The 55124-nt window shown below is 69.4% G+C and carries 56 protein-coding genes (2 of these 56 running past the window's edge); 28 read left to right on the forward strand and 28 right to left on the reverse strand.

Annotated elements, in window-relative coordinates:
- Positions 1 to 543, reverse strand: the 5' portion of a protein-coding gene (locus ACYQZ5_RS13145) for a methyltransferase domain-containing protein (protein WP_379732342.1). The gene continues 81 nt to the left of window position 1, outside the view; only the first 543 of its 624 coding nucleotides appear in the window; it begins with the start codon at positions 541 to 543; the stop codon falls past the left edge of the window.
- Between the two features lie 105 nt (positions 544 to 648).
- On the opposite strand from ACYQZ5_RS13145, the gene ACYQZ5_RS13150 reads away from it, so the two are divergent.
- Positions 649 to 1491 carry a polyprenyl synthetase family protein gene (locus ACYQZ5_RS13150; RefSeq protein ID WP_379732341.1) on the forward strand — a complete coding sequence of 281 codons (843 nt, stop codon included), beginning with the start codon at positions 649 to 651 and terminating at the stop codon, positions 1489 to 1491.
- Between the two features lie 10 nt (positions 1492 to 1501).
- On the opposite strand, the gene ACYQZ5_RS13155 is transcribed toward ACYQZ5_RS13150, so the two are convergent.
- Together ACYQZ5_RS13155 and ACYQZ5_RS13160 are read right to left on the reverse strand one after the other, a co-directional pair.
- Positions 1502 to 2593, reverse strand: a complete 1092-nt coding sequence (locus ACYQZ5_RS13155; protein ID WP_459846439.1) for a DUF373 family protein — start codon at positions 2591 to 2593, stop codon at positions 1502 to 1504.
- 41 nt (positions 2594 to 2634) lie between these two features.
- Positions 2635 to 3933: a hypothetical protein gene (locus ACYQZ5_RS13160; RefSeq protein ID WP_459846441.1), complete on the reverse strand. Its 1299-nt coding sequence runs from the start codon at positions 3931 to 3933 to the stop codon at positions 2635 to 2637.
- A 75-nt stretch (positions 3934 to 4008) separates the two neighbouring features.
- Between ACYQZ5_RS13160 and ACYQZ5_RS13165 the strand changes: the two genes are divergently transcribed.
- From ACYQZ5_RS13165 to rpiA, 5 genes are all read left to right on the forward strand, one after another.
- Positions 4009 to 4887 (forward strand): hypothetical protein, encoded by an 879-nt coding sequence (locus ACYQZ5_RS13165; protein ID WP_379732243.1) that lies wholly within the window; start codon positions 4009 to 4011, stop codon positions 4885 to 4887.
- 67 nt (positions 4888 to 4954) lie between these two features.
- Positions 4955 to 5794 (forward strand): VOC family protein, encoded by an 840-nt coding sequence (locus ACYQZ5_RS13170; RefSeq protein ID WP_379732242.1) that lies wholly within the window; start codon positions 4955 to 4957, stop codon positions 5792 to 5794.
- 90 nt (positions 5795 to 5884) lie between these two features.
- On the forward strand, positions 5885 to 6880 hold the full coding sequence (locus ACYQZ5_RS13175; protein ID WP_379732241.1) for a radical SAM protein: 996 nt from the start codon (positions 5885 to 5887) through the stop codon (positions 6878 to 6880).
- Between the two features lie 605 nt (positions 6881 to 7485).
- The gene (locus tag ACYQZ5_RS13180; RefSeq protein WP_379732715.1) at positions 7486 to 8619 is read left to right on the forward strand and encodes an ORC1-type DNA replication protein; all 1134 of its coding nucleotides are present in this window, start codon (positions 7486 to 7488) and stop codon (positions 8617 to 8619) included.
- Positions 8620 to 8686: 67 nt separating this feature from the next.
- Positions 8687 to 9373 (forward strand): ribose-5-phosphate isomerase RpiA, encoded by a 687-nt coding sequence (gene rpiA, locus ACYQZ5_RS13185; protein WP_459846444.1) that lies wholly within the window; start codon positions 8687 to 8689, stop codon positions 9371 to 9373.
- A 61-nt stretch (positions 9374 to 9434) separates the two neighbouring features.
- Here rpiA and ACYQZ5_RS13190 read toward each other — a convergent pair whose 3' ends face one another.
- Complete coding sequence (locus ACYQZ5_RS13190) at positions 9435 to 9602, reverse strand: DUF1931 family protein (protein ID WP_053946871.1); 168 nt, start codon at positions 9600 to 9602, stop codon at positions 9435 to 9437.
- A 297-nt stretch (positions 9603 to 9899) separates the two neighbouring features.
- On the opposite strand from ACYQZ5_RS13190, the gene ACYQZ5_RS13195 reads away from it, so the two are divergent.
- Positions 9900 to 10055, forward strand: coding sequence for a DUF7563 family protein (locus ACYQZ5_RS13195; protein WP_379732081.1), 156 nt, complete (start codon positions 9900 to 9902; stop codon positions 10053 to 10055).
- 125 nt (positions 10056 to 10180) lie between these two features.
- On the forward strand, positions 10181 to 10441 hold the full coding sequence (locus tag ACYQZ5_RS13200; RefSeq protein WP_379732082.1) for a GIY-YIG nuclease family protein: 261 nt from the start codon (positions 10181 to 10183) through the stop codon (positions 10439 to 10441).
- A 36-nt stretch (positions 10442 to 10477) separates the two neighbouring features.
- On the opposite strand, the gene ACYQZ5_RS13205 is transcribed toward ACYQZ5_RS13200, so the two are convergent.
- A complete protein-coding gene (locus ACYQZ5_RS13205; RefSeq protein WP_459846446.1) occupies positions 10478 to 11089 on the reverse strand; it encodes an NADPH-dependent FMN reductase in 612 nt (203 codons plus the stop codon).
- Between the two features lie 92 nt (positions 11090 to 11181).
- Between ACYQZ5_RS13205 and ACYQZ5_RS13210 the strand changes: the two genes are divergently transcribed.
- Positions 11182 to 12594 (forward strand): phosphoglucomutase/phosphomannomutase family protein, encoded by a 1413-nt coding sequence (locus ACYQZ5_RS13210; protein WP_379732084.1) that lies wholly within the window; start codon positions 11182 to 11184, stop codon positions 12592 to 12594.
- Positions 12595 to 12600: 6 nt separating this feature from the next.
- On the opposite strand, the gene ACYQZ5_RS13215 is transcribed toward ACYQZ5_RS13210, so the two are convergent.
- From ACYQZ5_RS13215 to ACYQZ5_RS13225, 3 genes are all read right to left on the reverse strand, one after another.
- Positions 12601 to 13740: a GNAT family N-acetyltransferase gene (locus ACYQZ5_RS13215; protein ID WP_459846448.1), complete on the reverse strand. Its 1140-nt coding sequence runs from the start codon at positions 13738 to 13740 to the stop codon at positions 12601 to 12603.
- A 63-nt stretch (positions 13741 to 13803) separates the two neighbouring features.
- Positions 13804 to 14004 carry a ubiquitin-like small modifier protein SAMP2 gene (samp2, locus tag ACYQZ5_RS13220; protein WP_379731958.1) on the reverse strand — a complete coding sequence of 67 codons (201 nt, stop codon included), beginning with the start codon at positions 14002 to 14004 and terminating at the stop codon, positions 13804 to 13806.
- Positions 14005 to 14073: 69 nt separating this feature from the next.
- The gene (locus tag ACYQZ5_RS13225; RefSeq protein ID WP_379731959.1) at positions 14074 to 15063 is read right to left on the reverse strand and encodes a hypothetical protein; all 990 of its coding nucleotides are present in this window, start codon (positions 15061 to 15063) and stop codon (positions 14074 to 14076) included.
- Positions 15064 to 15480: 417 nt separating this feature from the next.
- Here ACYQZ5_RS13225 and ACYQZ5_RS13230 point away from each other — a divergent pair, with 417 nt between their 5' ends.
- From ACYQZ5_RS13230 to ACYQZ5_RS13240, 3 genes are all read left to right on the forward strand, one after another.
- Positions 15481 to 16458 (forward strand): replication factor C small subunit, encoded by a 978-nt coding sequence (locus tag ACYQZ5_RS13230; protein WP_379731960.1) that lies wholly within the window; start codon positions 15481 to 15483, stop codon positions 16456 to 16458.
- 486 nt (positions 16459 to 16944) lie between these two features.
- Positions 16945 to 17220: a hypothetical protein gene (locus ACYQZ5_RS13235; protein ID WP_379731961.1), complete on the forward strand. Its 276-nt coding sequence runs from the start codon at positions 16945 to 16947 to the stop codon at positions 17218 to 17220.
- Positions 17221 to 17316: 96 nt separating this feature from the next.
- A complete protein-coding gene (locus ACYQZ5_RS13240; protein WP_379818825.1) occupies positions 17317 to 18456 on the forward strand; it encodes a DNA primase in 1140 nt (379 codons plus the stop codon).
- On the opposite strand, the gene ACYQZ5_RS13245 is transcribed toward ACYQZ5_RS13240, so the two are convergent.
- The 7 genes from ACYQZ5_RS13245 to ACYQZ5_RS13275 form a co-directional block, all read right to left on the reverse strand.
- Complete coding sequence (locus tag ACYQZ5_RS13245; protein ID WP_379732776.1) at positions 18447 to 18653, reverse strand: DUF7472 family protein; 207 nt, start codon at positions 18651 to 18653, stop codon at positions 18447 to 18449. The two genes, ACYQZ5_RS13240 and ACYQZ5_RS13245, sit on opposite strands and share 10 nt — an antisense overlap.
- A gap of 44 nt (positions 18654 to 18697) precedes the next feature.
- Positions 18698 to 19243: a Holliday junction resolvase Hjc gene (hjc, locus tag ACYQZ5_RS13250; RefSeq protein WP_379732774.1), complete on the reverse strand. Its 546-nt coding sequence runs from the start codon at positions 19241 to 19243 to the stop codon at positions 18698 to 18700.
- A 452-nt stretch (positions 19244 to 19695) separates the two neighbouring features.
- Positions 19696 to 20979, reverse strand: a complete 1284-nt coding sequence (locus ACYQZ5_RS13255) for an adenosylhomocysteinase (protein WP_379732618.1) — start codon at positions 20977 to 20979, stop codon at positions 19696 to 19698.
- A gap of 78 nt (positions 20980 to 21057) precedes the next feature.
- Positions 21058 to 22260, reverse strand: a complete 1203-nt coding sequence (locus ACYQZ5_RS13260) for an MFS transporter (RefSeq protein WP_459846453.1) — start codon at positions 22258 to 22260, stop codon at positions 21058 to 21060.
- Between the two features lie 8 nt (positions 22261 to 22268).
- Positions 22269 to 23570: an amidohydrolase gene (locus ACYQZ5_RS13265; RefSeq protein WP_379818932.1), complete on the reverse strand. Its 1302-nt coding sequence runs from the start codon at positions 23568 to 23570 to the stop codon at positions 22269 to 22271.
- Between the two features lie 64 nt (positions 23571 to 23634).
- Complete coding sequence (locus ACYQZ5_RS13270; RefSeq protein ID WP_379732392.1) at positions 23635 to 24021, reverse strand: DUF7473 family protein; 387 nt, start codon at positions 24019 to 24021, stop codon at positions 23635 to 23637.
- A 4-nt stretch (positions 24022 to 24025) separates the two neighbouring features.
- The gene (locus ACYQZ5_RS13275) at positions 24026 to 24586 is read right to left on the reverse strand and encodes a TATA-box-binding protein (RefSeq protein WP_379732391.1); all 561 of its coding nucleotides are present in this window, start codon (positions 24584 to 24586) and stop codon (positions 24026 to 24028) included.
- Positions 24587 to 24706: 120 nt separating this feature from the next.
- On the opposite strand from ACYQZ5_RS13275, the gene ACYQZ5_RS13280 reads away from it, so the two are divergent.
- The gene (locus tag ACYQZ5_RS13280; RefSeq protein ID WP_459846456.1) at positions 24707 to 25771 is read left to right on the forward strand and encodes a TIGR01177 family methyltransferase; all 1065 of its coding nucleotides are present in this window, start codon (positions 24707 to 24709) and stop codon (positions 25769 to 25771) included.
- Between the two features lie 483 nt (positions 25772 to 26254).
- Here the strand turns inward: ACYQZ5_RS13280 and ACYQZ5_RS13285 are convergent, their stop codons facing one another.
- From ACYQZ5_RS13285 to ACYQZ5_RS13295, 3 genes are all read right to left on the reverse strand, one after another.
- Positions 26255 to 26866, reverse strand: a complete 612-nt coding sequence (locus ACYQZ5_RS13285; protein WP_379731903.1) for a protein sorting system archaetidylserine decarboxylase — start codon at positions 26864 to 26866, stop codon at positions 26255 to 26257.
- A complete protein-coding gene (locus ACYQZ5_RS13290) occupies positions 26866 to 27888 on the reverse strand; it encodes an AAA family ATPase (protein WP_379818579.1) in 1023 nt (340 codons plus the stop codon). The genes ACYQZ5_RS13285 and ACYQZ5_RS13290 overlap by 1 nt, the downstream gene beginning before the upstream one ends.
- A gap of 111 nt (positions 27889 to 27999) precedes the next feature.
- Positions 28000 to 29550, reverse strand: coding sequence for a DUF4382 domain-containing protein (locus ACYQZ5_RS13295; protein WP_379731906.1), 1551 nt, complete (start codon positions 29548 to 29550; stop codon positions 28000 to 28002).
- Positions 29551 to 29712: 162 nt separating this feature from the next.
- Here ACYQZ5_RS13295 and rnz point away from each other — a divergent pair, with 162 nt between their 5' ends.
- From rnz to ACYQZ5_RS13310, 3 genes are all read left to right on the forward strand, one after another.
- On the forward strand, positions 29713 to 30645 hold the full coding sequence (gene rnz / locus ACYQZ5_RS13300) for a ribonuclease Z (protein ID WP_459846458.1): 933 nt from the start codon (positions 29713 to 29715) through the stop codon (positions 30643 to 30645).
- Between the two features lie 62 nt (positions 30646 to 30707).
- The gene (locus ACYQZ5_RS13305; RefSeq protein ID WP_459846460.1) at positions 30708 to 32711 is read left to right on the forward strand and encodes a DUF460 domain-containing protein; all 2004 of its coding nucleotides are present in this window, start codon (positions 30708 to 30710) and stop codon (positions 32709 to 32711) included.
- 66 nt (positions 32712 to 32777) lie between these two features.
- Positions 32778 to 33776, forward strand: coding sequence for a tyrosine--tRNA ligase (locus tag ACYQZ5_RS13310; protein ID WP_379731287.1), 999 nt, complete (start codon positions 32778 to 32780; stop codon positions 33774 to 33776).
- Between the two features lie 15 nt (positions 33777 to 33791).
- Here ACYQZ5_RS13310 and ACYQZ5_RS13315 read toward each other — a convergent pair whose 3' ends face one another.
- A complete protein-coding gene (locus ACYQZ5_RS13315) occupies positions 33792 to 33971 on the reverse strand; it encodes a DUF7470 family protein (protein WP_379731288.1) in 180 nt (59 codons plus the stop codon).
- A 161-nt stretch (positions 33972 to 34132) separates the two neighbouring features.
- Here ACYQZ5_RS13315 and eif1A point away from each other — a divergent pair, with 161 nt between their 5' ends.
- The 5 genes from eif1A (at position 34133) to ACYQZ5_RS13340 (ending at position 37287) form a co-directional block, all read left to right on the forward strand.
- Positions 34133 to 34429 carry a translation initiation factor eIF-1A gene (eif1A, locus tag ACYQZ5_RS13320; protein ID WP_379731289.1) on the forward strand — a complete coding sequence of 99 codons (297 nt, stop codon included), beginning with the start codon at positions 34133 to 34135 and terminating at the stop codon, positions 34427 to 34429.
- A gap of 128 nt (positions 34430 to 34557) precedes the next feature.
- Positions 34558 to 35436 carry a serine/threonine-protein kinase Rio1 gene (gene rio1 / locus ACYQZ5_RS13325; RefSeq protein WP_379731290.1) on the forward strand — a complete coding sequence of 293 codons (879 nt, stop codon included), beginning with the start codon at positions 34558 to 34560 and terminating at the stop codon, positions 35434 to 35436.
- A 47-nt stretch (positions 35437 to 35483) separates the two neighbouring features.
- Positions 35484 to 36026 carry a KH domain-containing protein gene (locus ACYQZ5_RS13330; RefSeq protein ID WP_379731291.1) on the forward strand — a complete coding sequence of 181 codons (543 nt, stop codon included), beginning with the start codon at positions 35484 to 35486 and terminating at the stop codon, positions 36024 to 36026.
- A 169-nt stretch (positions 36027 to 36195) separates the two neighbouring features.
- Positions 36196 to 36882: a V-type ATP synthase subunit D gene (locus ACYQZ5_RS13335; protein WP_379731292.1), complete on the forward strand. Its 687-nt coding sequence runs from the start codon at positions 36196 to 36198 to the stop codon at positions 36880 to 36882.
- 3 nt (positions 36883 to 36885) lie between these two features.
- The gene (locus ACYQZ5_RS13340; protein WP_379731293.1) at positions 36886 to 37287 is read left to right on the forward strand and encodes a DUF6276 family protein; all 402 of its coding nucleotides are present in this window, start codon (positions 36886 to 36888) and stop codon (positions 37285 to 37287) included.
- A gap of 62 nt (positions 37288 to 37349) precedes the next feature.
- Here the strand turns inward: ACYQZ5_RS13340 and ACYQZ5_RS13345 are convergent, their stop codons facing one another.
- Genes ACYQZ5_RS13345 through ACYQZ5_RS13355 form a run of 3 tightly spaced genes read right to left on the reverse strand, consistent with a single transcriptional unit; the run spans position 37350 to position 39710 of the window.
- Complete coding sequence (locus tag ACYQZ5_RS13345; RefSeq protein WP_379731294.1) at positions 37350 to 38285, reverse strand: branched-chain amino acid transaminase; 936 nt, start codon at positions 38283 to 38285, stop codon at positions 37350 to 37352.
- 49 nt (positions 38286 to 38334) lie between these two features.
- Positions 38335 to 39015 (reverse strand): 3,4-dihydroxy-2-butanone-4-phosphate synthase, encoded by a 681-nt coding sequence (ribB, locus tag ACYQZ5_RS13350; protein WP_459846465.1) that lies wholly within the window; start codon positions 39013 to 39015, stop codon positions 38335 to 38337.
- Positions 39012 to 39710 carry a DUF120 domain-containing protein gene (locus ACYQZ5_RS13355; RefSeq protein WP_459846467.1) on the reverse strand — a complete coding sequence of 233 codons (699 nt, stop codon included), beginning with the start codon at positions 39708 to 39710 and terminating at the stop codon, positions 39012 to 39014. Before ACYQZ5_RS13355 ends, ribB begins: the two co-directional genes overlap by 4 nt.
- 171 nt (positions 39711 to 39881) lie before the next feature.
- Between ACYQZ5_RS13355 and argS the strand changes: the two genes are divergently transcribed.
- The 3 genes from argS (at position 39882) to ACYQZ5_RS13370 (ending at position 43819) form a co-directional block, all read left to right on the forward strand.
- Positions 39882 to 41630 (forward strand): arginine--tRNA ligase, encoded by a 1749-nt coding sequence (gene argS / locus ACYQZ5_RS13360; RefSeq protein WP_459846470.1) that lies wholly within the window; start codon positions 39882 to 39884, stop codon positions 41628 to 41630.
- 128 nt (positions 41631 to 41758) lie between these two features.
- Positions 41759 to 43009 (forward strand): peptide chain release factor aRF-1, encoded by a 1251-nt coding sequence (gene prf1 / locus ACYQZ5_RS13365; RefSeq protein ID WP_379731747.1) that lies wholly within the window; start codon positions 41759 to 41761, stop codon positions 43007 to 43009.
- A 219-nt stretch (positions 43010 to 43228) separates the two neighbouring features.
- Positions 43229 to 43819: a 50S ribosomal protein L15e gene (locus ACYQZ5_RS13370; RefSeq protein ID WP_379731748.1), complete on the forward strand. Its 591-nt coding sequence runs from the start codon at positions 43229 to 43231 to the stop codon at positions 43817 to 43819.
- Positions 43820 to 44068: 249 nt separating this feature from the next.
- Here ACYQZ5_RS13370 and ACYQZ5_RS13375 read toward each other — a convergent pair whose 3' ends face one another.
- Both ACYQZ5_RS13375 and ACYQZ5_RS13380 read right to left on the reverse strand, forming a co-directional pair.
- Positions 44069 to 45073, reverse strand: coding sequence for an NADP-dependent oxidoreductase (locus ACYQZ5_RS13375; RefSeq protein WP_379818246.1), 1005 nt, complete (start codon positions 45071 to 45073; stop codon positions 44069 to 44071).
- Positions 45074 to 45120: 47 nt separating this feature from the next.
- Positions 45121 to 45345, reverse strand: coding sequence for a hypothetical protein (locus tag ACYQZ5_RS13380; RefSeq protein ID WP_379732015.1), 225 nt, complete (start codon positions 45343 to 45345; stop codon positions 45121 to 45123).
- On the opposite strand from ACYQZ5_RS13380, the gene ubaA reads away from it, so the two are divergent.
- The 3 genes from ubaA (at position 45344) to ACYQZ5_RS13395 (ending at position 47825) form a co-directional block, all read left to right on the forward strand.
- The gene (gene ubaA / locus ACYQZ5_RS13385) at positions 45344 to 46159 is read left to right on the forward strand and encodes an SAMP-activating enzyme E1 (protein WP_379732011.1); all 816 of its coding nucleotides are present in this window, start codon (positions 45344 to 45346) and stop codon (positions 46157 to 46159) included. The two genes, ACYQZ5_RS13380 and ubaA, sit on opposite strands and share 2 nt — an antisense overlap.
- Positions 46160 to 46399: 240 nt before the next feature.
- A complete protein-coding gene (locus tag ACYQZ5_RS13390) occupies positions 46400 to 47365 on the forward strand; it encodes a transcription initiation factor IIB (RefSeq protein ID WP_379732012.1) in 966 nt (321 codons plus the stop codon).
- A gap of 139 nt (positions 47366 to 47504) precedes the next feature.
- Positions 47505 to 47825: an antibiotic biosynthesis monooxygenase family protein gene (locus tag ACYQZ5_RS13395; RefSeq protein ID WP_379732013.1), complete on the forward strand. Its 321-nt coding sequence runs from the start codon at positions 47505 to 47507 to the stop codon at positions 47823 to 47825.
- Positions 47826 to 47869: 44 nt separating this feature from the next.
- Here the strand turns inward: ACYQZ5_RS13395 and ACYQZ5_RS13400 are convergent, their stop codons facing one another.
- Positions 47870 to 50464, reverse strand: a complete 2595-nt coding sequence (locus ACYQZ5_RS13400) for a heavy metal translocating P-type ATPase (RefSeq protein WP_459846476.1) — start codon at positions 50462 to 50464, stop codon at positions 47870 to 47872.
- Positions 50465 to 50678: 214 nt separating this feature from the next.
- On the opposite strand from ACYQZ5_RS13400, the gene ncsA reads away from it, so the two are divergent.
- Positions 50679 to 51644, forward strand: coding sequence for a tRNA 2-thiolation protein NcsA (gene ncsA / locus ACYQZ5_RS13405; protein ID WP_379732285.1), 966 nt, complete (start codon positions 50679 to 50681; stop codon positions 51642 to 51644).
- 440 nt (positions 51645 to 52084) lie between these two features.
- Here ncsA and ACYQZ5_RS13410 read toward each other — a convergent pair whose 3' ends face one another.
- The 3 genes in view from ACYQZ5_RS13410 to ACYQZ5_RS13420 are tightly spaced (at most 49 nt apart) and all read right to left on the reverse strand, a layout consistent with a single transcriptional unit that may run on beyond the window.
- Positions 52085 to 52873, reverse strand: a complete 789-nt coding sequence (locus ACYQZ5_RS13410; protein ID WP_459846479.1) for a class I SAM-dependent methyltransferase — start codon at positions 52871 to 52873, stop codon at positions 52085 to 52087.
- Between the two features lie 49 nt (positions 52874 to 52922).
- Complete coding sequence (locus ACYQZ5_RS13415; protein ID WP_379818332.1) at positions 52923 to 53774, reverse strand: NEW3 domain-containing protein; 852 nt, start codon at positions 53772 to 53774, stop codon at positions 52923 to 52925.
- A 44-nt stretch (positions 53775 to 53818) separates the two neighbouring features.
- Positions 53819 to 55124: the 3' portion of a hypothetical protein gene (locus ACYQZ5_RS13420; RefSeq protein ID WP_379818333.1), read on the reverse strand. The gene runs 671 nt beyond the window's last position; the window shows 1306 of its 1977 coding nt (coding positions 672–1977); the start codon falls outside the window, past its right edge; it ends in the stop codon at positions 53819 to 53821.

The raw sequence follows: 55124 nt of genomic DNA on the forward strand, positions 1-55124 counted from the left end.
GGGGAAGCCGGCCTCGCTGAACATGCGGTCGGCCTCGTCGGCGTCGTAGAACAGCATGATCGCGTCGGCGATCCTGTGGAACAGGCTGTTGCTCGGCTCGTCGGGACCGACGATGAGCACGGTGCCGCCGGGCTTGGTGACCCGGCGGGCCTCCTCGATGGCGTCGACGGGGTTGGGCCAGTACTCGATCGAGCCGGAGGACCAGTAGTGGTCGAAGCTGTCGTCCGCGAACGGGAGGCGTTCGGCGTCGCCGCGGTAGAACTTCACCTGATCGGTCTTGCCGAACTTCGCCCACGCCTTCTCCAGTTGGTGGACGCTCTGGTCGAGCCCGTGCACGTCGTCGGTATGCTGGAGCAGCCCCTCGGTGCCGAAGCCGGTGCCACAGCCCACGTCGAGCACGCGGTCGCCCTGCTCGATCCCGGTCCGGGAGAGCGCCTCGTCGCGCATCTCCTCGTTCCAGACGAGTGGGTTGACCGTGTCGTACACCTTCGAGAGGTACTTGTAGAAGGTGCGTGCCCGCGCTTTGTCCTCCAGAATTCCCATTGGCCTCGGTTTGGGGTGGGCGGGCCATAATGCTGCGGTTTTCGTGACCGGCGGGATCGGGCACTATCGTCACGTACTTGGGCGATCCTCCCCGAGTTAGCCGTAATGGAGACGCTCGACCGTCGGGTGGAGATCGTCGACGATCGCCTGTCGGCGCTCGTCGAGTCGGTGGAGCCCCCCGAGCTGGCCGAGCGGCTGTCTCACGTCACGCTGTCGGGCGGGAAGCGCGTCCGGCCGGCGGTGACGCTGCTGGCCTGCGAAGCCGCCGGCGGCGACCCCGAGGACGCCGTCGACTTCGCCGTGGGGATCGAACTCGTCCACAACGCCTCGCTGGTCGTCGACGACATCATCGACCGCTCCGAGCTCCGCCGTGGCAACCCCAGCGCGTGGGCGGAGTACGGCTACGGCCCGGCGATCGTCGCCAGCGACGGGCTGCTCGGCGAGGCGTTCGCGCTGTTCTCGGCCGACGAGCACGCGATGGGCGTCGTCGCCGAGGCGATGGTCGAACTCGGCGAGGGCGAGGCGACCGAGCTCGTCTCCGAGCCCGAAAACGAGAGCGAGTACATGGAGCTGGCCCGCCGGAAGACGGGCGCACTGTTCCGTGCGGCCGCCGAGGTGGGCGCCATTGCCGCCGGCGCCGACGGGTTCACCGTCGAGTCGATGGGCGAGTACGCCGAGCGCGTCGGCGTCGCGTTCCAGATGCGCGACGACGTGCTGGACGCCACCGGTGACGCCGCCGATCTGGGCAAACCCGCCGGGCAGGACGCCGAGATGGACCGGCCCTCGCTGATACAGGTCACCGAGCTCACGGCCGAGGAGGCCGACGACCGCGCCCGCGAGGAGGCGGACCACGCGCTCGACGCGCTGGAGACGGCGACCGTCGAGGACGGCGAGGCGCGGGAGTACCTCGAACAGCTGGCGGAGTACGTCGTCAGCCGGGAGCGGTAGGCCGGGGCGGTCAGGCCGCCTCCGCGCTCGCCGGGAAGCGGTTCTCCGCGATCGCGAACGTGAGCGTGCTCAACACGCCCAGCAGCGTCCCCGCCGTCAGCGCCAGCGCGAGGTCGGTGATCGCCATCGCGCCCTCGCCGGGGAGGAAGAAGCCCGAGACGGCGTGGAGCACGACGCTGATCGCGAGCACGTAGAACGGCGCGTTGAGGTAGCGCCACCGGAACGCGCCGTCGAGATACTCGTCGGTGACCTGCCCGAGGCTGGAGGTGACGCCGGCGGCCGCGAACCAGCCCACCGCGGCGTGGACGAACACCGCGACTTGGGTCGGTATCGGGACCGACGACGCCCCCTCGGTCACCGCCCCGTACCCCTGCCAGCCGCCGATCGCGACCAGCGCGACCGCGACGACGTAGGTGATCAGCGTCACCCGGCCGGCGTACAGCAGTTGGCGGAGTTCACCGACCGCGTCGTCGACCGCCTCCTCCAGCCCCAGCCCGCGGAACAGCGTGTAGAGCCCGAGGACCCCCGAGAGCACGCCGAGCACGGAGACGCCGGCGACGTCGAACGCGTTGGCGATCAGCACCATCGGGTAGACCAACAGGAGGACGCCGAGCGGGACGAGCAGCGTCCCGCGGGTCTCCTTGTCCCCGAGCACCTGCTTGATCGTGTAGTAGATCGACTCCAGATCCTGGGCCTGCCGGACGACGACCCGGCGCAGGCCGTCGATCGGCACGCGGGAACGGATCACCGGGAGCACGGACTCGTCCTGTGCGCCGTCGGTGATGACGACCGCGCGGACGTTCTCGCCGGTCGACAGCGCCGCGAGCACGGTGTCGACCTCCTCGCCGACCGCGCGGTTGGCCCGCACGTCGCCGCCGTCGACGCCCGTGACGGCGGCGACCGCGACCTCCTCGCCCTCGCCGGCGAGTTCGTCGCGGGTGTGGATCGCCTGGAACAGCACGTTCACGTCGGAGTCCTCGGGGTCGGCCGTCGCGAGCCGCGTGGCGGCGTCCTCGACGTCGTCCCGACCCAGTACAGGGGTCGAGAGCCCGGTCTTCCGACCGAGGTCGTCGTCGAGGTCGACGGCGAGGACCAACAGCATCAGCGTCACGTAGGGAACCCAGGCATATCTTCTTTCGGGGGTCAGTCGCGCGTACCCCGGAGCGCAGCCGCGATCGTCCCGACGGCCGCGACGCCGCCGGCCAGCAGTCCGAACCCCGGTCCGGTGGTGGTCGTCGGGGGCGACTCCGACCGGGTCGGCCGCGACGACGGCGCACTCGTCGCCGTCTCGGTGGGCGTGGCCGTGGGCGTGACGGTCGGCGCGGGCGTCGGCGTCTCCGCCTCGGAGAAGGCGAGCGCCCAGCCGTCGGACGAGCGGTTCGCGCCGCCGGCGAGCAGGTACTCCCCCGAGGACCGCTCAGTGAGCGCGTGGATCTCCGAAGGGGTGTCCGTCCCGATTCGGTAAGTGTGGTGCCACTGGAGTTCGCCCTCGGCGTCCGCCTTCGCGAGCGTGAAATCCCCGTCCCCGACGGGTGTCGTGTGGAACAGGAACCCGCCGTCGCTCGTGCTCGTGATCTCCCCGACCTGTTCGTCCCCGAGCGGGCCGTACTCGCGGGTCCAGTCGAGTTCGTACGACGCGTCGAGCCGGGCGGCCGCGTTCCCGCTGCAGAGGATCAGCCCGTCGCCGTCCCCGACGCCGGCGTTCAGCACCCCGTCGGGACGGTCCGCCGGCAGGTCGATCCGCCGGGACGAGCCGTCGGCGTCGAACGCGGCGAGCCACGGGAACGTCCCGCCCGCGAGGACGCCGCCGTCGCTGGCGGGCACGAGGAAGTCGAGCGCCTGCGAGCCGTTGTCGTTCACCTCCCGGTGCCAGCGGTACTGCCCCTCGGCGTCGAACGCGACGAGCCACGTCCAGAACGCGTTCGGGAGCCAGTCGGTGAACCCGGCGACGAAGCCGCCGTCGACGGCGACGAGCGTCGTGCCGCGGGCGGCACCGATATCCCCGGCGTGTTTCCCGGTCGCTCGCAGCGAGAGGTCCGGGCCGAGGCGCGCCAGCCACGGGCCGGCGGCGACCGCGTACCCGTCGTCGGTCCGAACCACGTCCGGGGCGGCGTGAGACCCCTCCGGGAGTTCGGGCGTGAACGACGCGCGCTGCCGAACCGCGCCGCCGGCGTCGGTGAGCGCGACCCGAACCGGATCGTCCGGGCCGGGGCGGGGCCACTCGCGACCGACGAGGACGCGGCCCTCGCCGTGGGCCTCGGCGGTTCCGGTGATCCGGAGGTTCTCGTACGTCCGTCGCTGGACGACGCCCGGCGGCTCCGGGTTGGACTGGGCGCTGGCGACGGGGACGCCCGCGAGAGCAGCGCCGGCGACCCCTGCCGCGAGGAACTGGCGACGAGTGAGTGCCGAGCCGACGCGTTCAGTGGAGGGCTGCGGGACCATACGGTCGGTGTGGGATCGACAGCCCATCAACCTTCCCCGGCGAACGTTCAAGACCGCCGCGGGCGGAGCGTCGGTGTGGTTCGCGACCAGTCCCCGACGACTGATCCCGGGCCGGCACCCACCGACGGCCGAGCCGTGGTCTCTTGGGCCGTCACTCCGGAGACACACCGCTGGCTCGGCCTGCTCGCATACGGGCTGTACGCCCCCCTGGGCGCTATCGCACTGGCACTCGCCGTCGGCGGTGTCGCGCTCTCGCTCGACGCGGTCCGGAACGGCTCGATCGGACTCCTCCTCCTGCTCGGCGTCGCGGTGGTTATGGCGCTCGTTCGGCCGCCGGTGCTGGCGGCGGTCCGGAGCGACGAGGTCGACACGTCGTCGGGATACGACGGCTGGCAGCCGAGTTGGCGGGGCGTGCTCGCGGCGTCGGTACTCTGCGGCGCCGCGATACTGGCCGCCTCGCTGCACTCGCGGCCGGCGATGGGCGCCGTCGTTATCGGGAGCTTCGCGGCGGGGCTGCTCGCGATGACGCTGTCGACCGAGGGGACGATCGACCGGGATCTCCGGCTGGAGACACAGTACACCGCGGTGGATCTGCGGACGCTCTCCGCCGTCCGGTCAGTCGACATCGGGGACGTGACGATCCTCCAACTATCGTACGCCCGCGGCGCCGACGGCTTCCGGAACCCTCGCGTGCTCGCAGTTCCACACGAACGGGCGGCCGAGGTTCGCGACCGCCTCGACGCCGGCGTCGTCGCCGACCCCGAAGCCGATCCGATCGGGAAGGCCGAACGAGCGGTCGTCACGCTGTTCGCGCTCGGGGTGCTGGCGACGGGACCGGGACTTGCCCTGCTCGTCGGCGACGCCGCCGAGGGCGGGATGCTCGTCGTGGCGTACGCCGGCGTGTTCTCGCTACTGTTCGCGGCGCCGATGCTGTGGTACGCGTGGAACGGCTGAGGAGCGTTCCGGGACCGCCTGTTCCCGCAGCGATATACGGCGGCGGCCCGAACTCCCGACGATACCGATGGGCAAGGACTCGCTGCCGCCGGGGACACGGATCGGTCGAACCGCGCTTCGCGTCGATGATCTCGGGGAGACGACCGCGTTCTACCGGGACGTGGTGGGACTCGAGACGCTCTCGGAATCGTCGTCGCGGGCGGTCCTCGGCGTCTCCGACACGCCACTGCTCGTCCTCGAAACGGACGGAGAGGTGTCGTCCCGTCCTCGGGAGAGCGCCGGCCTCTACCACAACGCCTTCCGCGTGCCGTCGCGCGCGGCGCTGGGCGACGCGCTGAACCGGATTCGGGATCGCTGGGAACTGGAGGGCGCATCGGACCACCGCGTCAGCGAGGCGCTGTACCTTTCGGACCCGGAGGGTAACGGCGTCGAAATCTACCGGGACTTCCCGCGGGCGGAGTGGCCCCGTGGCGATGACGGCCGCGTCCAGATGGGGACCGATCCGCTCGACCTCGACGCCGTCGCGAGTGCGGCCGCGGGGGAGTCGGGGGTCCCGGCCGGGACGGACGTGGGACACGTCCACCTCGAAGTGCGCTCGCTCGAGGCGTTCAGCTCCTTTTTCGTCGATACGGTGGGGTTCGAACAGCAGACCACCGTTCGGGGTGCGACGTTCGTCTCCGCCGGCGGCTACCACCACCACCTCGGCGCGAACACGTGGCAGCGTCGGTCGGCGCCGGCGACGGGAACAGGGCTGGCGTGGTTCGAAGTCGTCCTCCCGGACGGCGACGCGCTCGAGGCGCTCCGGGAGCGTCTGGCGGCGAGTGAGTACGAGCCGACAGCGATCGACGGCGCCCTCGCCGTCACGGGGCCGGACGGGATCGAGGTCCGGTTCCGGGCCGAGGAGTGAGCGCCGCGTGATCGGCGCGAGTCCGTGAGACGGCGGCACACGGCCGCACCGTGCCGTTTTTGGGGCTCGGCCGGGTAGCGAGGGTAACTGATGATCTCGAAGGGCTGTGAACAGTGCGCCAAGGGCGGCAAGATGGTGATGTTCGTCTACGGCTACTGTGACCAGCGGGACTGCTTCTACTGTCCCCTCGGCGAGAACCGCAAGAACGTCGAGCAGGTGTACGCCAACGAGCGGCCCGTCGAGAGCGACGAGGACGTGATCGCTGAGGCGAAGAAGATGGACGCGCTCGGCTCCTCCATCACCGGCGGCGAACCACAGGAGGTGCTCGAGCGGACCTGCCACTACATCGAACTGCTCAAAGACGAGTTCGGCGAGGACCACCACATCCACCTCTACACCGGCATCACCGGCGGCCGGGAGAACATGCGCCGGCTCGCGGAGGCGGGACTCGACGAGATCCGCTTCCACCCGCCGCTGGAACTGTGGGGCGACATGCACGGCACCGAGTGGGAGGAGATCCTCTACATCGCCCGCGAGGAGGGACTGACCCCCGCGTTCGAGATCCCGGGCATCCGGCCGGAGCCGGAGTTCCTGGAGTTCCTCGACGAGGGCGCCGCGGAGTTCTGCAACGTCAACGAGTTCGAGATGTCCGACGGGAACTACCGCCGGATGCAGGAGGAGGGGTTCGAGCGCAAGGAGGGCCACATGAGCGCCGTCGAGGACTCCCGCGGCGACATCCTCGACGTGATGGGCGACCACGAGAAGGTGTACTTCTGCACCTCGGTGTTCAAAGACGCCGCCCAGCACCGCCGCCGGCTGAAGCGGATGGCCCGGAACGTCCGCCGGGAGTTCGACGACGTGACCGACGACGGGACGCTCGTCTACGGCAAGAGCTACGCCGACCCCGAGCGGTTCGAGGAACTGGGCGTGCCCGACGAGTACTACACGGTGAAGTCCGAGCACGTCGAGGTGGCGTGGTGGCTGCTGGAGGAGATGGTCGAGGACGGCGACGTGGACGACGGCGAGATCGTCGAGCAGTACCCCAACTACGACGGGACCGTCGTCGAGCGGACGCCGCTTGCTTGAGAACTGGGTCAGTTTACTGCGGTTTCTTCGGGAGTGTTTCGGGCGTTTTCGACAGCGACCGCGACAGCAACAGCGTCTCGAAGCATGACCACTTGTGACCGCAGAGTGCCGGGCACGAGGCCCGGCACAGCCCCGAGTCCCCACCCCTCCCCCCGCGGCCGCCGACAGTCGGCGGCCGCGAGGCGTCCACCGCTCCGCCACCGCGTCGCGGTGGCGCGCGACGTGAGCAGGGCGAGACCGAAGGTCTCGCTGGCCGTGCGGGCGACGCGTGGGTCGCCCGCACGACGCCTCCGTGCGCGAACGAGCGCGCGAGGGGCGAGCGAGCGTATGCGAGCGAGTCGGCTGGGGAGGTCTGTGGGCTGTGCGGTCGGGCGGGGCTGAAAGGGGCTGGTCGCTCGGGAAAGCACGACGACGCAAGCACGCGAGCGAAGCGAGCGCGCGCAGCGAGTCGCGCGACCCGAGCGGGCAGGGGCTTTCACGATGTCGCTGAGGACCTTCTCGAAAACTCCATAGAACAATCACCCAACCCAGAACCGCCCACACAGTCCAAACACCCCACCCATCGCTCGTAAACCGTTAAGTGGTCACCGACGCCACATCGAGCCATGACCGGGGACCCCGACGGTATGCTCTCGTGGGACGAATCGGTGTTCCGCGACGAGTCCGTCTTCGAAGTCGACTACGTCCCCGAGACGTTCAAACACCGCGAGAGCCAGCTGGAGAGTCTGAAGTACGCGCTCCGGCCCGCCGTCCGCGGCTCCCGCCCGCTCAACACCGTGATCCGCGGGCCGCCGGGGACGGGCAAGACCACCGCGGTCCAGAAGCTGTTCGGCGAACTCGGCGTCGAGGCGCCGAACGTCCGGACCGTCCGCGTGAACTGTCAGGTCGACTCGACGCGGTACGCGGTGTTCTCGCGGCTGTTCCAGAGCGTGTTCGACTACGAGCCGCCCTCCTCCGGCGTCTCCTTCAAGAAGCTGTTCGAGCAGGTGACCGACCGGCTCGTCGAGGAGGACGAGGTCCTCATCGTCGCGCTCGACGACGTGAACTACCTGTTCTACGAGAACGAGGCCTCCGACACGCTGTACTCCCTCCTGCGCGCCCACGAGACCCACACCGGCGCGCGGATCGGCGTCGTCGTGGTCTCCTCGGACCTCTCGCTGTCGGTGATGGACGAACTCGACTCCCGGGTCCAGAGCGTGTTCCGCCCCGAGGACATCTTCTTCCCGTCGTACGACGCCCCCGAGATCGTGGACATCCTCCGGGAGCGCGTCGAGCGCGGCTTCCACGACGGCGTACTCTCGGCGCCCGAACTCGACCGCGTCGCCGAGCTCACCGCCGAGAGCGGCGACCTCCGGGTCGGGATCGACCTGCTGCGCCGCGCCGGGCTCAACGCCGAGATGCGTGGCTCGCGAACGATCGAGGAGGAGGACATCGAGGAGGCCTACGAGCGCTCGAAGTACGTCCACCTCGCGCGCAGCCTCCGCGAGCTCTCCGACTCCGAGCGCGCGCTGGTCCGGGTCGTCGCCGAACACGGCGGCGAGCAGGCCGGCGACGTGTACGACGTGTTCCACGAGGAGACCGACCTCGGCTACACGCGCTACTCCGAGATCGTCAAGAAGCTCGAACAGCTCGGCGTGCTGGAGACCGAGTACGCCGATGTGGAGGGTCGCGGGCGCTCGCGCTCGCTCTCGCTGGCCTACGAGCCCGAGGCAGTGTTGGACCGGCTGGAGTCCGAGTAACCATAACCGATCGCGACCCGCGACGAGCGCCGACGGCTCTTTTTCCCCCCGAGTCGAACGCCGGCCCATGAAGCAGACCGGCGGTGGCGAGGACGCGAAGCGACGGGCGGGCGAGTCGGCGGCCGAGATCCCCGACGACGGCGACGTGGTCGGCCTCGGGACGGGCAGCACCGCCGCCCACGCGATCCGCGCGCTGGGCGAGCGCGTCGACGCCGGCCTCGACGTTCGCGGGATCCCCACCTCCTTCCAGTCGCGGGAGCTCGCCCGCGAGGTCGGGATCCCCCTGACGGATCTCGACGAGTCACTCCCGGACGTGGCGATCGACGGCGCCGACGAGGTCGCGGCCGACGGGGCGCTCGTCAAGGGCGGCGGCGCGGCCCACGCCCGGGAGAAACTGGTCGACAGCGCCGCCGAGCGGTTCGTCGTCGTCGCCGACCCGACCAAGGAGGCCGAGCGGCTCTCACACCCCGTCCCGGTCGAACTGCTACCGGACGCACGGGCGCCGGTCGCCGAGGCCGTCCGGTCGGCCGGCGGCGAGCCCGAACTCCGGGCGGCCGAGCGGAAGGACGGTCCCGTCGTCACCGACAACGGGAACCTCGTCCTCGACTGCGCGTTCGGCGAGATCGACGACCCGGACGCGCTCGCGCGGACGCTATCGACCGTCCCCGGGGTGGTCGAACACGGACTGTTCGTCGGGTTGGTGGACGAGGTACACGTCGGGAGCGACGACGGCGTCGAGATCACGTCGTACTGACGGCGACGCCGCTACGCGGTTAGGGGACGAAAAACGGAAAACTGGACGACTGCTTCCGGATTTAAAGGTCGCGCGGCTGGACCGTCTTCCGGTCGTTCTCCTCGGCTCGGCGAGCGGCGTCGTCGAGCAGCTCCTCGACTTCCTCGTCCAGGGCGTCGTAGAAGTCCGAAGCGACGTTCTTCTCATCGAGGTACTCCTTGACGGCGGCCTTGACGATAAGGTTGGACATATGCGTTCCCGACTACTCGACCCCTCTTAATAAGATTTCCCAAATCGACCGAAGGGACCGCGCCAAGGCCCGAAATCAGGACATTTAGGTGTGGCGGTCCGCCGCTCGATCGGCGGCGTCGCCCCGGCTCGACCGCGGCCGCGAGTCGGTACATACGACCGACACGAGCTGAACGAAACCCCGGAGTGACGCCCGGAACCGTTCGTTTCACGCCGACGGAGCGGGAATACCCATAAACCTATTGACCCGTGGGTGGCGTACCCACAATCGCCGGTACCGGTGGATACCGGACAACCGATGTCACGCTGTGACCACTGCGGGTCACACGTCTCCGAGCGCTTCGCCCGCGTGTTCGCTGACGAGGACGGCCGACTCGACGCCTGTCCCTCGTGTGCTGCGAACGCCGGCATCGCGGAGGTCGCCCGGGACCGGACCCGTACCGAAACCCACTGACGGGGTATCGCCACACGACCGCCACGTTCCCGGCGTGGTACGGCGCCGCGCCGGTCCCCGACCCACATCCCACTTTTGCCGCGTCGGACCGGACCGCTTAGGCCCCCCGCTGCACTGGAACGACCGTGCACTACGTCTACGTCCTCTCGTGTGCGGACGACACGCTGTACACGGGGTACACGACCGACGTAGCGCGGCGCGTCGCCGAACACGACGCCGGCGAGGGCGCGAAGTACACCCGCGGGCGGACGCCGGTCGAGGCCGTCCACGTCGAGTCGTTCGAGACGAAGTCGGCGGCGATGTCCCGCGAACACGAGATCAAACAGCTCTCCCGGGCCGAGAAGGAGCAGTTGGTCGAGTCGTCGGCGACGCCGGAACTGGAGTGACACGTCTCGGTCGGCGTGGCAGGCGGGCCGGTCCCTCTACCACTCGGGCTCGTCCTCGATGCCGATGAACTCCGGCGCGCGGCGGGCGTACGTGCCCACGCGGTAGCCGAGTTTGCAGGTCCGGGCGCGGAGGTCGTCGTCGACGAACGCGTAGGCGGCGTCGGCGCCGATCTCCTCCGGTTCGGGTTCCCGACGGCGCTCCGCGAACCGGCTGCTGGCGTTCCGCAGGCCGACCTGCGTGGGGAGCACCCAGCCGTGGACCCCGCGGACGGTGGTCCGCATGTCGTTGAGCGTGTCGGCGATCGTGCCGCCGCCGGCGGTGACCAGCAGCCCCACGACCGTCTCCTCATACTCGTCGAAGCTACAGTAGTCGTGGAAGTTCCGGAACGCCGCGGAGTAGGAGCTGTGGTAGACGGGGGTGCCGAGGAGCACGCCGTCGGCCTCGCGGACGCGCGCGAGGAGTTCCGCGGCGTCGCCCGCCTCGGCGGTGTCGCGGTCCGGGTCGTACAGGGGCAGGTCGACTGCGGCGAGGTCGATCAGGTCGGTCTCGACGCCGGCGGTCTCGGCGGCGTCCAGCGCGTATCGGAGGGCGGCCTTCGTGTAGCTCCCGTCGCGGAGGCTGCCGCTGACGGCGACGACTCGGGTCATGTGACGGCGTTTCAGCACACCGGCCCAAAAGGGGGTCGGAACGCCCCGGCGTGACGGGTCCCTTTTTCAGCCTCAGCCACGAATCCCGACCCATGACCGACCCCACCGACGCCATCCAGTTCGGCACCGACGGCTGGCGGGCCACCCTCGACACGTTCACCGACGACCGCGTCCGCATCGTCGCACAGGGCGTCGCCGACTACCTCCGCGAGACGGGCACCGACGCCCCGGTCGTCGTCGGCTACGACGCCCGCCCCTCCTCGCCGGGGTTCGCCGAGAGCGTCGCCGACGTGCTCACCGACAACGGGTTCGACGTGCTCCTGCCCGAGCGGGACGTCCCCACCCCGACCGCGGTGTGGAACGCCGTCGATCGCGGCTACGCCGGCGCCGTGATCCTCTCCGCCTCCCACAACCCCCCGGAGTACAACGGCATCAAGTACTTCCCCGGCGACGGCGCCCCGGCGATGCCCGAGGTCACCGACCGCATCGAGGCGAACCTCGGCGAACCAGAGGCGCTGCCCGAGAGCGAGCGCGGCGTCGTCGTCCGCGACGACCTGATCGGTCCCCACGCCGACGCCGTCGAGGAACTGGTGGCGTCCTACGGGTTCAGCACGGACGACGGGAGCGTCGACCTCTCGGGCCTCACCGTCGCCTACGACGCGATGCACGGCTCCGGCCGGGGGGTGACCGACGCGGTGCTCGAGGAGGCCGGCGCCGAGGTCCAGCGCCTGCGGTGTGACGAGGACCCCGAGTTCGGCGGGGGCGCGCCCGAGCCGGCCGAGTCGAACCTCCACGCGCTCGCCGACCACGTCGTCGACGGCGACGCGGACATCGGGATCGCGAACGACGGCGACGCCGACCGCATCGCGGTGATCACCCCCGCGGGCTACCTCGGCGAGAACCGCTTCTTCGCCGCGACGTACGACGCGCTGCTGGAGAAGGACTCGGGGCCGGCGGTCAGGACCGTCTCAACGACGTTCCTGATCGACCGCGTCGCCGAGGCCCACGGCGAACGCGTGATCGAGACCGCGGTCGGCTTCAAGTGGGTCGCCGACGCGATGGGCGAGCACGACGCGCTGATGGGCGGCGAGGAGTCCGGCGGCTTCTCGATCCGCGGGCACGTCCGGGAGAAAGACGGCGTCCTGATGGCGCTGCTGGCCTGCGCGATCGAGGCCGAGGAGCCGTACGACGAGCGCATCGAGCGCCTCGAAGCCGAGCACGGCGGCATCGTCGCCGACAAAGTCAGCCTCGACTGCCCCGACTCGGAGAAAGCACGCGTGCTCGATGACCTCGAAGACGAGATTCCCGACGCGGTGGCGGGAGTCCCCGTCGAGCGGACTGTCACCGTCGACGGCTTCAAACTCCTCTGCGAAGACGGCTCGTGGCTGCTCGTACGCCCCTCCGGTACAGAGCCCAAACTCCGAGTGTACGCGGAGGCGTCGACGGCCGCCCGGGTCGAGGCGGTGCTCGACGCCGGTCGCGAACTGGTCGCGCCGCTGATCTGACCGGCGCTACGCCGTTCGAACGCCCCAGAACCGGCCGCTCTCCTGCTCGACCTCGAAGCCGAGATCCTTCCAGAACCCCCGGACGCCGGCCCGGAAGTCCGCGGTGACCGTCCCGTCCTCGTCGGCGACCGCCGCCTCGACCAGCGCCGAGCCGATCCCCTCCCCCCGGCGCTTCCGCCGGACGGCGACCCCCTCGATGTGGCCGTCCCGGAGCACCAGCGCGCCGACGATCCAGTCGCCCGCCTCGGCCAGCAGCAGTTCGCCCTCGGGGGCGGCGTCCCGGACCGTCGAGCCGTCGATGTCGAGCAGGGCACCTTGGAGCACCCGCATCGCCGCGACCACGTCGTCGTCGGTGCCGCGCCGGAGCACCACGTCCTCGGGGAGGTCGACGCCCGCCGGCGTCGGCAGCGGCCGCCGGGCTTTCGGCTGCCGGTCGCCGTCGAGCAACTCAGCGCCCTCGTCAGGGACCGATTCCTCGCCGCCGCCGGCGGCGCTCGCCCCCGATCCGTCCGTCGTTCCCGAGTCGGCTGCGGGCCGGTCGTCACCCTCGGCACGCGGCGGGATGCGGTCGATCCCCGGCGGTTCGGACGGCTGCTCGGTCGCGTCCTCGGCGGTCGGTCCGTCGGCCGCGTCGTCGCTGGCGGTTCGGTCGTCCCCATTCCCCGCGTCCAGCGTCGCCGCGTGGTCGATCGCGTCGAGGATCTCGTCGATCCGGGGGCGGTCGGTCCGGGAGTCGCCCCGGTGGGCGTACGTCTCGATGGGGTCGCTGAATCGGAGATCGAGCAGGACCACCGCGGGCATCCGGCCGATCACGTCGTGAAGCTTGCCGAGCAGGCCGAACCGGGTGGGCTGCTCGTAGCGGTCGCCGAGTTCGGTATCGGGGTCGGCGACGACGGGGAACGGGAGGTGGTACTGTTTCTGCCACTCCGCTGCCGTCTCGCGGTCCTCGGGCAGCACCGAGACTATCTCGGCGTCGCGGGCCTCGAACTCGTCGTACCGCTTCTTCACGCGTCGGACCTGCTGGCGGCACTCGCTGCAGTAGAAGTCGCGGTGGAGGAGGAGCACGGCGAAATCCGCCTCGAGCTCCGCGAGCGAGAGCGGGTCGGGGCCGGGCCCGACGTTCGGCAACACGAACCCGCTGTTCATGGTCGGACGTGGAGCCGAGAGTACAAAACGCCGACGCCCGCGAATTCGGGGGACGGTCGGGACTCAGCCACCCGCGATCAGCCGGAGCACTCGGACGTGGTCGGCCTCGACGGGGGCGTCCTCCGGGACCGGCGAGTCGTCGACCAGCACGGTCACCTCGTGGGGGCTGTACCCCACCTCGTGAACCACGTCGGCGTAGTCGGCGTCGTCGGCGACGGTGACCGTGCGTTCGTCCTCGCCGACCAGTTCGACGGTTAGCTGCATGGGCGAAGGTGGACGGGCAGTGGGTTTGAGGGTTTCCTCCCGTGGGTCTCGGAGAGTCCGAATCGCCGGTCAGCGATCACTCGCGTAGCGATAGTAGCCGACCACGAGAGCGAGGAGAAGGAGCAGGAGTAGACTAAGCGGCCAACCGGCGGCGGTTCTCCCATCGTTCGCCTCACCGGTCTGAGGGGCCGCTTCAGTCGTGCCTGCGTCGGGAGCTGGCAGAGCCGTTGACAACGGCGTCACAGTCGGTGTCGCGGTAGTCGTCGGGGTCGGAGTCCCAGGTGCGGCCCGGGCTTCCGTCGAGGTCGACGTGGCTGTCTCTGCCGGTGTCGGCGTCGCAGTTTCCGTATCCGCCGGTGTCGATTCGTCCCCGCCGTTGTCACCGCCGGAGCCGCCGTCAGGCGCGGTATCGATCGGTGTCGCGCTCGGTGAGGGCGTTGGCGTTGCTGTCGGAGATGGGTCCGGTGTCGGTGTCGGGGTTGCGGTCGGTATCGGTGTCGGGGTTGCGGTCGGTATCGGTGTCGCGGTCGGTGTCGCAGTCGGTGTCGCGGTCGCGGTCGGTGTCGCAGTCGGTGTCGGCGTCGCGGTCGGGGAGGATGTCGGCGTCGGTGTGGGATCAGTTATCTGGAGCGTTCCGGTCGCTTCGCCGCCGCTGCTTTGGGGATTGATCTCTAGTGGGACGTCGTACGTGCCGGACGATGCGGGGTTCTGCACATCGTCGAAGGCCACGACGACCTCGTCGCCTTCGTACAGGGAGTACGAACCACCGAACCCGAACGTGAGAACGGTACCGTCTCCACTCGTTCCGACGCTACCGAGATCGTCGCTGGTGTTCACGTCGATCGCCGTCCCGGATTCGTCGTTGTTACGATCGATCCCGATCGTCAGTACGTCCTCAGTACCGACGTTGCTCACGTCCGAGTTCGCGTTACTCAGATTGATCTCGAGACCGTTCATCGAAGTACTTTGGGTCCCGACCGTGATCGTAACCTCGTACGTCGCGTTGGACGCGTCGACCTCGCTCGGATCTGCATCGATACTTGGGCCGGACGCGGCCATCACGATAGTTGCCCCCGCACTAACGAGAAGGAGGATAGCGAGCCCTGCCGCAAGCCGTGAATGACGTTCCCCGGTCATCGGAATCCCTCAGGGGATAGCTTCACCCGTAGCTACCCAACATATCTGAAATATCTCGAATGATACGGAAAATAATACTGGCCGTTCTCTGATAGTTTCGGGCCGAGAATGCCGTAGAACGGGTTGTGGGCCGTCTCTCCCGCCGGTTCCGCAGTCGCTGCACCCCTGGTGGCCACTACTCACGTAGACAGATCGCGGCGAACGGACGGATTTTCGACAGAGCCGAAGGGAGAAAGAGCCGTTCGGGGAGATACCGGCTGTTCTGCCGCGGAATCACCGGACATCCAGAACCGAGATCGCTCCGGTCCGTTTATGCCCCGCCCGGACCCCTCTCCATCCATGAGCGAGGCCGACGCCGAGGAGACGGGCCGGGAGATCTGGATCGAGAAGTACCGGCCCCAGACCCTCGACGACATCCACGGGCAGGAGGAGACCATCGAGCGCGTGAAGAGCTACGTCGAGGGCGGCGAACTCCCCCACATGCTGTTCACCGGACCGGCCGGGGTCGGGAAGACGACGACGGCGACCGCGATCGCCCGCGAGATCTACGGCGACGACTGGCGCGGGAACTTCCTCGAACTCAACGCCTCCGACGAGCGCGGGATCGACGTGGTCCGGGACCGCATCAAGAACTTCGCGCGCTCGGCGTTTGGCGGGGAGGACTACCGGATCATCTTCCTCGACGAGGCCGACTCCCTGACCTCGGACGCCCAGTCCGCCCTCCGTCGGACGATGGAGCAGTTCTCGGACAACACCCGCTTCATCCTCTCCTGTAACTACTCCTCGAAGATCATCGACCCGATCCAGTCGCGGTGTGCGGTGTTCCGCTTCTCCCCGCTCTCGGACGACGCCGTCGCCGGCCAGATCCGGGAGATCGCAGAGGCCGAGGAGATCGAGATCACCGACGAAGGCCTCGACGCGCTCGTCTACGCCGCCAACGGCGACATGCGCCGCGCGATCAACAACCTTCAGGCGGCGGCGACGACCGGCGACGTGGTCGACGAGGAGGCAGTGTACACCGTCACCGCGACCGCCCGTCCCGAGGAGGTCGAGGAGATGGTCGCCGCCGCCGTCGCCGGCGACTTCCCGAAGGCCCGCGCCACCCTCGATACCCTCCTCACCGACGTGGGGATGGCCGGCGGCGACATCGTCGACCAGCTCCACCGCTCGGCGTGGGAGTTCGACCTCGACGACCGCGCGGTCGTGCGGCTGCTCGAACGCCTCGGCGAGGCCGACTACCGGATCGCCGAGGGCGCGAACGAGCAGGTGCAGTTGGAGGCGCTACTGGCGGCGCTGTCGCTGGACGACGAGGAGTAGTCACCACGAGCGAACCGTGTGAGCGAGCGGCTCTTTTGGTCGAGCTTTTGCGAGGAGTGGTGGCGAGCGGAGCGAGCCACCCGACGAGTAAAAGGTCGAGGTCGCAGCTGGAGGCGCTACTGGCGGCGCTGTCGCTGGACGACGAGGAGTAGTCGCACAAAGAACTTGTAGCCCGGCCCGGGTTTCTCGGGCGTGACCCATCCCCGACGCCGTGTTCTCGCATCGACGGTCGCCCTCCTGACTGCGGGCTGTCTCTCCGGGACGGACCGAACGGCAACCGAAACAGACCGAACGACGGGGACCGACTCACCACCACCGACAGCGGAAACGGCGACGCCACAGCCGGGGGCACCAGCGTACCTTCCACCGGACGCGAAAGGGTGGGAACGAACCGACGCCGAGAGCGGTACGTACAGCCGGTTCGGAGCGAACGACGGGACTCGCGGATACTACGAACGCGACGGCACCGAGCTACAGGTGCTCGTGATGCGGTTCGACTCCCGGGACGGCGCCCGCGACCAAGCCCGGATTCAGTACTGTCAGGCTGGCTGGCCGGTTGTCCTCACGGACGGCCCGTTCATGATCGCCGCGGGCACCGGGACGCCATCCCTGACCGCGACGCCCGAACGCCCGCCGACGATGGAGGCGACGCCGACGGCCGACGCCGTCGAAACCACCATCGCACTCTTGGGACACTCCCCGAAACTCACGGAGGAAGACATCCGGGAGCACCGGTTCACGGACGCCGACTGCGAGTCCTGAACAGAACACCACACTGATCACTCGCGAGGCGACCCGACGAGGAACTAGTCGGTAGCGACCGCTGCGCTTATTCGCCGCGCTCCGAAACGGCGAGTCATGCAGCCGATCCACGCCCGCTACCCCTTCTTCGACGAGGCCCGCGAGGCCGTCGGGGAGCTGGGCGCCTCGGTGCCCGAACTGGCCGCGTCGGGCGACCCGGCCGTCGAGCGCGGCCGGGAGCGCGTCGAGCGCGCGCTGACCGAGGGGACCACCGCGCCCGCCGAGCCGGGGCGGTGGAGCGACGAGGCCGAACTGCTCTCCTACCCCGTCGCGCGCGTGCTCGTCTCCCTCCTGTCCGAGGAGAAAGCCGTCGAGAAGTACGCCGCTGCGGAGGCGTCGACGGCCGCGGCCCGCTTCGCCGAGGACGTGACCGGCGACGACGACGGCCTGCGCAGCACGACCGACGCCTCCGTGTCGCTTCCCCGAATCCTCCGAGAGTTCGAACTCGACGGCGCGGTCCGGGAGGAACGCCTCGCCGGCGCGGAGCGGAACCGCAGTGCGGGCGCGACCGACCGCGACTGGTACCGCGTCGGCGTCGAGCAGTACCTCCTGCTCACCGACGACTGGGGGGAGGAGTGGCGGCTGGTGAACCGCGAACTCGCCGACGGCGAGGTCCGGGTCCAGCGCGGCGAACTGTACGGCGCCGACGGCGAGGGGCTGCTCGTCGAGGCCGTCCGGCGCCGCGTGGCCGCGGGGCTGCCGTTCGACCTCGGCGACGACCGCCGGGACACGCTGGAGGACGCGCTCGCGGAGCCGCTGTCGGCGCTTCGGGACCTGCTCGGCGAGCGCGTGGCGGTCCGGGACATCGACGCCGTGGTACCGGAGCTGTTCCCGGACTGTCTCGACGAGCTACTGACCCGAGCCGAGAGCGAAGCGTTGGACGACACCGAGTCGTTCGCGCTCCTCTCCTTCCTCGCCGCGATCGGCCTCGACGCCGACGGGGCGGCGGCGTTCTGTGCCGACACGACGCTCGAGGAGGCGCAGGTCCGGTACGCGGTCGAGCGACTCGGGGAGAAACGCGGCGCGCAGTACCCGCCGCCGTCGTGTGAGACGCTCGAGTCGTACGGGATCTGTACGAACCAGAACGGCCACCGCGAGCGGGCGAACCACCCGCTCGTGCTGTACCGCGAGCGACTGCGGGAGACGCCGCCGGAGGAGCGCGTCGACTGGCGCGAGCGGGAGCCGGCTCAGTCCTGACTCGCGAAGTACAGCCCCAGCGCCCCCATGAGGAGGATGAAGCCGGTCAGAGAGCCGAGCATCGCGAGGCCGCCCGTGGCGGAGAGTCCTCCGTCGACGCCGAAGGTCGTGCCGACGACGACGAACGAGACGATGAACAGGGCGACGGCGGCGATCGAGAGCACGATCTTCCGCCCCATGCCCTCCTCGATATCCATACTCCGGAGTCGCCCGGGAGCACCCTAAAGCACTTCGATGCGGCTCAGTCGAGCGCGTCGGCCGCCTCGTCGACGGTGAGGGTGCCGTCGGCGACCGCCTGCAGCAGCTTCCGGACGCCCTCGTCCGGGTCGTCGTCCTCGCCGTCGGTGGTGGCGGTGCCGCGCTCGGTCGCCTCCTCGAGGGTGACCTTCTCGGTGTCACCGACGAGTTCGGCCATGTCGGTGCCGTCGGCGAGCGCGGTCTCCTTCTTCACGCGGTAGTTGCCGCCGTCGGTCGTGTAGCAGTCGCTCGGGTGGAAGAAGTACCAGTCCTCGCGGTCGAACCGCACGCCGATGCGGGGTTTGGCGCCGAAGTTCTGAGCGAAGTAGACGAGCGCCTGCACCTCCTCGCCGGTGAGGTAGATCGGGTCGCCCGCGGAGGACTTGGCCTCGATAGCGTAGAAGTTCTCGCCGTTGCCCGCGAGCACGTCCGGGAGCTCCCGCTGGGTCGCGCTCCCGCTGGCGGGCGCGCGCATGACGGCGAAGCCGGCGTCGTCGAGCCGGTTGACGAGCTCGCGCTCGCGCCGGTCGCCTTTCTTGTTCGTCGGCATTGGGTTTGAGTCGGGTACGAGGGGGCAAAAGGCGGTCGGTGAAAGGTGGGAGACGTGAGGGTATCGGGGAGTGCGTTCGACAGCAACCGCGGCGGCAACAGCATCTCGATGCTTGGCCACTTGCGGCCGCAGTGCGCCGGACAGAAAGCCCGGCGCAGTACCGAGTCCCCACCCCTCCCCCGCGGGCCGGCGACCGCTGCCGGCCCGCGGCGTCCACCGCCACCGCACCGCTGCGGCGGTTGGCGCGAAACGGTCGCGCCTCCGTGCGCGAGCGAGCGCGAGGGACGAGCGAGCATCGCGAGCGAGTCGGCTGGGGAGGTCCGAGGCCGTGCGGAGGCGGTGCGGTCGCAAGTGGTCTAGCCTCGAACTGCCGTTGCTGTTCGAGTCACCAGTCCGACCGCCATCAACGACGACGCCAAAACCACCGGAAAACGGCCCTCAGAACCGCGAATCTACGTCCCGTGCTGCCACGACGACATGTACTCGACCTGCTCGTCGGTCAGCCCGTCGTACTCGACGCCCTCGGCGGCGAGCTTGATCTCCGCGACTTCCTTGTCCAGTTCGTCCGGCACTTCGTGGACCCCAGCCTCGTACTCGTCGCCGTTCTCCACGATCTCCCGGACGCAGACCGCCTGAATCCCGAAGGACTGGTCCATAACCTCGACGGGGTGGCCCAGCCCGACGGGCGCGGCGAGGTTGACGAGTCGCCCCTCGGCGAGCACGTTCAGCCGGCGGCCGTCGGCCATCTCGAACGCTTCGACGCCGTCGCGGGCCTCGTAGCGGTCGACCGCGAGGTCGTCGAGGTCGTCGAGATTGATCTCCACGTCGAAGTGGCCCGCGTTGGCCAGCAGCACGCCGTCCTGCATCTTCTCGAAGTGCTCGCGGGTGATCACGTCCTTGTTCCCGGTGGTGGTGATGAACACGTCGCCCTCCTCGGCGGCCTCGGCCATCGGCAGCACGTCGTACCCCTCCATGTGCGCTTCCAGCGCCTTGCGCGGCTCGACCTCACAGACGACGACGTTGGCGTCCTGCCCGGCCGCCTTCGAGGCCACGCCCTTGCCGCAGTAGCCGTAGCCGGCGACGACGACCGTCTTGCCGGCCCACGAGAGGTTCGTGGTCATCGCGATCGCCGACAGCGCCGACTCGCCCGTCCCGTGGACGTTGTCGAACAGGCGCTTCATCGGCGTGTCGTTGACCGCGAACATCGGGTAGTTCAGCTCCCCGTCCTCGTCCATCGCGCGCAGGCGGTGGACGCCGGTGGTCGTCTCCTCGGCGCCGCCGACGATGGAGTCGATCAGCTCGGGGTGCTCCTGGTGGATGCGGAACACCATGTCCGCGCCGTCGTCGACCGTGATCGTCGGCTCGTGGTCGATGACGGACTCGATGGCGGCGTAGTACTCCTCGTCGTCGACGCCGCGAACGGCGTAGGAGGTGACGTTGTCGACGGCGTCCAGCGCGACGCTCACGTCGTCGTGGGTCGAGAGGGGGTTGCAGCCGGTGACCGCGACCTCGGCGCCGCCGAGGGCGAGCGTCTCGACGAGGATCGCCGTCTTGGCCTCGACGTGCATCGCCATCCCGATCGTCTCTCCCGTCAGGGGTTTCTCGGCCTCGAAATCCTCCCGGATCGACTGGAGGATGGGCATGTGCTGGAGCGCCCAGTCCATCTTCCGGCGGCCCTCCTCGCGGAGCGCCTCGGGGTTGTCGACGTGCGCGGTGACGCGCTCGTAGGAACTCATGGCTGTAGGTTCTGGGAGGGAGCGCAAAACGGTGTCGAAGGTCCGGCACGGTGACGGGCAACCGTGCCGGTCGAAAGGTCAGTTCGCGGCGGCAGTCGGCCGGAGGAACACCATCGCGACCCCCGCCAGCACCGCCAACACGGCTCCGATCGCGAAGGAGGCCGACCAGCCGATCACGAGCACCAGCCCGCTCGCGACCGTCCCGCCGAGCACGCCGCCGAATAGCTTCCCGGTGTACAGCGCCGCGTAGTTCTCCGAGGAGTAGGTCCGGCCGTAGTAGTCGGCGACGATGTTGGGAAACACCGCGAACACCGGCGCACGGAACAGCGCGGCGGCGCCGATCAGCACGACGAAGCCCGCCCCGAAGCCGGCCTCCCCGGCGGCGACGGCGCCCGCGAGCGCCACCCCACAGAGCACGAGCGAGACAGTGACCGTGCGCCGGCGGCCGAACCGGTCCGAGAGGCTCCCGCCGACCACCGTCCCGCCGGCTTCCGAGAGCGCGACCGCCGACGCCGCCGCGGTGCCGGCCGCCGCCGGCAGCGACAGCGCCGACGCGAAGGAGACGACCTTGCCGATGACCATCAGCCCGACGCCGTTGACGGCGACGAAGACCAGATACAGCAGCCAGAACTGCCACGTCCGGACCGCGCCGCGCCACCCGACTGCGTTTTCGTCCGTGGCGTCGACCCCGGCCTCCGCGTCGAACGCCGTCGACGGTGGATCGCGAAGCACGGCTGCCGCCACGAGCGCGGCGCCGCCGACCGCCGCCGCGAACACCAGCAGCGTCCGCTCGAACTGGGCGGCCACGCCGCCCCGAAGCGCCGGAATCAGGAGGAAGCTGAGGCCGGGGAAGGACATGCCGACGATCCCCGTAGCGAGCCCGCGACGGTCGGTGAACCACTTCACCGGCGTGTTGACCGCGACGGTGTAGACGGCGCTGACGCCCACACCGCCCAGCGCGTAGCCGAGGTAGGCCGCCGGCAGCGAGCGCGCGACCGCGAGGGCCGCGAGGCCGCCGGTCAGACAGATCGCTCCCGCCACCAGCGGGGGTCGCGGGCCGTAGCGGTCGCGAACCCAGCCCGCGGGGAACTGCCCGAGCGTCTGGAAGACGACGAACAGCGTGAACACGGTGCCGAGCGCCGACTCCGGCGCCCCCAGCCGGCTCCCGAGCGGGAGTCGGATCGACGACCAGCCGAACTGGTAGATCCCCGCGGCACCCATCGCCAGGGCCGCGGCGACGACCAACTCCCATCCCGAGAACCGAAGGTCGGTACGGTCCATTCCGCCGGCTACGCCACCCGGTCGGCCAGCGCCTCGGCCTGCTCCTCGGCGCGTTCTTTCACCGCCTCGGCGTCCAGCGTCTGAATCTCCCGGTCTTCCATCAGCACCTCGCCGTCACAGACGGTGTGCCGCACGTCCTGCCCGCTCGTCGCGTACGCGAGGTGGCTCACCAGATCGTGCTCGGGCGTCAGGTGCGCCGCGTCGAGATCGACGACCGCGAGATCCGCGTTCGCGCCCGCCTCGATCCGGCCGGAGTCGAAGCCGAGCGCCGCCGCCGACCCCTCGGTCGCCATCCGGACCGCCGCGCTCGCCGGGACCGCCGCGGCGTCGTCGGCGCCGAGCTTCCCGAGCATCGCGGCGTCGCGGATCTCGTCGAACATGTCGAGGTCGTTGTTCGAGGCGGCGCCGTCGGTGCCGAGGCCGACCGTGACGCCCGCGTCGAGCATTTCGGCGACGGGAGCGATCCCGGACGCGAGCTTGGCGTTCGAGGCCGGGCAGTGGACCGCGACGGCCTCGGAGTCGGCGAGGAGTTCGATCTCCTCGTCGTCGACGTGGACGCAGTGAGCGAGGAAGTCGCCGTCCGCGAGCAGGCCCACGTCCTCGGCGTACGCAAGCGGGCGAACGCCGCGCTCGTCGACGATCGGCGCGACCTCGTCCTCGGTCTCGTTGGCGTGGATGTGGACCGGGAGGTCGGCCTCGCGGGCGCGCTCGACGGCCTCTCGGAGGAGTTCCTCGTTCACCGTCGTCAGCGAGTGGGGCATCACCGCCGTCGAGATCCGGCCGCCGGCGAGGCCGTCGTACTGCTCGGCGAAGTTGACGCTCTTCTCCATGTCCTCGCGGGCGCCCTCCTCGGATTTGCCGACGGAGACGAAGCCGTGGCCGAGCATCGCGCGCAGGCCAGAGCTCTCGACGACGCCGGCGACGTGAGGCTCCTCGAAGTACATGTCGACGAAGCCGGTCGTCCCGGTGCGGATCATCTCGACCGCGGCGAGTTCGGTGCCGACGCGGATGTCCTCGGCGGTGAGTTCGCCCTCCGCGGGCCAGATGTCCTCCTGCAGCCACGCGTCGAGGGGCTTGTCGTCGGCGTACCCCCGGAGCAGCGTCATCGGGGCGTGGCCGTGGGCGTTGACGAGGCCGGGGACGACGAGGCCGCCGCCGGCGTCGAGCGTCTCCTCCGCCGTAGCGTCGATCTCGTCGGGGGCGGCGACGCGGTCGATGTCGCCCGTCGACTGGTCGATCAGCACGTCGGCCTCGGCGATCGAGTGGTCGGGGCGGAGCACGCGGCCGTTCGCGATACGGAGCGTATTCATGCCCGGGAGTGGCGGGGCCGGGGGCGTTAAGCCGTCGTTCCTCGACGCCGACGACAGCCGCGTGCTACACCGGCGCCGAGCCGATCAGCGCGATCAGACTGAACAGGATCGCGCCGAGGATGACGCTCACCGTGAAGTGGATGACGACGACGCCCGCGAGCAGCCGGCGGTTCAGGCCGTGGATGTAGCGGAAGGCGACGGCGTCGACGGCCAGCGCGGCGAGGAGGCCGAGCAGCGGCGAGAACTCGAACGTCGCCACGAGGAACGCGATCGCCGCGACCGGCGGCCCCACGATCGCGTGCGGGGAGAGCGACACGTCGCCGAGCAGGTTGCGGGCGGCGATGAAGGCGGTCAGCGAGAGGAAGGCGGCGAACAGCAGCCACGTCGCGATCACCGAGAGGGTCGTCGCCTGCAGCGTGGCCGGCTGGGAAACGGCGACCAAGGAGAGCACGCTGTCAGTCCAGCAGGCCGAGTTCGTCGAGCCGTTCGGTGATCACGTCGACGGCCTCGGCGGCGTCTGCCGGCTCCTTCCCGCCGGTGATGACGAGCTTGCCGGAGCCGAACAGCAGCGCGACCACGTCCGGCTCCTCCAGCCGGTAGACCAGCCCCGGGAACTGCTCGGGCTCGTACTCGATGCTCTCCAGCCCGAGGCCGATGGCGATAGCGTTGAGGTTCAGGCTCTCGCCGAGGTCGGCGCTGGTGACGATGTTCTGGACGGTGATCTCCGGGTCGTCCTCGATCGGGATGCTCAGCTCCCGCAGTTTGTCGAAGACGATGTGGAGGCTCTCGTGGACGTCGTCGGTCGACTTCGCACCGGTGCAGACGATCTTGCCCGAACGGAAGATCAGCGCGGCGGATTTGGGGTCCTGCGTGCGGTAGACCAGCCCCGGGAACTGCTCGGGGTCGTAGTCGGCGCCCTCCAGATCCATGGCGACACTCTGGAGATCGAGCTCTTGGCCGATGCCCGTCGAGGCAACGACGTTCTCGATGGTGATCGTCTCCTTGGGGTCGGTCATCGCTTTAAGGGTCGGCGGAGAGGTTTAAATAGGTTGGTGGGTCAGACGTGCCGGAACCCCCAGCAGGGGCGCCCACGGCGGAACGCCAGCCTCTTTCCGGCTCCCGACCCACCCTCGGGCGTGTACTGTCTCGAACTCGCCGGCGAGGACGACGCGTTCGCGGCCCGCGAGGCCGAAGCCGCCGCGGCGGGCGTCGAACTGCTCGCGCCCGGCCTCGCCCGTGCGGGCCACGTCGACCGCGACCGCCTCCGCGGGCTGGCGTACACGCACGCCGCCGACGAGCTGGTGGCCCGGACCGAGGCGAGCGTCGACGCCGCCGCGGTCGCGCTCGAGGCCGCCGGGATCGACCGCGAGGGGACGGTCGCGGTGCGCGCCCGCGACGTGCGCGGACTCACGGGCGTGAGTACCGCGGCCGCGGAGCGCCGACTCGGCGGCGTGCTCGTCGACCGCGGGTTCGAGGTGGATCTCGACGATCCGGACCACGAACTGCGGGCGCTGTTCTCCGCCGAGGACGGGCTGGCAGACCCGGACAGCGACGCCGCGGCCGCCGAGCAGGGGCAGATTCCCGCCAACGAAGGGGTCTGCGTGCTCGGCTGGCTCGACTGCGAGTCCGAGCGCGACTTCGGCGAGCGCCAGCCCACGGATCGGCCGTTCTTCCAGCCCGGGAGCATGGCACCGATGGACGCCCGGGCGCTCGCGAACATCGCCGGCGCGGCGTCGGGGCGGCGGATTCTGGACCCCATGTGCGGCACGGGCGGGCTGTTGATCGAGGCCGGCCTCGTCGGCGCCGATCTGGTGGGAACCGACGCGCAGTGGAAGATGGTCCGCGGGACGGCGAAGAACCTCGACGCGCTGGTCGAGGGCGTCGATTCGGCGGTCGCCCGGGCGGACGCGACCGCGCTCCCGCTGCGGGAGGGCGCCGTCGACGGCGTGGCGTTCGACGCGCCGTACGGCCGGCAGTCGAAGATCGCGACGCATCGCTTGGAGGACCTCGTGGCGGGGGCGCTATCGGAGGCGGCGCGGGTGAGCACGGCCGATGCGACCTGCGTGCTGATGGCCGATCGTGACTGGCGCGAGGCGGTTTCGGCGACGGCGTGGCGGGTCACGGATCGCTTCGAGCGACGGGTCCATCGCTCGCTGACTCGGCACGTCCACGTTCTGGAGAAGCGGCCGGACGATCGATAGCGAGGAGTCCGTTTTCGGGCTGCTCGGACAGTGACTGCGACAGAAGGTCGATCGCCGGTAGGTGAGACAGCGACCGCAACAGCATCTCGTTCGTAGACCACTTGTGACCGCAGCGTGCCGGACACGAGGTCCGGCACAGCGCCGAGTCCCCACCCCTCCCCCCGCCGGCGCCGACCGGTGGCGCCGGCGAGGCGTCCACCGCGACCGCACCGCGGCCGGCGGTGGCGCGCGACGTAAGCGCCTCCGTGCGCGAACGAGCGCGCGAGGGACGAGTGACTGAGCGACAGCGAAGGAACGAGTCGGCTGGGGAGGTCTGTGGGCTGTGCGGGGCGGTGCGGTCACAAGTGGCCAAGCTCACTCCGCGGTCCTGTTCGGAGTTGGGACACCGAGATACGCGGTACGCCCACCGTCGAAAACAGCGAACTCCGTGGTCCTGTTCGCAACCCCACCTCGACAAGCGACTAAACAGAGAAGCCAAACAGCCTATTCCCCGGTATCCACCGCAACCACCGTCTCCCCCGCCGTCACGTCCTCGCCCTCCTTCACACGCAAATCCGCGAACTCCACCCGTTCGGGCAGCAGCACGTCGACGCGGCTGCCGAAACTGATGTGGCCGACCTTCTCCCCCCGCTCGACCGACTCGCCCTCCTCGACGTACGGGTGAATCCGGCGGGCGAACCAGCCCGCGATCAGCGAGAGTTCGTACTCCCCGCAGTCGATCTCGACGCGCTCGTTCCGCTCGGACTCCTTGGAGAACGCCGGCTTGTTCGCTCCGGCGCGGTGGGTGACCGACTCGACGGCGCCGTCGGCGGGCGCTCGGTTCACGTGCACGTCGGTGACGTTCATGAACACGCCCACGCGGATGCGGCCCTCCTCCTCGCGGATCACCGAGACGCTGCCGTCGGCGGGCGCGACGAACCCCGACTCGGGCGGTTCGCGCTCGGGGTCGCGGTGAAACAGGATCGCCGCCACCCCCAGTGCGGCCAGCGTGAGGCCGATCGGCCCCGACAGCGGCGTCAGCACGATGCCGGCGAAAAGCGGCGGGAGCCCGTACCGGAGTGCGCCGGGTGCAAGCGACGGGCCGGGAAGCTCCATCAGGCCTCCCCCCGCAGGTGATTACGGCCCGCGGCCCACGAACTCAGCAGGTGGGTGAGGTGGATCGTGTCGTCGCTCCCCTCGATCAGGTCGGCGTCGGCCTCGCCCGCGAGCCGGTAGAGCCGCGCGAGTTTCTCGCCGGAGTACTCGCTGCGGGCGACCCGCAGCAGCTCCTGTAACAGTTCCTCGCCGTCGTACCCCTCGTCGAGCAGGTCGTCGACGGTCGAGCGCGCCGTCGAGAAGTCGCCCTCCGCGGCCGCAGAGAGCGCCGACGCGAGTTCGTCGTCGTGGCCCACCTCGTCCAGCACCTCGTAGGCCGCCTGCATCGTCACCTCCTCGTGCTGGGCGGCGGCCGTCTGGGCGCCGAGCACGGCTTTCCGCAGGTCGCCGTCGGCGTAGCCCGCGACGAACTCCAGCCCGTCGTCGTCGTACTCGACGTCCTCGGCGTCGAGGATCTCGGCGAGCACGCTCTCGATCTCGTCGTGGCTCGGCGCCCTGACGGGGACCGGGAAACACCGCGAGCGGATCGGCGCGATCAGCTTCGAGGGCTGGCGGGTGGCGATCACGAACTGCGTGGTGCGGTGGTGCTGCTCCATCACCCGACGCAGCGCCTGCTGGAAGTCCTCGCGGATCGCCTCGGCGTTGTCCAGCAGGACCGTCTTGAACTCCCCCGAGACCGGCGCGTAGCTCGCGGATTCTTTGAGCACGCGGTTGATCATGTCTCGCTTTGCCATCCGGCTCCGCCCTTCGAGGAACTGCGCGAACCGGGGGTCCTCGCGGATCTCCTTCTTCGTCCGGTCGAAGAAGTCCGCGACGTTGATCTCCACGAGGTCGTTCTCGTAGTCCTCGTGCGCCTCGCGGGCCAGCGCCCGGACGGCGGCGGTCTTGCCGGCGCCCGGCGGCCCCTGCACGACGAGGTTCATCGGCTCGTCGACGGCTCGCTCGAGGCGCTCGCGGGCCTCCGCCTGCGGCAGGTCCGCGATCGCGGGCGCGTGGCGCTCGGTCCAGAGCGGCTCGTCCATCGGCTCGGGATAGCCCGTCGGGGGGTAAGAACTCCCCGGTCCGGGCGACACTTTTGCCGTCGCTATCGACGAGAACGCTCGAAGAAGTGCAAAACCGCGCGGTCGCAGTAGTTAGAAGACGGGGCCGGCGAGGGCGGACGACTCGGTGCCGTTCGCCGTCGGCGTCCCGTCGTCGCCGGACTGCTCGACGGCGACCTCGAGTTCACCCTCGGCCTCGCCGCGTTCGGCCGCGAGTTCGAGTTCCTCGGCGTCGGTGGGCACGGCCACGACGATGGTGCCGTTCTCGCCCGTCTCGCCGATCTCCTCGCCGTTTGCGGTCACGACGGCGCCGGTGACGGCGCTGCCGTTCTGGGTGACCGTCACGGTCACGTTCTCGCCGGCGGTCGCGTTGCCGTCGAGGGAGAGTTCGAGGGGCTGTTCTGCCTCGTCGTCGTCAGTCTCGTTCTCCTCGGCCTCCTCAGGTCGGTCGTCTTTCTCCTCGATCTCGACCTGGTCGCCCGTGCCGGACTCGCCCACGACCGGCTTGAGGATGTACTTCCCGGAGTTGCCCGCCTTGAACACGGTGATGTCGAACACGAAGTCGACCGCCTCGCCGTTACCGACGGTGAACTCCTTCTTGAGCTGGAGCTTGTTGCTCGGCAGCTTCACGTTCGTCGAGGTGCCGTCGTTCAGCGTGCCGTTGATCGCGGCGATGTGGACGAACGTCTTGTCGTAGGTGCCGTTCTGGACCGCGAGGGTCCCGAGCTTCGAGGCGTTTGCGCCCTGAAGCTCGGTCAGATCGACGGTGACGTTGTTCACGTCCTTCTCGACCCACGCGCTCTCGTTCTCGCCGCCGTCGTCGACACGGTGGACGCCGACCTTCTCGATGGTGACGTTGAGGTGGTCGAAGTCGGCGATGGCGTTGCGCTCGTCGCTGACGTAGAAGTCGAGGCTCGCGCTCGTCTCGGTCGTCGCTGTCGCCGTCTCCGTCGTCGCCTCCGTCTCGGCCTCCTCGTCCTCGTCCTCGTCGTCACGGTCGCCCTGCTTCGCGGCGGGGCGCTCCTCGATCTCCTGATCGGGGCCGGACTCGCTCGCGACCGGCTGGATGTTGTAGCTGCCCGACTGGCCGCGCTTCACGACGGTGATGTCGAACACGAAGTCGATCTCCTCGCCGTTACCGACGGTGAACTCCTCGTTGAGGTGGAGCTTGCTGCTCGGCAGCTTCACGTTGGTCGAGGAGCCGTCCGTCAGCGTGCCGTTCACGTCGCTGATGTGGACGAACACCTTGTCGTAGGTGCCGTTGGGCGCGTCGATCTGCCCGACGACCGTGGCGTTGTTGCCCTGTAGCTCGGTCAGGTCGACGGTGACGTTGTCGACGTCCTGCGTGACCCAGCCGTCGTCCTCGGCGTCGATCTCCTCGGTCTCGGAGACCTCAGTCTCTGAAACCTCGGTTTCCGACTCCTCGGCGTCGCCCTCGGAGTCGTCGACGCGGTGGGCCGCGATCTGAGTCACCGTGACGTTGAGGTGCTCGAAGTCGTCTATCGCGTTGTTCTGGTCGCTGATGTACATGTTGACCGTCCCCTCCCCACTACCGTCGCTCCCGCCCGGAGCGACGCCGGAGCCACACCCCGCGAGGAGGAGCATGGCCGCGGCGAGAACCGTCGCTACAGTCTGGCGTTTCATCGTGCTCCACCCTACTCGCTCGAGCGGGATAACCCCCAGTAGCGTTTCAGCCGGATGGGGGCCGTTTCAGTCGAATAAAGCCCGCGAGACCGGCGGGAACCGGCCGGCTGAGGCGTTCGCCGAGTCGACAGCGGTAAACCGCCGCCCGAACCACCCACAGCCATGACTCTCCGGACGACGTTCCTCGGCACCAGCGGGGCGGTGCCGACGACGCGGCGGGCCCCGAGCGCGGTGATGGTGAACCGCGAGGGCGAACGGTTCCTCTTCGACTGCGGCGAGGGGACCCAGCGGCAGATGATGCGGTTCAACACCGGGTTCGACGTGGAGCACGTGCTGCTCACGCATCTCCACGGCGACCACATCCTCGGGCTGCCCGGTCTGCTCCAGACGTGGGACTTCCAGGACCGCACGGGCGCACTGGCGATCCACGCCCCGCCCGGCTCGCGCCGGCAGATACGTGACCTGATCGGCGCCGGCGGGCACGACACCGGGTTCCCGGTCCGGATCCACGAGGTCGCGCCCGGCAACGTCGCCATCGACGGCGACGCGTTCGAGATCCGCGCGTTCGAGACCGAACACCGCACCACTTCGCAGGGGTACGCGCTGATCGAGGACGACCGGAAGGGGCGGTTCATGCGCGAGAAAGCCGAGGAAGAACTGGATATCCCGCCCGGCCCGGCCTACGGCAAGCTTCACGAGGGGGAGACGGTCGAACTCGACGACGGCCGCGTCATCGAGCCTGAGCAGGTCGTCGGCGACCCCCGACCCGGCCGCTCGCTGGTGTACACCGGCGACACTCGGCCCGTCGAGTCGACCGTCGAAGTCGCCGACGAGCCGGACCTGCTGATCCACGACGCGACGTTCGACGACGAGATGGCCGGCCGCGCGCGCTCGACCGGCCACGCGACCGCTCGCGAGGCCGGCGAGATCGCCCAGCGCGCCGGCGCGAAGCGGCTGGCGCTGACCCACATCTCCTCGCGGTATCCGGGTGACGCCTCGGGCCACGAACGCGAGGCCGGCGCGTCGTTCGACGGGGACTGTTTCGTCGCCGAGGACGGGCGGACGATCGAGATCCCGTTCCCCGATGGGGAGTAGGCACGGCGGACGAACAGCCACCCCGGCGTCGGATATTTAGCCGGCAAGCGCCAACCGCGGCTGTGAACGCCCCGAGCCCCACCGACGGGCCGGTGTTCGGCGTCGACATCCAGAGCGGCGACGTCCGCGGCGACGCGCCGACCTACGCCCTCGTGATCCTCCGCCCCGACGACGGCGACGAGGGGGAGGCCGGCGTCGAGCGCGACGCCGTCTCGCGCCGGAAGCTCCGCCGCCTGATCGAGGAGGCGGAGCCGACCCGGCTGGCCGTCGACAACATGTACGAACTCGCGGCCGACAAGAACGCCCTCGTGGGCTTTCTCCGGTCGCTCCCCGCCGGCACCGATCTCGTGCAGGTGACGGGCGCGAACCGCCCCGAACCGCTCTCGCGGGTCGCCCAGCGCTACGGCGTCCCCTACGCGAAGAAGCCGATGAAGGAGGCCGAGGCGGCCGCGCGGCTGGCCCACCGTAACGTCGGCCAGCGCGTGACCGCCTTCGGCGACACGACCACCGTCAAGGTCTCCCGCGGCCGCTCGGCTGGCGGCGGCGGGGGGTGGAGCGAGGACCGCTTCACCCGCCGGATCCACGGCAACGTCCGGAAGGCCGCCCGCGAGGTGGAGTCCGATCTCGACGACGCGAACCTCGAGTACGAGAAGGAGGTGACCGAGAAGTACGGCGGCCTCTCGAACGCGGTCTTCACCGTCGAGGCCCGCCCCGAGGACATCCCCGTCTCGAACACGCGGAACGGCGACGTGCGGATCGAGATCGAGCGCGAGCGCCGCGACGGCATCGAGTTCGAACCGCTCGTGAAGCGGCGGGACCACGTGGTCGTCGGGATCGACCCCGGCACGACCACCGCCGCGGCCGTGGTGGGGCTTGACGGCACCGTCCACGACCTCTTCTCCTCGCGGACGAGCGACACCGCCGAACTCACCGAGTGGCTGATCGAGCGCGGCCGGCCGATGCTCGTGGCAGCGGACGTGACGCCGATGCCCGAGACCGTCGAGAAGTTCCGCCGGAGCTTCGACGCGGCGGGCTGGACGCCCGAGTCCGACCTGCCGGTCGACGAGAAGCTCCACCGTACCCGCGATCACGCCTACGAGAACGACCACGAGCGGGACGCGCTCGCGGCGGCGCTGTTCGCCGTCGACGACCACGCCGACCAGTTCGAGCGCATCGCCGCGAAGGTGCCCCCGAAGCTCGACCGCGAGGCGGTGATCGCCCGGGTCGTCTCCGGCGAGGAGTCCGTGGAAGCGGTCGTCCGGGAGCTGACCGACGACGGCGCCGACGAGGAAGACGAGCAGGAACACGAGGAGCGCGAACTCACCGAGGAGGAGCGGCGCATCCGCGACCTCGAAGCGCAGGTGGGCCGGCTCAAGGAGCACACCGAGGAGCTTGAAGAAGAGCTCGAGGAGAAGGAAAACGAGATCAGAGAGTACGAGCGCGAGCTCAGCGACGCCCGCAAGAAAGAACGGCGCGAGGCTCGCGAGCGCCGCGAGGTGAACCGGCTCGAACGCCGCGCCGAGCGCCTCGAACGCGAGCGCGACGAGGCGATCGCGGAGAACGAGGAGCTTCACGAGAAGCTCGCCCGGCTGAAGACGCTCTGGAAGCTGGACCACTCGGACTTCAGCGACGTGGCAGGCGACCGCGACCTCGTCGCGGTGAAGACGATCCCGCAGTTCACCCGCGACGCGATCGACCGCGCCGACGAGGAGTTCGGTCTCGCGGCCGGCGACGTGATCTACCTCCGGGACGCAAGCGGCGCCGGCACGTCGACGGCCGAGCGGCTCGCCGAGACCGAGCCACGGCTGGTGCTCAAAAACGGAAACCTCTCGGAGGAGGCCGACGCGGTGCTGTTCGACCACGAGATCCCCGTGGCGCCGGCCGACCCCGTGACGATACAGGAGGTGGACGAACTGGCCGTGGCCCGCGAAAGCGAGGTCGAAGAGGCGATCGACGACTGGGAGGACCGCGCCGAGGAGCGTCGGCGCGAGCAGACCGAGAGCATGATGGATCGCGTGATCTCCGAGCACCGCGCCGACGAGCGGCTGGGTGGGGAAGGCGCGTAGGCGTCACCGTTCGCCTCGTTCACACAGTTCCAGAAAGCCTAACCCCGCTCCCGGGGCAGTTCGGGTATGGACGCACACGACCTGATCACCCGCAACGCCGCGGAGGTCGTCACCGAGGACGAGGTCGAGGAGCTGGCAGCCGATCCCGAAGGGAAGCGCGCCTACGTCGGCTACGAGCCCTCCGGCGTGCTCCACATCGGGCACATGCTGGGCGCGAACAAGCTGATCGACCTGCAGGAGGCGGGGATGGAGGTCGTGATCCTGCTCGCGGACGTCCACGCCTACCTCAACGGAAAGGGGACGTTCGCAGAGATCCGTGACACCGCCGAGCGGATGCAGGAGCAGTTCGTCGCCTACGGGCTCGACGAGGAGAAGACCGAGTTCCGACTGGGCTCGGAGTTCCAGTTCGACGAGGAGTACGTGCTCGACCTCCACGCGCTCGAACTGGAGACGACGCTCTCCCGCGCCGAGCGAGCGATGAGCGAGATCGGCTCCGGCGACTCCGTGACCGTCTCGCAGGCGGTGTACCCGCTGATGCAGGCGCTGGACATCGAGTACCTCGACATCGACCTCGCTGTCGGCGGAATGGAGCAGCGGAAAGTGCACATGCTCGCCCGCGACACGCTGCCCAGCGTCGACTACGAGTCACCGACCTGCCTGCACACGCCGCTGATCTCCGAACTCTCCACGGGAATCGGGAAGATGTCCAGCAGTTCGGGCGTCACCATCTCCATGGAGGACTCCACGGAGGACATCGAGGAGAAGGTCAACGGCGCGTTCTGCCCGGCGGGCGAGGTCGACCCGGACCCGACCGACGACGGCGAGGAGCGCAACAACCCCGTGTTGGAAATCTTCGAGTACCACGTGTTCCCGCGGTTCGACGAGGTGGTCGTCGAGCGCCCAGAGGAGTACGGCGGCGATCTGGAGTACGACAGCTACGAGGAGCTGGAGGCCGACTTCGCGTCGGGCGAACTCCACCCCGCCGACGCCAAGCCGACGCTGGCGCGCTACCTCGACGAACTGATCGAGCCGGGGCGGGCGAAGCTCCGAGAGCAGCGTAACTGACGCCGCTTTCTCGCCTTAGACCATTCCGAACTGCCGCATCACGTTCCCGACGAGCGCGCGGACCACCAGCCCCAGCCCCGCGAGGACGAACGCGAGGCCGGCGGCGACGATCGGCGCCCGCCACGCGACGAGTGCGATCCCGGCGAGGACGAGGAGGATACCGGCGATACCGCCGACACCGAGTCGGTCGTACATACGTAACGCTGCGAAGGGTGCGGTGAAAACGCCGGCGGTCCTGCGTTTCACGACGAGCAGCGCGAGGAGGGAAACGTGGGTCCACGGAGACGAGCACAGCGAGTCTCCGGCGGTCCGGAATCCCACAGCGCTTAACCACCCCAGCGTCCAAGCCGGTGCTGATGAGCAACGACGACCTCCCCGAGGGGATCCGGGCCCCCGAGGACGACGAGCTGTTCGCCGAGGTAGTCGAGATGCTCGGCGCGAATCGGGTGACAGTCCGGTGTGCCGACGGGGAAGAACGCACCGCCCGCATCCCCGGCCGGATGCGCAAGCGCGACTGGATCCGCGAGGGCGACCTCGTGCTCGTGAGTCCGTGGGACTGGCAGGACGAGAAGGCCGACATCGAACACCGCTACGAGAACCGCGAGGCCGAACAGCTCCGCGAGGGCGGGTACGTCACGGAAACAGACATCTGAGACGCGCCGAGATCGACTTCCACGACCGCGGCATGGCCTCCGCCGTCGCGCGACGGAGCGCGCGACAGGTCGCTCACCGCGGTCGGCTCGGACCACCCTTTTACGCCACGACGCCCAAGTTCGAGTGAATGAGCGAGGACTACGGCTTCGTCGACGAGGAGATGGCGGAGCCCGGCGACGAGTTCGAGGAGATCGAGGTCGCCGATACCGAGGCGGACAGCACCGCCCGACGGCAGGACCGGGAGTTCGACGAGTTCCGGAAGCGGCTGAAGAACGTCGAACGTCTCAAAGTCGAGCAGGGCGCCTTCGACGACGCCACGCTGGGCGCGCTGTACAAGCTGGTGCAGGACGGCCACGTCGGCGCCTTCGGCGGCCCGCTGTCGACCGGCAAGGAGGCCAACGTCTACGAGGCACGCGGCGAGGCCGGCGACGTAGCGGTCAAGATCTACCGGATCAACGCCTCCGACTTCCGACAGATGCGGGAGTATCTCGAAGGCGACCCCCGCTTCGAGGGGCTGGAGGACAACAAGAAGGAGACCGTCCTCGCCTGGACGCGCAAGGAGTTCGCGAACCTCAAGCGCGCCGAGAAGGCGGGCGTGCGCGTCCCCGAACCGATCGCCGTCCAGCGGAACGTACTCGTGATGGAGCTGGTCGGGCAGGCCGACGAGCGCCGCGCACCCCGACTGGCCGAGGTCGACGTGGAGAACCCCCAGCAGGCCTACGAGGTCGTGCGGGAGTACATGCGCCGGCTCCACTCGGCCGGCCTCGTCCACGGCGACCTCTCGGAGTACAACATGATCGTCCACGAGGGGGAGCTGGTGATAATCGACATGGGGCAGGCGGTCACCGTCCACCACCCCAACGCCGGCGAGTTCCTCGAACGGGACTGTGAGAACGTCGCCGCCTTCTTCTCGCGGCAGGGGCTGGACGTGACGGGCGACGAACTCGAGGCGTACGTCACCGAGGCCGACGCGGATCCGGCGGGCGAGCCCGACGGAGCCGCGTGAACGACCGACGAGGAACGCTTACAACCCTCCAGCGGCTAAACCGCTTCATGCAACACGTAACGGTCCCACAGGACCGCATCGGCGTCCTCATCGGCTCCGGGGGCGAGACGATGCGGGAGATCGAGGAACGCGCCGGCGTTCGCCTCGACATCGACTCCGAGGACGGGTCGGTGGGCATCGAGACGGTCGGCGACCCCATCGACGCGATGGCCGCGCCCGACATCGTGAAAGCGATCGGCCGCGGGTTCAAGCCCGAGACGGCGCTGGGGCTGCTGGAGAGCGACCTGCGACGGCTCGACCTGATCGACCTCACCGAACAGACGCGCAACGACAACGACCTGCAGCGACAGAAGGGCCGACTCATCGGCGAGGACGGCCGGACCCGGGAGCTGATGGAACAGCTCACCGGCGCGAACGTGGTGATCTACGGCTCGACGCTGGGGATCATCGGCGAGCCCGAGGAGATCGACGCCGTCCGACGCGCGGCCGGGATGATCCTCGACGGCGCGCCCCACGGCGCCGTCTACTCGTTCCTCGAGCGCAAGCACAACGAGATGCAGCAGGGCTGGAACGTCCGCGAGCAGACGTAGCCCGACGAGCACGCCGCCGACCGCCGGACCGGAGCCACGGAACCGCGTGTCGACCGCCGGCGCGGAACCCGCGACGACGTTCGTACCGCGTTCGACCGTCACCCGCGAGCGATGCCGTCGGGGCGACTAACAACTATTAACCCCCTCCGGCCGGAATACTCCCCCAAGAATGGCCGAGGACGTCAAACCGACCCGGAAGAACCTCATGGCGATCGAGGACCGCATCGAACTCTCCGAGCGGGGCCACGACACGCTCGAGCAGAAGCGTGACGGCCTCATCATGGAGTTCATGGACATCCTGGATCAGGCTCAGGACATTCGGAGCGACCTCGAGACCGACTACCAGACCGCCCAGCAGAAGCTCGACATGACGCGGGCGATGGAGGGCGACGTGGCCGTCCGCGGCGCCGCCGCCGCCCTGAAGGAGCACCCCGAGATCACGACCCAGTCGAAGAACATCATGGGCGTCGTGGTGCCCCAGATCGAGGCCTCGAAGGTCCGGAAGCCGATCGACGAGCGTGGGTACGGGCTGATCGGCTCCTCGGCGCGCATCGACGAGACCGCCGAGGCGTACGAGGAGCTCATCGACTCGATCATCCTCGCGGCCGAGGTCGAGACCGCGATGAAGAAGATGCTCGAGGAGATCGAGACCACCAAGCGCCGCGTGAACGCCCTGGAGTTCAAGCTCCTGCCCGAACTGTACGAGAACCAGGAGTACATCGAGCAGAAGCTCGAGGAGCAGGAGCGCGAGGAGATCTTCCGGCTCAAGAAGATCAAGGCCAAGAAGGAAGAGGAGGAGGACGCCGCCCGCGAGGCCGAGGAGGCCGCGGCCGAACAGCCCGCGACCGCCGACTGAGCCGTGTCCTGTCCGGCGTGTGGCGCCCCGGTCGTCGCTTTCACCGTCCCGACGGACCTCCGGGAGCACGCGCCGGCGGCCGAGAGCGCGATCTGTTCTGTCTGTCTGCGGACCCTCGCCGCCAGCGATGCCGGGGTCGACGACGCCCCTGCTCCGGAAGAGGCCGACTTCTCGGTGATCCACGAGTCGTTCCCGACTGGGGAAGGCGCCGTCGCGTTCGCGCTCGCGCTGGGGAAGCTCGATTCGCTCGCGCTGGAGCGCGCGGCGATCGAGGAACTGTGTGAGGCTGCCGAACGGGCCGGCGTCGACGTTCGGCTGGCGCTGGAACGGTTAGCGGCGGCCGACGAACTCGATCCGCCGTTCGATATCGGCCGCCGGAGCCAGCAGTTGGCGTCGTTCCGGTAAGTCGCGGTCTCCTTCTGCCGGGGAAAATCAGACTGCTCCGCAGATCGCTGTATAGAGCCGATCTATACGTACGTGAACCACTCCTCGTGGTCGTCGGTGCGGCGCTCGACCAGATCGAAGAACGCGCTCTGGAGCTCCTCGGTCACCGGGCCGCGGCCGCCGTCGCCGATCTCGACGTTGTCCACCTGCCGGATCGGGGTGACCTCGGCGGCCGAGCCGGTGAAGAACAGCTCGTCGGCGGTGTGGAGCTCGCCGCGGGAGATGCTGACGTTGTCGTGGACCTCGTAGCCGCGCTCCTCGGCCAGCGTGATCACCGTGTCGCGGGTGATGCCGTCGAGGATCGACTCGCTCAGCCCCGGCGTGAAGATCTCGCCGTCCCGGACGAGGAAGATGTTCTCACCCGGCCCCTCGGCGACGTTGCCCTCCTTGTTCAGGACGATCGCCTCCTCGTAGCCGTGGCGGCGGGCCTCCTCGCCGGCCAGCATGCTGTTGACGTACAGTCCCGTGGTCTTCGCGTTGGTCGGGATCTGGCTGGAGGCGTGCTTGCGCCACGAGGACACCTTCACCTCGATCCCGTTCTCCAGCGCCTCCTCGCCGAGGTAGGCGCCCCACGGCCACGCGGCGATCGTCACGTCGGTCGGGCAGTCGCCGGGCGAGACGCCCAGCGAGTCGTAGCCGTAGTACGCGAGCGGGCGGACGTACGCCGAGTCGAGGTCGTTGCGCCGGATCACTTCCAGCGTCGCCTCGGTGAGCTCCTCGCGGGAGAAGTTTATCTCCATGTCGTACGGCTTCGCGGAGTTGTAGAACCGGTCGAGGTGCTCCTCCCAGCGGAAGATCGCGGTGCCGTTTTCGGTGTCGTAGGCGCGGACGCCCTCGAAGATGCCCGTGCCGTAGTGCATCGCGTGGGTGAGCACGTGGACCTGTGCGTCCTCCCAGTCGACGTACTCCCCGTTCATCCAGATCGTCCCGTCCTGCTCCATCTCCTCGAAGGCGCTCATACCCGCGTATGGGGACGGCGGGGTCTTAAAATCGTCAGAAACGCCGGCCTCAGTCGAGCCGCGTCAGCAGGTCCCGCCCCTCGACGTACGTCAGCCCCTCGCGCTCGGCGTAGGCGCGCGCGTCGGCGGGGGTGCGCGCAGCCCCGGTTTCGCCGTCGAGCATTTCACACACCACCACGGCCGGCTCCCGGTCGGCCGCCGCGGCGAGCGCGAGGCCGAGTTCGGTGTGGCCCTGTCGGTCCACGAGCAGGTTCGGCGCGCCCCGGAGCAGCGTGACGTGGCCGGGCGAGCGGAACGCCTCCGCGAAGTCGTCGGCGTCGAACGCCCCCGCCGCCGCCTCGTCGGCGGCCGCGCCCAGTTCGCCGATCGTCAGCGCGCGGTCGTCGTCGGTGATCCCGGTGAACGTCTCGCGGTGGTTCACCGGCAGCGAGAACGACGAGCGATCGTCGTAGTCCAGATGCGCCGCCTCGGCGGCGGGGTGATCGAGCGCGTCCGCGAGGAACGGCAGGCCCCACGCCTCGGCGACCCCGTCGGTGATCGCGACACAGATCAGCCCGCCGGCGTCGTTGCGCAGTCGGCGGACCGCGTCGGCGTCGACCGCCCGCGCGGGGTAGACGATGTCCACCTCGCCCTCGCGGTCGGCGGCGTCGTGGATCAGCACCGGCTCCCCGCGGGCGAAGGCGGCCCGCGCGGCCGCCACGCTGTCGACGGCGTCGGTCGTCGAACTCATGCCGACTCGATCTCCACGGCGACCTCGTCGCCGTCGGCCAGTCCGAGCTCGTCGCGCAGCATCTCGGGGGCGATGAGCTCGATCTGGTCCTCGTCGTGGTGGGTGCGATCGGGGACGATTACGTGAACCGGCTCGACGCTGCCGGCGTCGGCGTCCAGCCGCGCCGGGTAACAGGTCGCGGCGCCGTAGGTGCGCTCCTCGTCCTCCCACTCGTCGATGGGGACGCCCTCGACGGCGGCGAGTTCGCTCCGGTTCCGGGTGCTCCCCTCGTCGAGATCGACGTTGAGCGTGCCCGGGTATGGCTCGTACCCCAGCCGCTCCTCGAACTGGCGGTTGTACCCCGGCAGCGAGATGTAGTGTCGCCCCTCGCCGGCGCCGGCGGTCACCGCTCCCGAGAGCGTCAGCGCGGCGTCGTCCTCGAACAGCCGGCGGTAGTCGGCGTACTCCCCGCGGAGCCGGGACTTCCCGTCGGCGGTGAGCGAGATCCACTGGCCGTCGGCGACGACCTCCCGCTCGATCAGGCCGGCCGACTCCAGTCGCTGGAGCCGCCGGGAGGCGGTCTGGCTCGAGGCGTCGAGGCGCTCGCCCAGCGCCGCACACGACACCTTCCGCTCGCCGTCGACGCCGCCGGTCAGCGCGATCTCCTTCAGCGCCGCCACCTCGGCGGCGTCGACCCCCGCAGTCGTCTCTTGCATGAGTCGTAGTTCAGTATCGAGACGCTTAACGATACTGGATGCGGTCCGGTGCAGAACCGTGACGGGGTCGGCGCCGTCGGCCGCCGGGAGCGCGGTACTCCCCCCACTGGCGGCGCTCTCTCGGCCGAACGCTTCGGAAGCCCCTTTATTCGTCGGGCGGAACGGTCGCCCATGTTCATCGAGTTCCGGTCGGCGGTCGAGGACGCGGTCGCGGCCGCGCTGACCGCGCGCGACCTGCCGACCGACGACCTCGGGATCGAGGAGCCGCCGGCGGACGTCGACGCGGTGCTCGCCTCCAGCGTCGCGTTCCGGCTCGCGGGCGAGGTGGGCGCGCCGCCGCCGCAGGTCGCCGCCGAGGTGGCCGCGGAGATCGACCCCGACGAGTACGAGTACGTCGGCGAGATCACGACCCAGGGGCCGTACCTCAACTTCGCGCCGGACCAGTCGTACTACGAGGACACGCTCGCCGCCGCCGGCGACGAAGCGTACGGCCAGCGCCCGCCGACGGGCGAGTCGGTCGTCGTCGAACACACCTCCGCGAACCCGACCGGCCCGGTCCACGTCGGTCGCGCGCGCAACCCCATCATCGGCGACGCGATCGCCAACGCGCTCGACTACGCCGGCTACGACGTGGAGCGGCACTACTACGTCAACGACGCCGGCCGGCAGATGGCGCTGTTCACGTGGGCCTACGAGACGTTCGACGAGGACGAACTTCCGGAGCCGGAACGCGAGAAGCCCGACTACGACCTCGTTCGCTACTACCGCAAGGGGAACAGCTACCTCGAGGAGGCCGACGAGGCCGCCACCGCGACCGCCGAGGAGGAGATCGAGTCGATCATGCAGGGACTCGAGGCGGGCGACGAGGAGACGTACGAGCGCGTGAGCGAGGTGGTCGACACGGTGCTCGACGGGATGACCCAGACGCTCTCGCGGCTCCCCGCGGAGTTCGACGAGTTCGTCAAGGAGACGCGGTTCATGCGTTCCGGCGCCACCGACGACGTGGTCGACCGCCTGCAGGCGCTGGACGAGGCCGTCTACGAGGAGGAGGCGTGGCAACTGGACCTCTCCGAGCACGGCATCGAGAAGAACTTCGTGTTCCTCCGCTCGGACGGGACGACGCTGTACACGACGCGGGACATCGCCCACCACGAGTGGAAGTTCGACAACTACGACCGCGCGGTGACGGTGATCGGCGAGGACCACAAGCTCACGTTCGAGCAGCTGAACGAGACGCTCCAGCTACTGGGTCACGACACCGACCAGCTCGACCAGCAGTTCTACTCGTGGGTGAACCTCCCCGGCGGCGAGGGGATGAGCACCCGCGAGGGGACAGGGGTCGATCTCGACGACCTGCTGGACGAGGCCGTCGCCCGCGCCCGCGAGGAGGTCGAGGACCGCATGGACGACCGCATCCGCGAGGACGAACTCACCGAGGAGGACGTGGATCGGATCGCCCGACAGGTCGGGATCGGCGCCGTTCGCTACGACATCGTCGCCAAGCAGCCCAGCAAGGCGATCACCTTCGAGTGGGACCGCGCGCTCGACTTCGAGGCGCAGTCGGCGCCGTACGTCCAGTACGTCCACGCCCGCTGTCGCGGAATCCTCGACGGCGAGTCGGTGCCCAGCGAAGTGGACGGCGACCTGCTGGAGACGCCCGAGGAGCGCGACCTCCTCCGGACGATCGCCCGCTTCCCCGCGGTGGTCGAGGGGGCAGCCGAGGACCTCGAACCCCACCGCGTCGCCACCTACACCCGGACGTTCGCCGAGCGGTTCAACGCGTTCTATCGGGAGTGTCCGGTGCTCGAAGCGGAGAGTGAGGAACTGCGGGACGCGCGGCTGGCGCTCGTGGCTGCGGCGGCACACACCGTCGGGAACGCGCTCGACGTGCTCGGCGTCGCCGCGCCGGAGTCGATGTAGCTCCGGGCCGATAGAGGCAGCCGACCGTCTTTTCGCAGGATCATCCCTGTCCGTCGGCGTCGCCGGGCGCGTGCGGCGAATGGACCAGTCAACAGGTACTTACACGCGATAGCGCCTATCCTGAACTAATGAGTACCGACGCCGAAGAGACAAGCGAGGACAGGCGGAAGTACGAGTTCCGCAAGGTCCTCGAAGAGTTAGAGGAGTACGAGGGATCAGGAACGCAGCTCGTCACCATCTACATCCCCGAGGACCGGCAGATCTCCGACGTGGTCGCCCACGTCACTCAGGAGCACTCCGAGGCGGCCAACATCAAGTCCAAGCAGACCCGGACGAACGTGCAGGACGCCCTCACGTCGATCAAGGACCGCCTGCGTTACTACGACACCTACCCGCCGGAGAACGGGATGGTGATCTTCTCGGGCGCGATCGACTCCGGCGGCGGGCAGACCGAGATGATCACCCGGACGCTGGAGTCGCCGCCGGACCCCGTCGAGTCGTTCCGCTACCACTGCGACTCGGACTTCCTGATCGAGCCGCTGGAGCACATGATGGCCGACTCCGGCCTGTTCGGCCTGATCGTGCTCGACCGGCGGGAGGCCAACGTCGGCTGGCTCAAGGGCAAGCGCGTCGAGCCGGTGAAGTCCGCCTCCTCGCTGGTGCCGGGGAAGCAGCGCAAAGGTGGCCAGTCAGCCCAGCGGTTCGCCCGACTGCGGCTGGAGGCCATCGACAACTTCTACCAGGAGGTCGCGGAGATGGCCGACGACCTGATGGTGCCCAAACGGCACGAACTCGACGGGATCCTCGTCGGCGGCCCGTCGCCGACGAAAGACGAGTTCCTCGACGGCGACTACCTCCACCACGAGCTGCAGGACAAGGTGCTCGGGAAGTTCGACATCGCCTACACCGACGAGTCCGGGCTGTACGACCTCGTCGACGCCGGGCAGGAGGCGCTGGCCGATCAGGAGCTCGTCGAGGACAAAGAGCAGATGGAGGAGTTCTTCGAGAACCTCCACACCGGCGGCGAGGCCACCTACGGGCTCGAGCCGACACGGGAGAACCTCGTGATGGGGTCGGTCGACCGCCTGCTGCTCTCGGAGGACCTCACCGAGGACGTGGTGGTGTACGAGTGTCCCAACGGCCACACTGAGTACGAGACCGTCGAGCGCCGGCACAACACGGCCGACCACGAGTGCTCGGAGTGCGGCGAGGTCGCCGAGGTGCAGGAACGGGAGGACGCGGTCGAGCACCTGATGGAGATCGCCGACCAGCGCGGGACCGAGACGAAGTTCATCAGCACCGACTTCGAGAAGGGCGAACAGTTGCTCAACGCCTTCGGCGGGATCGCGGGGATCCTGCGGTACGAGACGGGCGTCTAAACGGTTTTTCGGCGTCGGTCGTCCTCCGGTTTCCGTGTGTCCGGGCGTGGGCGCGGAATCCGGGGCGCTTCGAAACCCTTACCACCGAATCCCGAATACTCACGGCTAACTCGCTGGTCGACGGGACGCCAGCGGGCACCCGATAGCTCGGGACGAAATGTGGTCGGCCGAGACGCGACGCGTCTCCACCGACTGAATCGCAAGCGCCCGCAGAGAACCATGGCACGAAGTTTCTACTCCCACATCAAGGACGCGTGGAAGCAGCCCGGCGACGGCAAGCTCGCCGAGCTGCAGTGGCAGCGAAAACAGGAGTGGCGCGAGCAGGGCGCCATCGAGCGCATCGAGCGCCCGACCCGGCTGGACAAGGCCCGCGAACTGGGCTACAAGGCCAAGCAGGGCATCGTCGTCGTCCGCATCGCCGTCCGCAAGGGCGGCGCGCGCAAGCGCCGACACAAGGCCGGGCGCCGCTCGAAGCGACAGGGCGTTAACCGCCTCGGCCGCCGGACCTCGATCCAGCGGATCGCCGAGGAGCGCGCGACGCGCAAGTACCCGAACCTCCGGGTGCTGAACTCCTACTGGGTCGGTGAGGACGGCTCCCAGAAGTGGTTCGAGGCGATCCTCGTGGACCCCGAACACGCCGCGATCCAGAACGACGACGACCTCAACTGGATCTGCGACGACTCCCAGACCGGCCGCGCGTTCCGCGGCCTCACCAACGCCGGCAAGTCCAACCGCGGCCTGCGCACCCGGGGCAAGGGTGCCGAGAAGGTCCGACCGAGCGTCGCGTCGGGCGACCGCGGCGGAAAGTAACAGCAATCACCGGTCCGTTTTCTTTCGATGCAGACCGAGTAGCTGCTGCTGTGCGGTGGCGCGAAGCGTCGGCGCCTCCGTGCGCCGACCGAGCGCGAGGGACGAGTGAGCGACTGAAAGGAGCGAACGAGTCGGCTGGGGAGGTATGAGGGCTGTGCGGAGCGGTGCGGTCACAAGTGGACATGCTCGCTCCGCGGTGCTGTTCGCAGCTGTCGTTGCCTCCTCAACGACGAAACCACCGTGCCGACCTTACTCGACTCGGACCACCTGCTTCCCGATGTTCTCGCCCTCGAACAGCCCCAAGAAGGCGTCGGGGGCGTTCTCCAGCCCCTCCGTGACCGTCTCGCGGTACTCGATCTCGCCGGCGGCGACCCACTCCGCCAAGTCCGCGGTCGCCTCCTCGAACCGCGGCGCGAAGTCGCCGACGAGCAGCCCCTGCACGCGGGCGCGGGTCTCGATCAGCTTCCCCAGCTTCCGCGGGCCGGTGGGCATCTCCTCGGCGTTGTACAGCGCGATCTGGCCACAGACCGCCACGCGGGCGTCGACGTTTAGCTGCGTGAACACCGCGTCCGTAATCGGGCCGCCGACGTTGTCGAAGTAGCCGTCGACGCCCTCCGGCGCGGCCTCGCTAAGCGCCTCAATGTAGTCGTCGGTCGCTTTGTAGTTGATGCAGGCGTCGAAGCCGAACTCCTCCTCGACCACCTCGCACTTCTCGTCGCTGCCCGCGAAGCCGACGACGCGGGCGCCCTGCAGCTTCGCGAGCTGGCCGACGACCGATCCCACCGCGCCCGCGGCGGCGCTGACGACCACCGTGTCGCCGGCGCGGGGTTCGAGCACCTCGCGCGTGCCGAAGTACGCCGTCCGGCCCGGCATGCCCAGCACGCCCAGCGCGGTCGACACCGGGAGCGCGCCCGTCTCGATCCGCTGGAGGCCGTCGGCGTCCGCGAGGTGGTACTCGGACCAGGACATGTTGCCGACGACGGTGTCGCCGGGCTCGAACTCCGTCCCCGCCTCGTCGACGACTTCGCCGACCGCGCCGCCCTCCAGCGGCTCGTCGACTTCCCACGGCTCGGCGTAGGACTCGCCGGCGTCCATCCGGCCGCGCATGTACGGGTCGACCGAGAGGTAGCGGATCTTCACCAGCACCTCGCCGGCGGCGGGGTCCCCGAGGTCGATCGTCCGCAGGTCGAACGTCTCGTCGTCCGGCACGCCGTCGGGTCGCTCCGCGAGGAAGTACCGCTCTGTCGTAACCATACAGGGAGATGGGGCGCCGGCGGGAAGGGGGCTACGACGCCGACACGCTAAATCGCACAGCCCACGTCGCGGTAGAGCCAGTGGGTTATGACGTAGACGCCCGCGAGGTTCAGCAGGTAGCCCGCCCAGCGCGCCTCCGGCCCAGTGACGCCGACGATGGAGACCTGCGGGAACCAGACGACCGCGAGCGCGTGATCTCGGCCGCGGAGTCGCGAGCAGGGTTCGCCACCGACCGTACGCTTAACCCTCGTCGGACCCGAACACGGCTTCATGACCGATCTCTCGCTCGACGCTACCCAGCTCGACCGCTACTCCCGACACATCATCCTCGACGACGTGGGGCCGGAGGGGCAGAAACGTCTGCTCGAAGGTAGCGCGCTGGTCGTCGGCGCCGGCGGCCTCGGCGCGCCGGTGATCCAGTACCTCGCGGCCGCGGGCGTGGGCCACCTCGGCATCGTCGACGACGACGTGGTGGAGCGCTCGAACCTCCAGCGCCAGATCATCCACCGCGACGCCGACGTGGGGCGGCCCAAAGCCGAGAGCGCCGCGGAGTTCGTCGCCGAACTCAACCCCGACGTGGAGGTGGAGGCGATGGAGCGCCGGATCGCCCCCGACGAGGCCCGGGAGCTCGTCGCCGACTACGACGTGGTCGTCGACTGCACCGACAACTTCCCGACGCGGTACATGCTCAACGACGCCTGTTCGATCGAGGGCGTCCCGCTCTGTCACGGCGCGATCTACAAGTTCGAGGGGCAGGTCACCACGCTCACCCCCGACGGGCCGTGCTACCGCTGTCTGTTCCCCGAGCCGCCGGAGCCGGGCACCGTGCCGGACTGTGCGACGACGGGCGTGCTGGGGGTGCTGCCCGGCACCGTCGGCTGCCTGCAGGCCACCGAGGCGGTGAAGGTGTTGCTCGGCCTCGGCGACGCGCTCTCGGGCCGGCTGCTGTTCTACGACGCCCGGGAGCTCAGCTTCGAGACCGTCCCGTACCGCGAGAACCCCGACTGTCCGGTCTGTGGCGACGAGGGGATCGACTCCCTCTCGGGCGTCGACTACGACGGCGGCTGTCAGATCGCCGGCGACTGATCCTTCCCCCTCCTTCCCAGGCAAAACCCCGGCCCAGCGTGGCGTCCGTGTGAGACTTACCCAAGGTTATACCACCTAAGAAGCTATCGATCGGGCTGTATCGATTCTACACGCCGAAATCGAACGGTAGCAGCGTGAGAAGCCGTATCGAGGTTGGCGAAAGATTTATATACTTTTCTCTCCTACCCTAGAGTGAAGACAGCCCGGCACCGAGCCGGGTATCACTTCGGTTCCAATCCAATGAGCACCAACACGACCCACCGCGAAACCGAGACCGAGCGGGCAGAGAACGAGCAGGAGCACCACTGCCCCGAGTGCGGTGGCAACCTCGAGACCGACGAGTCACAGGCCGAGACCGTCTGTGCGGACTGTGGCCTCGTCGTCGACGAAGACGCCATCGACCGCGGGCCCGAGTGGCGTGCGTTCGACGCCGGCGAGAAGGACAGTAAGTCCCGCGTCGGCGCCCCGACGACGAAGATGATGCACGACGACGGCCTGTCGACCAACATCGGCTGGCAGAACAAGGACGCCTACGGCAACCAGCTCTCGGCCAGCCAGCGCGAGAAGATGCAGCGCCTGCGGACGTGGAACGAGCGGTTCCGCACCCGCGACCACAAGGAGCGCAACCTCAAGCAGGCCCTCGGCGAGATCGACCGCATGGCCTCCGCGCTCGGGCTGCCGGAGAACGTCCGCGAGACCGCGTCGGTGATCTACCGACAGGCGCTCGATCAGGACCTGCTGCCCGGCCGCTCGATCGAGGGGATCGCGACCGCGAGCCTCCACGCCGCGGCCCGGATGGGGAACGTCCCCCGCAGCCTCGACGAGATGAGCGCCGTCTCCCGCGTCGATCAGGCGACGTTCAAGCGCGCCTACCGCTACATCGTGCGGGAGCTGAAGCTCGAGGTCCAGCCCGCGGACCCGCTTGAGTACCTCCCGCGGTTCGCCAGCGACCTCGACCTCGACGACGAGACCGAGCGCCGCGCCCGCGAGCTGCTCGAGACCGCCAAGCGCCAGAACGTCCACTCGGGCAAGTCGCCCGTGGGGCTGGCGGCGGCCGCGATCTACGCCGCGGGCGTGCTGACCAACAACGCGCTCACCCAGAGCGAGGTCAGCGCGGCGACGGACATGAGCGAAGTCACGATCCGGAACCGCTACCAGGAGCTGCTGCAGGCCGCGGAGACCGGACCGACCGCCAGCGCGGCCTGAGTGACTGACCGACTCGACGACGTCGAACTGGACGGCCGACGGCGATAATCGGTGATTTTGCGGCTTTTTGCGGGCGGTTTCCGCGACGTTCGGCCCCAGAGGAAAGTACCTTTCTCGCGGGAGCGCGAGTACGGTGGTAGTGTATCTCGTCACGTTCCGCCTCGACCCGGGTGAGTACGACGAGGAGTTCCACGAACTGAACGACGCGATACAGGCGACCGCCGAGGAGACGGAGGGGTATCGCGGGAAGCGGACGTGGCACGACCCCGAGAGCGAGGAGGTGCTCGTCGCGTACTACTGGGAGTCACTGGACGCGCTCGAGTCGTTCGGCGCGGCGTCCGTTCACGAACGAGCGAAACAGCGGTGGACGGAGTGGTACGACGCCTACGAGGTCACCGTCACGGAGGTCGTCGAATCGTACGGAAGTGGGTTCGGCGACGACGCCGACCCGCCCGCGTAGACGGTCGGTCGTCGACGGACGCAGAAACGTCGGGGCGTCGCCGTCTATCGAAGCCCGCCGAGCAGTTCGTAATCCTCGTCGGGGTCGTACCGCCGGAACAGCAGGCTGTTCGTCAGCACCGACACGCTCGAGATCGCCATCGCGCCCGCGGCGAGCACCGGCTGGAGCAGCCCCAGCGAGGCCAGCGGGATCATCGCCGTGTTGTAGCCGAGCGCCCAGACGAGGTTCTGCTTGATCTTCTGCAGCGTCGCGTCCGAGATGCGGATCGCCTTCACCACGTCCACGGGGTCGTCGCGCATCAGCGTCACGTCGGCGGCCTCGATCGCCACGTCGGTCCCCGAGCCGATCGCGGTCCCGACGTAGGCGACCGCGAGCGCGGGGGCGTCGTTGACGCCGTCGCCGACCATCATCGCCTGCCGGCCCTGCTCCTGAATCGCTTCGACCGCGTCGGACTTGTCCTCGGGCAGCACCTCCGCGCGGACGTTCTCGGGGTCGATGCCGACCTGCTCGGCGACCGCGCGGGCGGTCCGCTCGTTGTCGCCGGTGAGCAGCATCACGTCGAGGCCGCGCTCGCGGAGCTGGCTCACCGCCGACTTCGCGCTCTCCTTCACGGTGTCGGCGTCGGCGACGACACCCACGAGATCGCCCTCGTAGGCGACCAGCATCGCGGTCTTCCCCTCCCCTTCGAGCCGTTCCATCGTCTCCGCGGCGGGGTCGGGGTCGACGCCGTTGTCGCGGAGCAGCTTCCGATTGCCGACCAGCACCTCGCTACCGTCGACCGTCGCCCGGACGCCGTGCCCGGGGACGTTCTCGAACTCGGCGGGCGAGCCGACCTCGATCCCGCGGTCCTCGGCGCCGTCGACGATCGCGCGGGCCAGCGGGTGCTCGCTGCCGCTCTCGGCCGTCGCCGCGAGCCGGAGCACGTCGTCCTCGTCGAGCCGCTCGCGTTCGGCGAGCTGGCCGCCATCCGGCGCCGCGTCACCGCCGTCAGCGCGAGCTTCCGGGCCGTCGAACACCACCACGTCGGTAAGCTCCATCTCGCCCTCGGTGAGCGTCCCGGTCTTGTCGAACACGACCGTGTCGACGTCCTTCGCGCGTTCGAGCACGTCGCCGCCCTTGAACAGCACGCCGTTCTGGGCGCCGATCGTCGTGCCGACCATCGTCGCCGCGGGCGTCGCGAGCCCGAGCGCGCAGGGGCAGGCGATCAGCACCGCCGACGCGAACACGACGATCGCGAACTCGAACACCGAGACGGTGCCGCCGGCGATCGCCGGGCCGCCGGCGACCAGCCCCCACAGCGGGAGCGAGTTCACGAGGCCGGCCAGCGTTCCGGGGAACAGGTACCAGACGACGCCCCAGAACAGGGCGTTGCCGATCACCGCCGGCACGAAGTACGCGGAGATGCGGTCCGCGAGGTTCTGGATGTCGGGCTGGCGGGACTGGGCCTCCTTCACCGTCCGGACGATCTGCTGGAGCGCCGTGTCGGCGCCGACTTTCGTCGCCTCGACGACCAGCACGCCGTTCTCGTTGATGGTCGAGCCGACGACCTCGTCGCCCTCGGTCTTCTCGACGGGGACCGACTCCCCGGTGACCATCGACTCGTCGACCGCAGATTGCCCGTCGACGACCACGCCGTCGGTGGGGATCTGCTCGCCCGGCCGGACTTTCATCCGATCGCCGACTTCCACGTCTTCGAGGGGGATCTCCTCCTCGTTGCCGTCCTCGTCGACGATCGTTGCGGTGTCGGCCTCCATCTCCAGCAGCGTCCGCAGCGCCTCGCCGGCCTGTCCCTTCGAGCGGGCCTCGAGGTAGTTGCCGAGCGTGATGAACACGAGGATCAGCGCCGCGGTGTCGAAGTAGAGGCTCCCCGCGATCAGGTCCAGAAGCGCCGCGACGGAGTAGACGTACGCGGTCGACGACCCGAGCGCGATCAGCACGTCCATGTTGGCGCGCCCGTTCGTGACGAGCGCGTTGTAGGAGTTCCTGTAGAACGACCGGCCGAGCACGACCTGTACGGGCGTCGCGAGCCCGAACATCACCCAGCCCAGCGGCACGCCGAACAGCGAGTCGGCGAGCAGACTGTCGAAGAAGAAGTGTTCGAACAGGAAGAACAGCAGCGGCGCCGACAGCGCGGCGCCGAACAGCGTCAGTCGGAGCTGTTTGCGGATCTCCTCGTTCCGGGCGGCGTCGCGGGCGGACTCGCCCTCGTCGTCGCCGCCCTCACGGACCGGCGTGTACCCCGCGTCCTCGATCGCGTCGTACATCGCCTCGAGCGAGGCGTCCTCGGGGTTGTAGGTGACCTGCGCCTCGTCGGTCGCGTAGTTCACCTCGGCGTCGACGACGCCGGGCACGCCCTCGAGCGCCTCCTCGTTGGCGTCGGCGCAGTTCGCACACGACATATCGGAGATGGCGATCGTCGCCGTCTCCGAGACGACGCCGTAGCCGGCCGCCTCGACGGCGTCGTAGATCTCGCCGAGCGATACCTTCTCGGGGTCGTACTCGACGCTGCCCTCGTCGGTGGCGTAGTTGACGTTCGCCTCGACCACGCCGTCGAGTTCGTCCAGCGCCTCGCCAACCGTCGCCGAGCAGTTGGCACAGGACATCCCCGTGACGTTCAGTTGTGCTGTGCGTGTTCCCATGGCTATCTACGTGTAGGGGCTCCTCCCTTAGTGCGTTTGTGCCTTCAGAACCAATGTACGATAGGTACTCGATTTTGGAAACCAAAGCAATAGGCGATCTTTGACTCACGTCGCCGTGTCGCTGCAGTGCGCCGAGGCGTCGGCACGACCGCCGAGTCGCCGACGCCCCCGCCGAGCGAAACCCGTATCCCCGGCGGTCGGCTACCGCCGACAAATGGACTGTGACCGGTGCGGCTCCGAGGCGGTGATGCACGCCGCCTACTCCGGGGCGCATCTCTGTGAGGAGCACTTCACGCGATCGGTCGAGAAGCGGGTCCGCCGCCGCGTTCGCGAGGACGGCCTCGTCTCCCGCGAGGCGACGCCCGACGACCCCGAGACGTGGGTGATCGGGCTCTCCGGCGGGAAGGACTCGGTGGTGCTGACGGAGATCCTCGCTGAGACGTTCGGCGAGGACCCCCGGATCGAACTGGTCGCGCTGTCGATCCACGAGGGGATCGAGGGGTACCGCGACGAGTCGCTGGCCGCTAGCGAGGAGCTGACCGAGGAACTGGGGATCGCCCACGAGGTCGTCGGCTACGAGGAGGAGTTCGGCGTCCGGATGGACGACGTAGTCGAGGACGACCCCGAGAACATGGCGCCCTGTGCGTACTGCGGCGTGTTCCGCCGGGACCTGCTGGAGGACTACGCCGAACAGTTGGGCGCGGACAAGCTGCTGACGGGCCACAACCTCGACGACGAGGCCCAGACGGCGCTGATGAACTTCCTCGAGGGCGACGTAAAGCAGGTCGCCAAACATTTCGACGCCTCCATCGGCGGCTTCGACGACCGCGAGGAGAGCGACTCGTTCGTCCCGCGGGCGAAGCCGCTGCGGGACATCCCGGAGAAGGAGGTGGCGCTGTACGCCCACGTGAACGACCTGCCGGCCCACATCACCGAGTGTCCCCACGCCAGCGAGGCGTACCGCGGGGAAATACAGGAACTGCTCCTGAAGCTGGAGGAGAACCACCCCGGGACCCGCCACTCGATCATGTCGGGGTACGAGGAGCTGGCGGAACTGGCAGCGGAGGCGTATGGCGGCGACGACGAGGGGAACCTCGGCGAGTGCGAGGAGTGCGGCTCGACGACCTCGGCGGACGTCTGTCGGAAGTGTCGGCTGCTGGCGTCGATGGAAGCGGTTTGAGTTGGGGGCGACGGATTTGGTAACTGCGACAGCTTCTGCAACCGCGACAACTTCTGCAACTGCGACAGCAACTCGATCGTTGACCACTTGCGACCGAACCGCCCCGCACAGACCTCACACCTCCCCAACCGACTCGCTCCCTCCGGTCGCTCGTCCCTCGCGCGCTCGTTCGCGCAGGGACGCGCTCACGTCGCGCGCCACCGCGGCCGTGGTGCGGTAGCGGTGGACGCCTCGCGGCGGCCGACTGTCGGCCGCCGCGGGGGGAGGGGTGGGGACTCCGTACTGTGCCGGGCCTCGTGCCCGGCACACTGCGGTCACAAGTGGTCATGCTCGCTCCGCGGTGCCGTTCGTCGTCGCGGATGCGGTCCCGCTCGCCGTCGATACGACTGTCCAGTCGCGTCCACCCGCAGAACCGCCCACGTTCCACCCGAAACAGCGACCTACACCCGCCCCACAGTCACCTCGAACGGCACCACCTCGCGGCGACGATACGCCGCCTCCCCCATCTCGTCGACCACTTCCCGGCCCATCTCGCGCCACGCGGCCCGGAGTTCGTCGTAGTCCGCCCCCGCCGCCCGCAGTTCCCGTTCGTGCTCGGCGATGCCCGCGCCGCTGGCCTTCCGGGCGGCGCTTTCCATCGCGGGCTCGCTGTACGGCGGTTCGACCAGCTTCTCGTGGCGGTACGTGCGCCGGTCGACCACCGTCAGCCCGGCCGCCTCGAACAGGTCGGCCACGCGATCACCCATCGCCACGTCTGTCTCGACGCCCGCGAGGTACGCCTCCCGCACCTCCCGCTCCAGTCGCTCCTCGGCGTCGACCGTCGATGACACCTCGACGGCCGCGTTGTTCGGCTCGATCGCCGCGACGAGGTCGTCGGAGACGCGGGCGAACTCCCGGACCGCCGCCGCGGGGTCGGGGAGGTTGATCAGGAGCGCCTGACAGACCGCGAGGTCGACGGCGTCGTCACGGAGCGGCAGCCGCGTCGCGTCGCCGGCGACCGTCGGAATGTCGGTCCGTTCGCGGGCGACCGCCAGCAGTTCCGTGTCGGCGTCGACCCCGATCACCTCGCCGGGCGTCTCGGCGTCGAGCACGCGGGCGAGTTCGCCCGTGCCACAGCCCACGTCAAGGATGCGCTCCCGGCTACCGAGATCGAGCGGCGAGAGCGCCGCGGTCGACTCCCACATCCCGCGGCGCGTGTGGTCGAGATACTCCGGGGTGAACTCCCGCACGGCCGGCGGTCGGGGCGCAGCGAGGAAAAGCGAGTCGGTCGAACGGGCGTCAGCCCCGGCGTGCGAGCGCGGCCGCGCCGGCGAGGGCGGCGATCGCCGCGATCGCTGCCGTCGGACCGAAGCCGGGAATCTCCGCCTGTGTCGCCTCGGTCGGGTAGCGGACGGTGACCGCGGCCGCGGGCACCCGGATCGGGTGGGTGCGGCTGTCGGCGAACGACGCGAGTTCGTACGTCTCCGCCGAGTCGTCGATCGCGTTCAGCCCGACGAAGATCCGGAACTCCGCCTCGACGGTCTCGCCCGGCTCGACGGTGCCCCAGGTGAACGTCCGGTTGCTCTGATGGTACGTCCCGGTCTCGGAGTTCGCCGAGACGTGGTTCCACCCCTCCGGCAGCGTCAGCGAGAGCGAGAGCCCCTCGACGGGCTGGTCGCCGGTGTTGGTCAACGAGAACGGCACGTAGACGCGCTCCCCGGGTTCGGCGGTCACCTCGCCCGGCTCGAAGGAGAGCGTCGCAGTCGTGCGGACGGTGAGATCCATCTCGCCGGCGACGTAGTTCCGGGGCGGGCTCGCGCCCCCGTCGGCGACGGCGACGACGACCTCGGCGTCGATATCGCCGGGGACGGTCAGCTCGTAGCCGCCGGAGTCGTTTGTCGTCGCCGTGACGACGCCATCGGGCGGGTCGGCCGCAATCTCGCGGAGTTCGGCCTCAGTGGCGTTGCCGAGGCGGCCCTCGCTGCCGACGATCACCGTCGCGTCCGCGACGGCGGTGCCGTTCAGGTAGCTGACGGTGCCCGACAGCGTGGTGTCGGTCTGGGCTGCCGGCGCCGACGCCGCGGCGGTCCCGGCGCCCGCCGCGGGCGCGACGACCAGCGAGAGCAGCGCGACGAGGAGGAGCGGTCGCATAGTCGGTGTTGGGTACGCCGTGGTAAGTCTCCCTCGGAAGCGGGCTACTCGGAGAGCAGGTCGTCGGGCACGGACGGCGTCCGCTCGTCCTCCGGGCACCAGTCGAACCGGAAGATGCTGTCGTTGGTGAGATACGTCGACAGCTCCTCCCGGGAGACCGACTCGTCGAACAGTTGCCGGGTCCCGGCGAGCTGGTACGTTGCTGGCGCCTTCTGGGTGCGGAGGGTGGCGACCCGACCGATCGGATCGTGTTCGTGGGAGTCGAGCCGGGCGGAGATGCGGTACTCCTCGGTGCCGACGCGCTCGATCCGGGAGACGAACGGCGGGTGGCCGACGGGACGGCGGGCCACCGCGAGCGTGGGATCGCCGAGGTACCGAACGCCGTCGACGCCCGCGAGGCGGGCACTGGTCGCGACCGAACGGCCGAGCACGAGGTAGATCGCGAGCTCCTGGGCGGTTTCGAGCGGGAGCGACTCGTCGGTCAGACAGGCGACCGAGACGGCGTCGTGGAGGCCGGTGATCTCCCCCGTCGACGGCCGCCCCCACTGGAACGTCACGGAGCCGACGGTGGCGTCGGGGAGCTCGTCGAACCCGAGCACGCCGTCGGAGCAGACGAACCCCGACTGGGAGATATCGCCCCCGTAGTGGACGTGCGCGTACGGCTCCCGGAGCAGCGCGCGGAGTTCGTCGCGGGTGACCGACGGCCGGTAGTCGGCGGTCGGCGGGTCGGCGAGGTCGAACCGCTCCCAGTCGACCGCTGCGAAGCGGTCCTGTTCCGGCTGGTCGAACCCCACGAACAGCACGGCGGCGCCCTCGGACGGTCGGTGCTCGTGGACGCTCGCACGCGCACGGGCAGCGGGCGGGAGGGCGGCGACGTGCTGGGGAACGTCCGGGCTGGTCGAGAGGTCGACCGGCTTCTCGGCGTCGGCGGCCGTTCGCGGGAGGCCGTCGTCGGTGACGTGGACGCGGGCGAGCGTGTTCAGGAGGTACGGCACCGCTTCGGCGTCGGTCGCCGTCGGCCGGAGGGTGCCGACCGTCGGCCAGTCGGGCACGTACGGACGGACCGTGTCGAACGGGACTTCGAGGTACTCGAGGAGCTGTCGGTGGATCGGCTCGTCGTACAGCTCCGGCGGGTAGAACGGGAGTTCAGGCCCGAGCTCGTCGTACTCGTAGCGGGGCATCGAGTAGTAGCCGCCGATGCGGACCAGGCTGTCGAGCACGATTGCGTGGCCGAGGAGATCGTCGACGGACCGCTCCAGCTCCGCCCCCGTCCCCAGCGGCTCGACGTGCTGGCTGCCGAGCCGGAGTTCGGCGTGCTCGCCGGGCACTACGTCGGCGCCGAAGTAGTGG

Source organism: Halolamina salina, assembly GCF_054653455.1.

Bases quoted from the DNA above. Each gene is read 5' to 3' on its own strand.
- ACYQZ5_RS13150 (WP_379732341.1), top strand. From the start codon at position 649: ATGGAGACGCTCGACCGTCGGGTGGAGATCGTCGACGATCGCCTGTCG.
- ACYQZ5_RS13155 (WP_459846439.1), bottom strand. From the start codon at position 2,593: ATGCTGTTGGTCCTCGCCGTCGACCTCGACGACGACCTCGGTCGGAAG.
- ACYQZ5_RS13160 (WP_459846441.1), bottom strand. From the start codon at position 3,933: ATGGTCCCGCAGCCCTCCACTGAACGCGTCGGCTCGGCACTCACTCGT.
- ACYQZ5_RS13170 (WP_379732242.1), top strand. From the start codon at position 4,955: ATGGGCAAGGACTCGCTGCCGCCGGGGACACGGATCGGTCGAACCGCG.
- ACYQZ5_RS13175 (WP_379732241.1), top strand. From the start codon at position 5,885: ATGATCTCGAAGGGCTGTGAACAGTGCGCCAAGGGCGGCAAGATGGTG.
- ACYQZ5_RS13180 (WP_379732715.1), top strand. From the start codon at position 7,486: ATGACCGGGGACCCCGACGGTATGCTCTCGTGGGACGAATCGGTGTTC.
- rpiA (WP_459846444.1), top strand. From the start codon at position 8,687: ATGAAGCAGACCGGCGGTGGCGAGGACGCGAAGCGACGGGCGGGCGAG.
- ACYQZ5_RS13190 (WP_053946871.1), bottom strand. From the start codon at position 9,602: ATGTCCAACCTTATCGTCAAGGCCGCCGTCAAGGAGTACCTCGATGAG.
- ACYQZ5_RS13195 (WP_379732081.1), top strand. From the start codon at position 9,900: ATGTCACGCTGTGACCACTGCGGGTCACACGTCTCCGAGCGCTTCGCC.
- ACYQZ5_RS13205 (WP_459846446.1), bottom strand. From the start codon at position 11,089: ATGACCCGAGTCGTCGCCGTCAGCGGCAGCCTCCGCGACGGGAGCTAC.
- ACYQZ5_RS13210 (WP_379732084.1), top strand. From the start codon at position 11,182: ATGACCGACCCCACCGACGCCATCCAGTTCGGCACCGACGGCTGGCGG.
- ACYQZ5_RS13215 (WP_459846448.1), bottom strand. From the start codon at position 13,740: ATGAACAGCGGGTTCGTGTTGCCGAACGTCGGGCCCGGCCCCGACCCG.
- samp2 (WP_379731958.1), bottom strand. From the start codon at position 14,004: ATGCAGCTAACCGTCGAACTGGTCGGCGAGGACGAACGCACGGTCACC.
- ACYQZ5_RS13225 (WP_379731959.1), bottom strand. From the start codon at position 15,063: ATGGCCGCGTCCGGCCCAAGTATCGATGCAGATCCGAGCGAGGTCGAC.
- ACYQZ5_RS13230 (WP_379731960.1), top strand. From the start codon at position 15,481: ATGAGCGAGGCCGACGCCGAGGAGACGGGCCGGGAGATCTGGATCGAG.
- ACYQZ5_RS13235 (WP_379731961.1), top strand. From the start codon at position 16,945: ATGCGGTTCGACTCCCGGGACGGCGCCCGCGACCAAGCCCGGATTCAG.
- ACYQZ5_RS13240 (WP_379818825.1), top strand. From the start codon at position 17,317: ATGCAGCCGATCCACGCCCGCTACCCCTTCTTCGACGAGGCCCGCGAG.
- ACYQZ5_RS13245 (WP_379732776.1), bottom strand. From the start codon at position 18,653: ATGGATATCGAGGAGGGCATGGGGCGGAAGATCGTGCTCTCGATCGCC.
- hjc (WP_379732774.1), bottom strand. From the start codon at position 19,243: ATGCCGACGAACAAGAAAGGCGACCGGCGCGAGCGCGAGCTCGTCAAC.
- ACYQZ5_RS13255 (WP_379732618.1), bottom strand. From the start codon at position 20,979: ATGAGTTCCTACGAGCGCGTCACCGCGCACGTCGACAACCCCGAGGCG.
- ACYQZ5_RS13260 (WP_459846453.1), bottom strand. From the start codon at position 22,260: ATGGACCGTACCGACCTTCGGTTCTCGGGATGGGAGTTGGTCGTCGCC.
- ACYQZ5_RS13265 (WP_379818932.1), bottom strand. From the start codon at position 23,570: ATGAATACGCTCCGTATCGCGAACGGCCGCGTGCTCCGCCCCGACCAC.
- ACYQZ5_RS13275 (WP_379732391.1), bottom strand. From the start codon at position 24,586: ATGACCGACCCCAAGGAGACGATCACCATCGAGAACGTCGTTGCCTCG.
- ACYQZ5_RS13285 (WP_379731903.1), bottom strand. From the start codon at position 26,866: ATGGAGCTTCCCGGCCCGTCGCTTGCACCCGGCGCACTCCGGTACGGG.
- ACYQZ5_RS13290 (WP_379818579.1), bottom strand. From the start codon at position 27,888: ATGGACGAGCCGCTCTGGACCGAGCGCCACGCGCCCGCGATCGCGGAC.
- ACYQZ5_RS13295 (WP_379731906.1), bottom strand. From the start codon at position 29,550: ATGAAACGCCAGACTGTAGCGACGGTTCTCGCCGCGGCCATGCTCCTC.
- rnz (WP_459846458.1), top strand. From the start codon at position 29,713: ATGACTCTCCGGACGACGTTCCTCGGCACCAGCGGGGCGGTGCCGACG.
- ACYQZ5_RS13310 (WP_379731287.1), top strand. From the start codon at position 32,778: ATGGACGCACACGACCTGATCACCCGCAACGCCGCGGAGGTCGTCACC.
- ACYQZ5_RS13315 (WP_379731288.1), bottom strand. From the start codon at position 33,971: ATGTACGACCGACTCGGTGTCGGCGGTATCGCCGGTATCCTCCTCGTC.
- eif1A (WP_379731289.1), top strand. From the start codon at position 34,133: ATGAGCAACGACGACCTCCCCGAGGGGATCCGGGCCCCCGAGGACGAC.
- rio1 (WP_379731290.1), top strand. From the start codon at position 34,558: ATGAGCGAGGACTACGGCTTCGTCGACGAGGAGATGGCGGAGCCCGGC.
- ACYQZ5_RS13330 (WP_379731291.1), top strand. From the start codon at position 35,484: ATGCAACACGTAACGGTCCCACAGGACCGCATCGGCGTCCTCATCGGC.
- ACYQZ5_RS13335 (WP_379731292.1), top strand. From the start codon at position 36,196: ATGGCCGAGGACGTCAAACCGACCCGGAAGAACCTCATGGCGATCGAG.
- ACYQZ5_RS13345 (WP_379731294.1), bottom strand. From the start codon at position 38,285: ATGAGCGCCTTCGAGGAGATGGAGCAGGACGGGACGATCTGGATGAAC.
- ribB (WP_459846465.1), bottom strand. From the start codon at position 39,015: ATGAGTTCGACGACCGACGCCGTCGACAGCGTGGCGGCCGCGCGGGCC.
- ACYQZ5_RS13355 (WP_459846467.1), bottom strand. From the start codon at position 39,710: ATGCAAGAGACGACTGCGGGGGTCGACGCCGCCGAGGTGGCGGCGCTG.
- argS (WP_459846470.1), top strand. From the start codon at position 39,882: ATGTTCATCGAGTTCCGGTCGGCGGTCGAGGACGCGGTCGCGGCCGCG.
- prf1 (WP_379731747.1), top strand. From the start codon at position 41,759: ATGAGTACCGACGCCGAAGAGACAAGCGAGGACAGGCGGAAGTACGAG.
- ACYQZ5_RS13370 (WP_379731748.1), top strand. From the start codon at position 43,229: ATGGCACGAAGTTTCTACTCCCACATCAAGGACGCGTGGAAGCAGCCC.
- ACYQZ5_RS13375 (WP_379818246.1), bottom strand. From the start codon at position 45,073: ATGGTTACGACAGAGCGGTACTTCCTCGCGGAGCGACCCGACGGCGTG.
- ubaA (WP_379732011.1), top strand. From the start codon at position 45,344: ATGACCGATCTCTCGCTCGACGCTACCCAGCTCGACCGCTACTCCCGA.
- ACYQZ5_RS13380 (WP_379732015.1), bottom strand. From the start codon at position 45,345: ATGAAGCCGTGTTCGGGTCCGACGAGGGTTAAGCGTACGGTCGGTGGC.
- ACYQZ5_RS13390 (WP_379732012.1), top strand. From the start codon at position 46,400: ATGAGCACCAACACGACCCACCGCGAAACCGAGACCGAGCGGGCAGAG.
- ACYQZ5_RS13400 (WP_459846476.1), bottom strand. From the start codon at position 50,464: ATGGGAACACGCACAGCACAACTGAACGTCACGGGGATGTCCTGTGCC.
- ncsA (WP_379732285.1), top strand. From the start codon at position 50,679: ATGGACTGTGACCGGTGCGGCTCCGAGGCGGTGATGCACGCCGCCTAC.
- ACYQZ5_RS13415 (WP_379818332.1), bottom strand. From the start codon at position 53,774: ATGCGACCGCTCCTCCTCGTCGCGCTGCTCTCGCTGGTCGTCGCGCCC.